The following is a 48352-nucleotide window of genomic DNA, read 5'->3' as shown; positions in this document are numbered from 1 at the left end:
CGGGGCGGGTGGCCTCGGGTTTCACTGTCGTGAGCGCTCGGGGTTCAGGAACCCGGGTCCCGCTCCCAGCGGTAGAAGCACTGCGCCATGGCGTCCTTGGGGCTGCGCCATGTCGCCGGGTCGTACGCGCTGACGTACGCCGACAGCTTCTCGCTGGCGTCCCGGAACTCGGGATGCCCCGCGAGCTTCGCGATGGCCGGCGCCGGGTCCTGCTCGGACTCGATGAGGTGCAGATACACGTCGCCGAACTGGAAGAGGCGACGCCGGTTGACGCCGACCAGGTGCGGGAGTTCGCCGCGGTCCGAGGCGGCGAACACGTCGGCGATCGCCGGCGCCGAACCTGGCGCCATGCGGGCGACGATCAAGGCGTGGTGCATCGAGCGTCCTTCCTGGGTGTGCGATGTACGGGAGCCCGGTGTACGGGTGTCAGCCGGGCAGGACCGAGGCGCTCCGGCGGTCGCGGGCGACCTGCTCGATGCGGTCCCGGATCAGGGACATCTGGGTACGCGAGTTGCGGTTGATGTTGTCCGTCATCCAGTCGTCGTCGACGGGAGCCTCGGGCTTCATCGCGAAGTCCTGCACCCAGCGCATGTGGACGCCGGCCGGCGTCTCCTCGTACTCCCACCGGATGTCCATGTGGGCGAAGGGGCCGGTCTCGACGCGGCGGGCGCGGACGGTCCGCTTCGGACGGTCGACGGTGCGCTCCGAGACCCAGCTCCAGACCTTCCCGTTGTCGTCCGGGTGCATGGTCAGGCGGAAGGTCGTGGAGTCGCCCTCCCGCGAGAGCACCTCGACGGAGGCGTACTCGCTGAAGAGGTTCGGCCAGTTCTCGATGTCGTTGGTGATGTCCCACACGAGGTCGAGCGGAGCGTCGATGGTGATGCTGTTGTCGGTGTGTCCGGACACGTCAGACTCCCGTCTTGAGGGTGGTGTTGACCAGGTCGACGAACTCGGCGGGCGTCTTGCAGCGCTCCGCGTCGGTGGGCAGCGCCACGCTGTAGCGGTTCTCCAGCTCACCGACGATGCCGAGCAGGCCGAGCGAGTCGAGGCCGATGGTGTTGAAGGGCGCGTCCGGCGCCTTCGCGAGTTCCTTGGGGTCGACCGTGACTCCGGCGGCCTGCTTCATCAGCGTGGCGAGGTCGTCGAAGGTCAGTGCGGTGGTGATCATGTGTGTTCTCCTTCCCGCCCGTCCTACCGGGCGGAGTCGCCGCCGCGGCGCACGACCAGCGCCGCGTTGGATCCCATGAGTCCCCTGCTGAGGACGAGGGCCGTGCGCAGCTCGGCGGGGCGAGCGCGGGACATCACCAGATCGAGGTCGTGGCAGATGTCGAACACGTTGGGGGTGGGGGGCACCACGCCGTGCTCCATGGCGAGGACCGCGGCCGCGATGTCCAGGACGGGTGCCCCGCAGTACGCGCGGCCGATCCCGGTCTTGGGCGCCGTGACCGGTACGCGGCCGCCGTGCGGCCCCAGGGCGTCGGCGATCGCCAGCGCCTCGGCGCGGTCGGCCTCCGGGACGCCCAGGGCGTCGGCGAACACGACGTCGATCTCCTCGGGGGCGCAGGCGGCCTCGTCGAGGGCGCCCCGGATCGCAACGGCGAGCCCCTCCCGGGATGCCTCCCAGCGGGAGGCGCCGGTGAACGTGGCGGCGTGCCCGGCCACGACGGCCCGGACGGCGGTTCCCCGGTCGCGGGCGCGCGCCTCGTCCTCGACGACGAGCATGGCGCCGCCCTCCGCCGGGACGAAGCCGCAGGCTCCGGCGGTGAAGGGGCGGTAGGCACGGTCCGGCTCCTCGACGGTGCTGAGCTCCGGATAGCCGAGCTGGCACACCATCGAGTACGGGGCGAGGGGCGCCTCGGCGGCGCCGACGATCACCGCGCCGGTGCCGCGCCGTACGGCCCGGGCGGCGTGCGCGACGGCGTCCAGGCCGCCGGCCTCGTCGCTCGCGACCACTCCGCAGGGGCCCTTGAAGCCGCTCCGGATGGAGATCTGGCCGGTGCTCGCCGCGTAGAACCAGGCGATGGACTGGTAGGGGCCGACGAACTTGGACCCCTGTCCCCAGAGCTTCTGCAGCTCCCGCTGGCCGAACTCGCCGCCTCCGGACCCCGCGGCGGTCACCACGCCGATGGAGAAGGGCTCCTGCGGGTCGTCGCGGGCGAGACCGGCGTCGTCGAGGGCCAGGGAGGCCGCTGCCATCGCGTAATGGCTGAAGCGGTCCGTCTGGACGATGAACCGCTCCTCGATCAGGGTCGAGGCGTCGAAGCCCCGTACCTCGCCCGCGACCTTCAGCGGGAGCCGGTCGCATCCCTCACGGGTGATCAGGTCCAGGACGCCGAGGCCTTCCCGGACGGACTTCCAGTACGCGTCCGCGTGCTGTCCGTTGGGGGCGATCACACCGATACCGGTGATGACGGCCCGCTGAGGGCGCTCAGTGCTCATCGTGACCTCCCACCCGGCCCGGTCAGCAGGACCGCGGACTGGAAGCCGCCGAATCCGCTGCCGACGGAGAGGACGTTCCTCAGCTTCCGCGGGCGGGCGGTGCGCGGCACGTAGTCCAGGTCGCACTCGGGGTCGGGGGTCTCGTAGTTCGCTGTCGGAGGCACCACCTGGTGCTTCAGCGCGAGGACGCAGGCGACGACCTCGATCGCGCCGATCGCGCCGAGCGAGTGCCCCACCATGGACTTGATGGAGCTCATGGGCGTGTCGTAGGCGTGCGCGCCCAGGGACCGCTTCACGGCGGCGGTCTCGTGCCGGTCGTTCTGCCGGGTGCCCGAGCCGTGCGCGTTGACGTAGTCGATCAGGGTGGGGTCGAGACGGGCCTGGTCGAGCGTGTTGTCGATCGCCCGGGCCATCTCGAGCCCCTCACTGGTCAGACCTGTCATGTGGTACGCGTTGCCGTACGTGGCGTAGCCGCTGATCTCGCAGTACACGTGCGCACCGCGGGCTCTGGCGTGCTCGTACTCCTCGAGGACGAGGACCGCCGCGCCTTCGCCCATGACGAACCCGTTGCGGTGGTCGTCGAAGGGCCGGGAGGCGTGCTCGGGGTCGTCGTTGTCGGGTGACGTCGCCTTGATGGCGTCGAAGCAGGCCATGGTGATCGGCGATATCGGCGAGTCGGACGCCCCGGCGATGCAGACGTCCGCCCGGCCTTCCTCGATGGTGTGGAAGGCGTAGCCGACGGCGTCCAGGCCGGAGGTGCAGCCCGTGGAGACGGTCTGCACCGGGCCGCGGGCGCCGAACCGCTCGGCGACGACGGAGGCGAGCGTGCTCGGCGAGAACGCCATGTGCAGCTTGGGGTCGGCCGCGCGGTGGTCGACGTCCCACCGGCGGCCGCCCTCGCTGACGAGGACGTAGTCGTGTTCGAGCCGGGTGGTGCCGCCGACCGCGCTGCCCAGGGAGACGGCGACGCGCCAGGGGTCTTCCGTGCCGGTGTCGAGTCCGGAGTCGCGTACGGCTTCTCCGGCGGCGACGACGGCGAACTGGATGTACCGGTCCGCGTGTCGGCTCAGATCCGGGTCCAGTCCGTGCGCCATCGGGTCGAAGTCGCACTCGGCGGCTATACGGGAGCGCAGGCCGGCCGGATCGAACAGGGTGATGCCGCGGGTCGCGGTACGGCCGTTGGAGAGGAGGTCCCAGAACGCCTTCGCTCCGGTGCCGCCCGGAGCGACCACACCGATACCGGTGACGGCCACTCGCCGGGTCACTCGATGGCCCCGCTTCGCTCGGACACCTGGGCCGGGTCGTGCACGGTCAGGTGCGGACCGGCCGCGGCGAGCTCGCCCTCCTCGGTGACCTCCGTGTCGACGTGGCCGAGGCTGGGACGCGGGGCGAGCGGGCCGAGGTGGAAGACCATGCGGGCCTCCACGTCGCCGACGTTGCGGAAGCGGTGCCGCATGTCGATGGGGATCAGGAGCCCCTGGTCCGGCTGGAGCCCGTACGTCTCGCCGTCCAGGTCCACTTCCAGAGCGCCCGAGACGACGTACACGAACTCCTCGGAGTACGGGTGGTAGTGCTCCCCGATGCGCTCGCCGGGCTGCACGATGGCCAGGCCCATGAAGCCGCTGGTGGAGCCCACCGTGGCCGGCGTGAGCATGGCCCGCAGGTCACCTCCGCGCCTGCGGTTGGGTTCCGTGTCGCTCAGGGTCACGATGCGTGGACGCTGCTTGAGCATGGTTCTGATACCTCCGAGTGTGGCAGTGACGTGCGGGGGACGGCCGCGGCCGGGGCCACGGCCGTACGTCAGGAGTCCGCCGAGCTGCGGTCGGTGACGGGCAGCATGTCGGCGTGCGACAGGAGCCGGTTGATGTTGCGCTCCGAGTCCAGGGAGCCCTCGACGCCAATCGCGGCGCCGTCGAGGAGACGCTCGAGTACCGCCGCCTTGCGGGGGCCCTTGAGGCCCAGGGAGGCGACGGGGTCGACGTCCAGGTCGCCGGTGATGTCGATGAGACGCACCACGATGTCGTCGCGCTGGAAGACCGTGCTGCCCCACACCGGGCTGTCGGGGTCGTCCGCCGCGGCCTGGTCCTGCTGTGCCAGCAGCCGGGCCAGGTCCATGCCGCGGCCTTCCTTCGCCGGGTAGTACAGCGCGTGGCGCCGCAGCCCGTCGGGAGCCGGCCGCCCGGCCACCACGTGGTGGACGGCAGGCAGGGCCGCCCGGGTGAAGAAGACGCGTGCCGATTCGGGGTCGGTCAGGTCCCGGTCCTGCTCCAGGTACGGGTTGATGGCCTCCTCGACCGCGCGTACCTCGGGCTGACGGGCGACGTGGCGCAGGGCCGCGAGCAGGTCGCCCTCCACTTCCACGGCTCGCACGACGCGGTTGCCGTGCATGAAGAGCGAGGTGCGGCGCAGCCGGGTGTTCTCGTCGACCTGGGCCTTGGGCGACTGGTAGCCGGCCAGGAGTTCCGCCACCTTCGACTCGGATCCCGGCTTGACGGTGAAGGTGAGGGCGTGGCGTGCGACGCCGTCGCCGACACGGGCCGCGACCTCCTCGCGCCCCGCCGCCGGGTCCTGGGCGAGCGGCTGTCGGGGGCCGGTCTCGCGGACGATGCTGTAGCGCATCGAGCGGGTGTCACGGACGCAGCTGTGCATCGGCCTGACGGTCTCGACGTGCTCCTCGCTGTTCACCCAGGCGAGGAAGGGCGGAGCGCTCTCCCACTCGCTGGTGATGAGCCACTGCGAGGGGTTCTCGATGGACTGGCAGAGCTGGTCGCTGATGTGTCCGGGGACGGAGGCGACCTGCCTGCGCATCAGCTCGTACGCGTCGAGGAACTGCTGCTGGGCACCTTCGTACAGATCGAGGAGCAGAATCACGCGCAGCCTGGAGCCGTCGAAAGCGGACTGGGATATGCGTCCCGAGTTGGTCATCCGACGCACCTCTTCTCTCTTCACGGAAGGGTCGGGAGGGACCGCCGTGCCCGATGAAGGCGCCGGGGTCGTCATGTGCCGATCGTCGGCGGGCTCCCCGTTCGACGCGACCCCCACGGGGCGGACGAGTGAACCCTGCGTCAATCGGGTGCTCCGAGCGCGCGCAACGCTCCCGGGAGGGCATGAATCTGCATCCCACCCCTGACTCGCGTCGCAGGTGACGCTGGAGGCATTCAATGAACCGATCCGAAGACGCCGGCGAGGTCGTTCACCGCACGCCCGTCCTCATCGTCGGCGGCTCTCTGGTGGGCTTGTCCACGTCGCTCTTCCTGGGGCGGCTCGGTGTGCCGCACACCCTCGTCGAGCGCCACGCGGCGACCTCGATCCATCCACGGGGGCGCGGCAACAACGTGCGCACGATGGAGCTGTTCCGGGGAGCCGGTGTGGAGCCGCAGATCCAGGCGGCCGCGTCCGTCCTGGGGCGGAACAACGGCATCCTGCAGACGCCGAGTCTGGTCGGTGACGTCGGCGAATGGCTGTTCAAGGAGATCGACCCGGGCGGCGGGCTCGCCCGCTTCAGCCCGGCCGGCTGGTGCCTGTGCAGCCAGAACGATCTCGAACCGGTGCTCCTGGAGCGCGCACGTCAGCTGGGCGGGGATCTGCGGTTCTCCTCGGAGCTGATGTCGTTCGAGCAGGACTCCGAGGGGGTGACCGCGCGGGTGAAGGGCCGCGAGTCGGGCGAGCACGTCACGATCAGGGCGGACTACCTGGTCGCGGCGGACGGCCCGCGCAGCCCTGTGCGCGAACAGCTCGGCATCGGGCAGACGGGCCCGGGCGACCTGTTCCACAACGTGAGCGTCATGTTCGTCTCGCGCGGCCTCGCCGGCATCGTCGGTGACCGGCGCTTCGTCGTCTGCTACCTGACGAACCCGGAGGCCGACGGGGCGCTTCTGCCGGTCGACAACCGGGATCACTGGGTGTTCCACGCGCCCTGGCACCCCGAACGCGGGGAGACGCTGGAGGAGTTCACGGACGAGCGGTGCGCGGAGCACATCCGGCGTGCCGTGGGTGTGCCGGATCTCGATGTGGAGATCAAGGGCCGCGCGCCCTGGCACGCCGCGCAGAGGGTGGCGCAGCGGTACGCGGACGGGCGGGTGTTCCTCGTCGGCGACGCCGCCCACGAGATGCCGCCCACCGGGGCGTTCGGTTCCAACACCGGTATCCAGGACGGGCACAACCTGGCGTGGAAGCTGGCGGCCGTGCTGGGCGGCTGGGCCGGTCCCGGTCTGCTGGCGTCGTACGACGCGGAGCGCCGGCCCGTCGCGGAGGCGACGAGTTCCCGTGCCTCGGCGCGTTCGGCGGAGCACAGCCACCCCGGGTACGCCCCCGATCCGGGCGCCGGTGCCGGCGGTGCCGGCGGTCCCGGCGGGCGGAAGGGCGGGATCCTCAACGTGGCGCTGGGCTACCGCTACCCGCGGGGGGCGGTGCTCGGTGCCGACGCGACGGTGCCGGTCGTGCCCGACGGCGTGCGCCTGACGGGCGAGCCCGGGAGCCGGGCGCCCCACATGTGGCTGAACCGCGCGGGTGCCCGGGTCTCCACCCTGGATCTGTACGAGCGGTCCCTGGTGCTCCTGAGTTCCGGGGACGGCACCGGGGCGTGGCACGCTGCGGCGGTCCGGGTGGCGGAGAAGCTGTCGGTGCCCCTCGACTCGTACCGGATCGGCGACGGTCCGGAACCGGAGCTGGCGCCCGAGAGCCTGGACTGGGCGGAGGTCCACGGTGTCACGGCGGACGGCGCGGTGCTGGTCCGCCCGGACGGGTTCGTCGCATGGCGCTCCGAGGAGGCGTCGGCCGATCCGGAAGCGGAGTTGCGGGAGGTGGTCGCGGCTGTCCTCGACCTGGGCTGACCGTTCCGCACGCACACGTCGGCCGGCGCTCCGAGGAGTGCCGGCCGACGGTGTGCTGGGCGCGGGAGCCGCCAGGTCAGCCCTCGGTCGTCAGCCGTGCGCACCGGGTCACCACCCGGGCGAGGCTGCCTTCGCTCTCGAGGAGCCGCCGCTGGACGCGCGCGCCGTTCCCGCGTTCGTGGAGGTGGGCGATCCCCTGGCGGACCCGCTCGTCGTCGCCGTGGTCCACCAGCGCTTGCCGCACGTACCGGTGGAGGACGTCGACGGCATGGGCGGACGACGTCTCCCGCATCGTCCCCGGGTGCAGCAGCGGCCCTTCCAGGCCCGAGCGGCCGGCACGCCAGGACGCGAGCCGCAACAGGCTCGTGCCGACTCTGGCCGGCGGCTCACCGTCCTGCCACGCCCGTGCCGCGGTCTCCACCAGAGCGCGGATGAGCGCGGCCAGGAGCACGGGGGTCTCCGCGTCCAGGCACACGTCCGCGACCCGGACCTCCACCGTCGGATAGGTGGCCGACAGGCGGGCGTCGAAGTAGATCATGCCCGCGTCCCGCAGCACCCCGGTTTCGATCATGGCGCCTACCTGCTCGTGGTACTGGTCAGCCGAGCCGAACACCTCCGTCGGGCCCGCGGAGGGCCAGCGGTTCCACACCCGGCTTCGGTAGCTGCCGTACCCGCTGTCCTCGCCATGCCAGAACGGCGAGTTCGCGCTCATCGCGAGAAGGACGGCCAGCCAGGGGCGGATGCGGTCCAGGACGGCGACGCCCTCCTCGTCGGAGTCGACGGAGACGTGGACGTGCGTACCGCACGTCAGCTGCTCCTGGGCGGTGATCCCGAACTGCTCCCCCAGCCATTGGTACCTCTTGTCCGCGCTCAGCGAGGGCCGCACGGGCAGTGGCGAGGTCGCGAGGGCCGCCACCAGGGCGCCGGAGTGCGCCGCGTGGCGGGCGGCCTCGCCGCGGATGCGGGTGATCTCGTCCTGGAGCTCCCCCATCTCCGTGACCGGCTTGGTGGCGAACTCCAGCTGCTCCTCCTGGAGTTCGCCCTCGAACTCGTGGGACTTCCCGCCGTCCCCGTCCGGCCGCCGCCACGCGTCACGGTCGGCGGCCGCCAGTACCGCCCCCGAGACGGCGCGTGGGGCTCCGCTGCGCGCGTCGACCAGCATGAGCTCCTCTTCCACACCTACGCTGCGCATGCCTCCACCTAGAAAGTCACCCGGCCGGTACGCCCCTGCGTCTGCCCTCCCGTCCTTCGAACATGCCGGTCGCCGCTCCCGGGCGCCTTCCGCGGCCGAGGAGAGAGCGCGGTGCTCGCGCGCGAGAGCGCGGTGCTCGCGCGTCAGGCAGCGGGCGGGAACCTGTCCCAGGCCCTGTGCTCCGCCAGCGACGCGATGGCCGCTGCCACGGCCGCCGTACCGCTCTCCTCCGTGATGACGCCGGGCCCCCCGGATTCGATTCCGGCGGCTTCGAGGACGGTCCGGGCGTCGTTCCATCCTCCGACGGCCTTGCCGTGCCGGTACGCCTCGGTGAGCAGCAGCAGGACGCGCGGGTCGAGCTCCCGCCGTCCGGGCGTCCCGGCCTTCGCGTCGCGGGCGCCATGGGCGTCGGAGGCGGGTGCGGGCGCGCCGGCGAACAGCAGGGCGTCGAACTCGACGGAACGGGCCGTGGCGAAGCTCCGCCGGATCGTGATCGGGTCGCCGTCCGCGTCGAGCGCGCCGCCGGCCGGGGCGATGACCAGGGGCACCATGCCTCCCTCCAGGACGGCCTGCCGGGCGGCGCGCACCCCGTCGAGGTCGGCCGCCTCGTCCGCGACGATCCCGACGACACGGCCCTCCGTGGGCCACGTCCCGCCCAGCTGGGAGAGGGCCGGACTGGCTTCCGGCGCCGCGAGGGGGACGGTGGCCTCCGGCGCGGGCAGGCCGAGGCCCGCGGCGACCTGCTCGCACAGCTGCGGGTCGATGTTGGCCAGCACCTGGAGCGTGCGCTCCTTGACCGCCTGCTCGAAGCACTTGCTCAGCTCGAAGGTGTAGGCGGCGATGATGTGTTCACGCTCCGGCGGGGTCATGCTGAGCCAGAAGAGCCGGGGCTGCGTGAAGTGGTCCGAGAACGAGGCGGGCGCCTCACGGACCTTGCTCGCCTCCGGCACCGTGACGGGCGTCTCGACGAAGGCGCCCGTGTCGGTGCCGGCGAGGAAGGGGCAGCCGCCGTCCAGGCTGTTGGGACGGTACGGGGCGACGCCCGTGTGCACCGCGGTCTGGTGCATGCCGTCGCGGAGCATGTCGTTGACGGGCGCGTGCGGCCGGTTGATCGGGATCTGGCCGAAGTTCGGGCCGCCCAGCCGGCTGATCTGGGTGTCGAGGTAGGAGAAGAGCCGGCCCGCGAGCAGCGGGTCGTCCGTGACGTCGATGCCCGGGACCAGGTGGCCGGGGTGGAAGGCGACCTGCTCGGTCTCGGCGAAGTAGTTCCTCGTGTTGGCGTTCAGCGTCATCAGGCCGACGGGCTGTACGGGGGCCAGCTCCTCCGGCACGATCTTGGTGGGGTCGAGGAGGTCGATTCCCTCGAACGTCTGGTCGGGGGTGTCGGGGAAGACCTGGATGCCGAGTTCCCACTGGGGGAAGGCTCCCGACTCGATGGCGTCGAAGAGGTCCCGCCGGTGGAAGTCCGGGTCCATGCCGTTGATCAGCTGGGCCTCCTCCCAGACGAGGGAGTGCACGCCCAGCTTCGGCTTCCAGTGGAACTTCACCAGCACGGTCTCCCCGGCCGAGTCGGCCAGCCGGAAGGTGTGGACCCCGAATCCCTCCATCATCCGGTAGGAGCGGGGGATGCCACGGTCGGACATGTTCCAGAGGGTGTGGTGGGTGGCCTCGGTGTGCAGCGAGACGAAGTCCCAGAACGTGTCATGGGCGCTCTGCGCCTGCGGGATCTCGCGGTCGGGGTGCGGCTTGCCCGCGTGGATGACGTCGGGGAACTTGATCGCGTCCTGGATGAAGAAGACCGGGATGTTGTTGCCGACCAGGTCGAAGGTCCCCTCCTCGGTGTAGAACTTCGTCGCGAACCCCCGGGTGTCGCGCACCGTGTCGGCCGAGCCCCGGGAGCCGAGGACGGTGGAGAAGCGTACGAAGACGGGAGTCTCCACGTCCTTGGCCAGGAAGGCGGCCCTGCACACCCCGCCCGCGCTGCCGTAGCCCAGGAAGACGCCGTGCGCGGCGGCGCCACGGGCGTGCACCACCCGCTCCGGGATCCGCTCGTGGTCGAAGTGCGTGATCTTCTCGCGCAGATGGTGGTCCTGGAGGAGAACGGGACCACGGGCTCCGGCCTTCAGCGAGTGGTCGGTCTCGTACAGCCGGGCGCCCTGCGCGGTCGTCAGACGCGCACCGCTCTGCGCCATGCGCGTCTGTTCCGCCCCGGTCGCCTGACCGGTCGGGCTCACGGTCTCCGGACCGGTCTGGTCCGGCTTCGGGGGAAGCGGCCCCGTCGGCCGCGTGGGCTCGGCCACGTCGGGGGAGACCGGGCCGGGCTTCCCCGGCACGTAGCCGTCGTCCGGGGTCGCGTTCGTACCGGCGGGCTCGGTGGTCATCGTCACTCCCAGGGTGGTTCGGCGGACGTATCAGCCATGGCCGGGACACCTCTCCGGCCAAACGGGACGGGAACGGGTCTCACTCGTACCGGCGGAGATTCGCGCCGGATGCCCGACCTCCCCGCCCTCCGCGGCGCCTGCCCCCGCACGGTGCGGCCGAACCGGTGTGAAGCGGGATGCCCATCCGGCGATCGCGGGTGACGCCGCCCGCGGCCGGCCGCGCCCGCGGACCGCGCATCGTGCCCGGCTTTCAGGGCAGTCGCGGGGGTATGAACGGCATCACCACCCCCGGCTCCTACTGGACGCAGACGGCTCACCTCCCCTCGTTCGACCCCCTGGGGGCCGCCGCGGAGGTGGACGCGGCCGTCGTCGGAGGCGGCATCGCAGGGCTCAGTGCGGCCTGGGAACTCGCCGGAGCGGGCCTGAGCGTCATCGTGCTGGAGGCCGGTCGCCTCGCGGGAGGCGTGACGGGCCACACCACGGGCAAGGTCACCGCCCTGCACACCGCCGTCTACGACACGCTGCGCACCAAGCACGGCGAGGAGGCCGCCCGCCTGTACGCGACTTCCCAGAGCGCCGCGATGCGCCGCGTCGTCGAGGTGGCCGGGGAGCTCGGCGTCGACTGCTCGCTCGAACGCCGCCCCGCCGTCACCTACTGCGAAGAGCCCGACGGTGTCGAGGCGCTGCGCGCCGAGGCCGAAGCCGCCCGGGCCGCGGGGCTCGACGCCTCCTTCGTCACCGAGACCGGTCTGCCGTATCCGGTCGCAGGCGCCGTCCGGGTCGAGAACCAGGTGCAGTTCCACCCCGTCGCCTACCTGCGGGGCCTGGTCGACGGTCTCCTTTCGCGCGGCGTCCGGCTGTACGAGAGCACACGCGTCACGGGCGTGGACGGGGGCGAGCCGTGCCGGGTCACCACCGCCTCCGGCGTCAGTGTCCCGGCCCGTCACGTGGTCGTGGCCACCCACCATCCGCTCTTCGACCACGCCGTGCTGGCCACCCGGCTCACCCAGCACCGCGACCTGGTCGTCGCCGGGCCCCTGCCCGGCGACCGGGACCCGGGCGGCATGTACATCACCGAGGAGGGCGGCAAGAGGTCCGTCCGGACGGCGCCGCTCGCGGACGGCGGCCGGCTTCTGATCGTCACCGGGGAGGCGTTCACGCCGGGGAGCGGTGAGGACACCGAAGCCGGTTACGCCCGGCTGGACTCCTGGACCGAGGAGCGCTTCCCGGGCGTCTCGATCACGCACCGGTGGGCGGCGCAGGACAACAGCTCCACCGACATCCTCCCCCTCATCGGGCGTCTGCCCACCGCCGGGAGGAACGTCTACGTGGCGACGGGGTTCGCCGGGTGGGGGATGACGGGCGGCGTCCTCGCCGGACGGCTCGTCACCTCCCTCGTCACAGGTGGTCAAGAGCCGTGGGCCGCGCTGTACGACCCCGCCCGGGTCGGTCCGGCCCTCCGCTCCGCGCCCGCCTTCCTGAAGGCGCAGTGGGACACCGGAATGCATTTCGTGAAGGATCGCCTGGAGGCCCTGGGCGACGGCACGAACGGGCCCGTCGACGAACTGCGTCCCGGCGAGGGCACCGTCGTGCGGGCCGGGGGGAGGGCGTGTGCCGTTCACCGCGACGACCGGGGACGACTGCACGCCGTGTCCGCCGTCTGCACCCACATGGGCTGCCTCGTCGCCTTCAACAACGCGGAGCGGACCTGGGAGTGCCCCTGCCACGGTTCCCGGTTCGGCGTCGACGGCGAGATCCTGCAGGGGCCCGCGCTGAAGCCGCTGGAACGTCGGGATCCTGAAGACCTCTGACGGAAGACCTCTGACGGATCTCGGCACGGCGTACGCCGTCACCGCCTCACGCGCCCTCGCTCAGGGCCCGGACGCTGGTGACGGCGGTGTCGACCGCGTCGGGCACGACCATGCCGGCGTCGACTCCGGACCTCAGATGGCGCAGCACGGCCTTGTCGAGCCGCTCCCCCGGCGACGCGGCGGGGATTCCGGGCGGATAGGGCGTGAGCATCTCGGCGGCGATCCGCCCCTCCGCCTTCTCCCAGGGCACCTGCTCGGTCGGCCCGAAGAAGGCGTCCCGGGGCAGTGCCGCCTGCTCCAGCCGGAGACCGGCCGGCGACGGGACGTCGACGGGCTGCCCCGTACGGAGCTGTGGGGCATGGACGGCCAGGTCGGTCAGCCCGGCCAGCAGGGCGTCTGTCGTCTCCGTGTCGTCGGCGTGGGTGAGCTGGGCGCTGATGCGCCGGTGTTCGGACACGTGGAGGTTGATCCGATGGTGCCGGCGCAGCCAGTCGGCGGCCCGGTAGCCGGTGACCTGCCACGCGCCGATGTCGACAAAGACCTGGAGGGGGTCCGTGTCCGCCGCCCTGCCGGGCCCGCAGAAGTGCTCGCGCCCCTGCAGCCGGACGCCGTCGATGCCCGCGATCCGGTCGCGGACGTCCGCGGCCAGTGCGAGGGCGTCGTCGTAGAGGGCCTTCCCGTGTTCGACCATCTGGCGGCGCCAGCCGTCCAGCGTCGCGTACACGAGCACGGAGGGGCTGGTCGTCCCCAGCAGGTCTTCCCGGCTCCTGAGCACCTCGGGCCTGACCAGGTCGCCCTGGAGATGGAACACCGAACTCTGCTCCAGGCCGGAGCCCATCTTGTGGACGGAGGTGACGCACACGTCGGCGCCCGCGTCCATGGCCCAGGTCGGCAGTTCGGGGTGGAACGGCAGGTGCGCCCCCCATGCCTCGTCGACGACGAGGGGCTTGCCGTGGTGGTGGCAGACCTCCGCGATGGCACCGAGGTCGGAGCAGGTGCCGTACGGGGTCGGCGTGGTCACCAGCGCGCCGCGGGCGTCGGGGTGCTCGGCGAAGGCCGCGGCGAAGGCTTCGGCCGACGGTGGATGGGCCAGATGGCGCTCGGGGTCCCATTGCGGGTCCACCCAGACGGGTCGGATGCCGGGGAGGATCAGGCCCGATACGACGGACTTGTGGGCGTCCCGGCCCACGAGCAGTTCCTCGTGCGGCCCGGCGACGGACAGCATGGCCGACTTCACGGACAGGGAGCTTCCTCAGGTGGAGAAGGACGCGTGGTCGGCCCCGACGGCGTCGGCCATGAGCTACTGCGCCTCCTCCAGGACGCCCTGTGAGGAGGTACGGTCGTCCAGGCCGCTGATGGCGAGCACGTCCGACCGGAAGACGGCGTCGCCGAGCACCGGGCGCACCCGCGGGTCGGCTCCCCGGCCCTGCTTGTGCCCGGGCGGCGTGAACGGTGTCTGACCGCTCTCGTGGTAGGCCGCCAGGGCATCGAGTACGGGCGTCTTCGACTGGTCCATGTCTCGGCGCCTGCCCCTCATGGCCGGGCGAAAACGGACAGCGCCTCGGTGCGGGCGGGCGCGGGGAGGACACCTCCCGCCCAGTGGACCGAGATGCCCGCGCCGCACGGGGCTCCAGCGGAAGGCACGACCGCCGTGAGCGCCCGGGTGGGAACGTGCCTACGCTGGAAGAGGTTCTCCTCCCGAGGGAGAGGCGGGGGCCACGAGCACGACGCCGGAGAGGCGGCGAACAGAACCATGGGCAAGCAGCCGGATCCATCCCATCCGCGGCACGGGGAAGGCCCCGGTCGGCACAAGGGGAAAGAGCAGCACGGCTGGTCTCCCGACGTCGACGAGAGCCGCCGGCAGGACAATCCGAGCGCCCACCGGTCCTTCCACCCCGACGAGCACGCTCCGGAGAAGGGGCCGGGCCGCAAGGTGTCGAAGGAGGAGGCGGGCGAGCCGCACGGCAAGCACGTGAAGAGCACGAGCCGCCGCGGAGAAGAGCAGAGCACGCGGGAAGGCGGCGAGGACGGCCTGCACGACACCGGCCCCAAGGGCCGCTCGCGGCGCCCCAGCGGGACTCGGGACGCGTCCGCCGTGACAGGTGTGGACCCACAGGATCCGCCCGGCGACGCCAAGGCGCGCTGACGCCCGCCCGCGTCAGCTCAAGGCGCTCCGCCGCCGCAGGAGAGGCGTGGAACGCCGGGACGGAACCCGCCCGTGCCCTACCGTCCCCAGCATGGAACCCCTGAGGGTGCGCGTGGTGCCCGGCGTCTCGGCCGGCGGCCACGAGAGGTCGCGGGTACCCGGACGGCCACGGTGGTGGGACGGCATTGCGAGGCGGGCGACATCCTCGCAGCGGAGGTGGAGCTGCCCGGTGACATCCGCCCCGGCGACATCCGCCCCGGCCGCCTGCTCGCCGTACCGCCGGCGGGCGCGCGTACCCCCTGCCCCCTTCACGTCCGCCGGATGCGGGCGTGGAGGGGGCAGGGGCCGGTCGGCAGGGCGGGCGGCCCGGTGCCGGGAGCGCGGGCGGTGGGCTACTCGGCCATCTCGTACGCGCCCGAGAGCGCCTCGACGCGCCGCCAGACGCGGTCCGAGCGCGACTCGTCGACGACGGGGCGGCGGACGGCCCCCAGCGACCATGCCTGCTGCTGCTCGGTCGCGGAGTCCTTGCCGTGCAGCTCGACGGCGTGCGCGGAGAAGTCCCGTACGAGGACGGCGAACAGCTCGTCCAGCACGTCCTCGTCGAGGTCCGTGAGGCGCGCCTGCTCCAGGACCAGCTGGCCGTGGACGACGAGCGCGAACAGCTGGCCGACCGCGAGGAGCAGGTCGAGGTCGCGGCTCTGCGCCTCGTCGGGAGCGGCGGTGGTGACGAACTCGCAGAGGGCGTCCGCCTGTTCGCGGAAGCGGCCGACGTTGGGCAGGTGCGCGTACGTGTCGTACGCCGGTCGCCAGTCGTGGAAGCGCACGGAACCCAGACCGCGGGCCGGGCCCTGGCGGAAGAGGAACGTGTCGTCGGCGTCGTCCAGTCGGGTCGGGACGGGCTCGTACGCAGCCGGGTCCAGGAGGTGGTTCCGCATGAACTTGAGGATGAGCGCCAGGTTGACGTGGACGGTGCCCTCCAGCTTCGGGAGGCCCCGGATCTCGACGGCCGCCTGGGCGAAGTAGTTGTCCTTCTCGAAGCCCTTGGCGGCGATGACGTCCCACATGAGGTCGATGACCTTCTCGCCCTCGGTGGTCACCTTCATCTTCGTCATCGGGTTGAAGAGGAGGTAGCGGCGGTCGTCGGGGCCGGCGGAGCGGAAGTAGTCGACCGCGCGGTCGCTGAAGAGCTTCATGCCGACGAGACGGACGTAGGCGTCGGTCAGCTCGCGGCGCACGTGCGGGAACGCGGTGACGGGACGGCCGTAGAGGATGCGGTTCTGCGCGTGGGTGACGGCCTCGTACATCGCGTGCTCGCAGATGCCGATCGAGGCGGTGCACAGGTTGAACTTGCCGACGTTGACCGTGTTGAGCGCGGCGTCGAAGGCGGCGCGGCCGGTGTGCAGGACGTCCTCGGCGGCGACGGGGTAGTCCTCCAGGCGGAACTCGCTGACGAACTTCGAGGAGTCGACGACGTTCTTCACCAGGTGGTAGGCGGGGTGACGGCTGTCGGCGGCGAAGAAGACGTAGCCGTCGGGGCCTTCGACGTCCGTACGGCGGCCGAAGACGGAGACGAGCCCGGCGGCGTTGCCGTTGCCGATGTAGTACTTGGATCCGCCGGCCCGGAAGCCGCCCGCGCCGTCGGGCTCCAGGAGCATGTCGGTGGAGTAGATGTCGGCGCCGTGGGTCTTCTCGGACAGGCCGAAGGCGAACACCTCGCCCTGGGAGAGGAGTTCGGCTGCGCGGGCGCGGGCGGCGGCGTTGTCGCTCTGCCAGACCGGGCCGAGGCCGAGGATCGTGACCTGCCAGGCGTACCAGTAGTCGAGCCCGTAGAAACCGAGGATCTCGTTGAGGGCGGCGATACGGGCGGTGTCCCAGCGCTTGTCCGGTTGCCCCTCGGCAGCCTCGTCGGACGGCGTCAGGAAGGTCTCGAAGAGGCCCTCCTTGGCGGAGAAGGCGAGGAAGTCCCCCAGCCAGGCCCGGGTGCGGTAGTCCTCGATGAGCTTGCGCTTGCCGCGCTGCTCGAACCAGTCGACGGTGGCGCGCAGCAGCCGACGGGTCTCGGGATCGAAGTGTGCCGGGTCGTAGGTGTGCGGGTTGAAGAGCAGCGAGTCGGCCATGGGCTCCGTCTTTCGGTCCGATGAGGGTGCGGTGGGCAGGGTGGCGCGGGTGGTCGCGGAGGGAGTCAGCGCGCGGAACCGAGCCGGTGGAGGGTGGCGAGAACGTCGTCGAGCCAGGCGAGCGTCATCCGTTCGTACGCGATGCCTCCGCGCAGCACGACGTGCTGGAGCTCTCTCCCGGCGTCGAGCGGGCCGTCGGACGCGCCGTCGACCGAACCGTCGGACGCGTCGCCGGACATGCTGCCTGTCGCGCCGTCGGCGGCACCGGGCGCACCAGGCGCGTCGGGTCCGGTGAAGTCGCGCTCCTCGCCCGCGAGGTAGCGGGCGAGGCGCTCGGTGTGCGCCTGGCGGTGCCGCTCGACCTCGCCGATCAGCGCGGCGGGGTCGTCGAAGGCAGCGCCCCTGATCTTCACCGCCAGGTCGTGCCGGATGCTCTCGGGCTCGATGGGCTCGTGCAGCCAGGTGGCCAGGGCGTTCCGTCCGAGGGCCGCGACGGAGTACTCCTTCTTGTCCGGCCGGCCCTGCTGCGGCACGTCCTGGACGTCGACCCAGCCCTCGCTCTCCATCCGCTTGAGCACGCGGTAGATCTGCTGGTGACTGGCGGTCCAGAAGTACCCGATGGACCGCTCGAAGCGCCGGGCCAGCTCGTAGCCTGAACCAGGCTTCTCCAGCAGGGACACAAGAATCGCGTGTTCGATCGCCACACCGGAATCCTTCTATGCAACTCGTTGCATAGGCAAGCGCGGCCGCCGGGGTGAGACGCGGCTCACCCCGGCGGAGGTCCAGGCGCCGGCTCCTGCCGCGCCCGGCAGGGCCCCGCGCGGCGTGGTTGCGCGGCGCGAGGCGGGAGTGGGGGCGCAGACCGCTCGATCCCGCCGGTTCGCGCACCGTCCCGGTCGCGGGCAACGCGCCGCCCCCGAGCGGGCGACGGGGCTCGACCGAGCAGGCGAACGGCCGGGGCGGCACCCGAGTTCACTCCCTTCCCACCGATCCGACCAGTCGGTATGTTGCTCGCAATCGCCGAGGCACCCTGGAGGACGTCATGCCCGCGCCCGATCCGCTCCGCTCACCGGCCCCCGCGATCGAGGGTCACTGCGATCCCCGTTTCGCCGCCGTACGGGAGACCTTCGAGGCCAACTTCCGCACGAGGGACGAACTCGGCGCCGCGGTGGCGGTCCGGCTCCACGGCGAGACCGTGGTCGATCTGTGGGGCGGCTGGGCGGACCCCGCCCGCACGCGCCCCTGGAAACGCGACACCGTGGTCAACGTCTGGTCCACGACCAAGGGCGTGACCGCGCTCTGTGCCCATCTGCTCGCGGACCGCGGGCTGCTCGACCTGGACGCGCCGGTCGCCTCGTACTGGCCCGAGTTCGCCGCGGCGGGCAAGGAGGCCCTCCCCGTACGCCACCTCCTCTCCCACCGCGCGGGGCTGTCCGGTCTGCGCGAGCCGCTCAGCCTCGCGGAGTTCTACGACTGGGAGTTGACGACCGCCCGCCTCGCCGCGACGGCGCCGTGGTGGGAGCCCGGCACCCGTTCCGGATACCACGCGATGACGTACGGCTTCCTGGTCGGCGAGGTGATCCGGCGGGTCACCGGCGAGTTGCCGGGCACCTTCCTCCGCCGGGAGATCACCGGACCGCTCGGCATCGACTTCACCATCGGCCTGCCGGAGAAGGACGCGGACCGGGCGGCCGAGCTCGTGCACCCACGGACCTCCTCGGCGAGTGAACAGGCCGCGGTGTTCGCCCAGTTGGACCCCGCCGCACAAGCCGCGCTGGCCAACCCGCTCGTCGGCGCCGGCCATGCCAACAGCCCCGAGTGGCGCGCCGCGGAGCTGCCTGCGGCCAACGGTCACGGGACGGCCCGGGCTGTCGCGGAGCTGTACGGCGTCTTCGCCGGGCGCGGCCTTGCGGGCGAGCACCGGATCCTCTCCGGACCGGCCGCCGAACGGGCCCGCGAGGGGCAGGGGTCCTGCCGCGACCTGGTGCTCGGCGCGGGCTTCGCCCACGACACGGAGTGCGCCCTCGGTCTGTGGCTGAGCGGCCCCAACGGCTCGTACGGGCCCAACCCGCGGGCCTTCGGACACGACGGCTTCGGCGGCTCCTGCGGCCTCGCGGACCCGGAGTCGGGCGTCTCCCTGGGGTACGTGATGAACCGCATGGGCCCCGCCATCGCGGACGACCCGCGCAAGATGGCTCTGGTGGCCGCCGTCTACGAGGCGCTCTGACGGCAAGACGCGGAAACCGGACACCCCGCCGGCGGGACGGAACGAACGATTGCGGCATTGAGGGGCGCCGGACACCTGTACCACTCGACACCCACCGACCCCGGAAGCACCGTCTCACCGCCGCCCGCCCGCGCCGTTCCCGCCCCGGCGCCACCTCGGCCCGCGGCCGGATCTGTGCGGCCGCTACCGCTCCCCGCGTACGACCGAGGGCCCGCCCGCCGGTGCGCCGCCGCAGGGTGGACGCCGGGCACGGAACGAGCGCGCCCCGGTGGGTGAGCAGGAGAAACGGTGCGACACCTTCCGCTTCCAGGACGCACCCGTGAGACATCGACCCGACCCGACATGAACGAACCTGAAAGGACGTCAGCAAACTGCTGCAAGCGTGTGCACCCACCGGATCCCCCGGGCCGGCCACGGCGACCACCGCGCCCGCACAGCCGGCCCGTCCGGGCTCCGGACCACCTGAACGCGCGTAGATCGGCCGAAAGGCGTTCTTGCCGCCGAGCCCTTCGGATTCGAGGATTCCCCTTGTCGAGTTTGACAGGTCCATGGCGGGGTTCCCGGGGTACTCACCCGCCGCCCTGAACCTGCAGGCTCCGCGGCAAGGGTCCGCCCACCCAGCGGGTCCCCCCACTCCCCCACCGGAGGATGTAGTGAACCTCAAGCGCCTGTCCCCCCTCGGCGGCGTAGCCAAGGGCGCACGGCTGATCGCCGTGGCCTCCGCACTCCTCGCCGCCTCAGCGCTTGCCGCCCCCATGTCGTCCGCGGCGACGGTCGACGACGGCCGGGCCACCGCCGCCCAACTCGCGGTCACCGACCAGGCCGTACGCGGCGCCGACGTACCCGGCACCGCGTGGTACACGGACGCGGCGACCGGGAAGATCGTCGTCACCGCCGACTCCACCGTCTCCGCCGCCGAGATCGCCAAGATCAGGAAGGCGGCGGGCGACCGCGCCGCCGACCTGGAGATCAAGCGGACCCCGGGCACGTTCAGCAAACTCATCGCGGGCGGCCAGGCCATCTACGCGGGTGGCGGACGCTGCTCGCTCGGCTTCAACGTCCGCAGCGGCTCGACCTACTACGCCCTGACCGCCGGCCACTGCACCGACATCGCCAGCACCTGGTACACCAACTCGGCGAACACCACCGTGCTGGGCACCCGGGCCGGCTCCAGCTTCCCGACCAACGACTACGGCATCATCCGGCACTCCAACGCCTCGGCCGCCGACGGCCGGGTCTACCTCTACAACGGCAGCTACCGTGACATCACCGGCGCCGGCAACGCGTACGTGGGGCAGTCCGTGCAGCGCAGCGGCAGCACGACCGGGCTGCGCGGCGGTACGGTCACCGGCCTCAACGCCACCGTCAACTACGGCGGCGGCGACGTCGTCTACGGCATGATCCAGACGAACGTCTGCGCGGAGCCGGGGGACAGCGGCGGCGCCCTGTTCTCGGGCAGCACCGCGCTCGGGCTCACCTCGGGCGGCAGCGGCAACTGCACCAGCGGCGGGACCACGTTCTTCCAGCCGGTGACGGAGGCTCTGAACGCGTACGGCGTGAGCGTCTTCTGACACGCGTCGACGAGCCACACGGGCCGGCGGTCCCCCACGGGGGCCGCCGGCCTCGGCACGCCCGCGGAGATCACGGTGGGCACTCGCTGCGCACCACGAGGCGGACGGCGCACCGAAGTCGCCGAGACGGCCGGGTCACGGCGGAGAGGGACGGCAAGCACATGCCCCCGCCGGAGGAGAGTCGGTCCCGTCGGCCCGCGCGGGGCACCGCGATCAGTCGGCGCGGCCGGTGGAGGAGACGCGGCGTTCCGGGAGCCCGGCCCCGGAGTGCTGCCGGCACTCGCGGACGGCCTGACCGAGCGCCAGCACACTCAGCGCGGACATCAGGGTACCCAGCGGGACATGGAGCGCCGGCTTGTGGGCGATGCCCAGCACCACCTGTACGGAGGCGAGGACGAGGAAGCCGCTCGCGTACAGGATCGGGCGTGGCGACCCGCCGCCGGGCCGCCACGCCAGGACGGCGGCGAGCACGTACAGCATCGAGGCCCCGTACATCACGCGCGCCCCCACACTGTGCAGCACCTCGCCGTGGGCGGAGGACAGCAGCAGTCCGGCGGTGGCGGCCTGGAAGAAGAGGGAGAGGGTCTGCAGGGCGATCACGGTCTTCACGAAGGCCGCACCGCCCCGCCGCGTCGTCGTCACCGTGGCTGTGGTCATGTCGCCAACCCCTCTTCTGCCTTTCGGCACCTGATCGGTACTGTCTCGACAGTCCGACGACGTGGCCTCGCGAAATGTGAGGTGTGGCGTCGGCCACACGGCTCGGCGCCGGCCCCCGTCAAAGGGGGCGGGGACGGAGTCGGCGGAGCAGCGCGCGAAGGAGCGGCACGAGCATGAGCATCACCCCGACGGAGCCGGAGCCGAGCGCGGTCGTCGGCGAGCGGCGCCAGTTGATCAACCTGGCCTACCGGCTGCTCGGTTCGGTCGCCGAGGCCGAGGACGCCGTGCAGGAGACGTACGCCCGCTGGTACGCGATGTCGCGAGGGCAGCAGGAGGCCGTCGATTCGCCCGGCGCCTGGCTGACGACCGTGGCCGGCCGCGTCTGCCTGGACATGCTCGGTTCCGCACGGGCACGACGTGAGCGGTACGTCGGCGCGTGGATACCCGAGCCGGTGCCCGACCGTACGGAGTGGATCGGCGGGCAGACGGGTGCCGGGCGGGCCGAACCGGCGGACCCCGCCGACCGGATCACCCTGGACGAGTCGGTGAGCATGGCCTTTCTCGTCGTGCTGGAGTCGATGACCCCCGCCCAACGCGTGGCGTTCGTCCTGCACGACGTCTTCCGCTATCCGTTCGCGGAGGTCGCCTCGATCGTCGACCGGACTCCCGCGGCCTGTCGGCAGCTGGCGTCGTCGGCCCGGCGGCGCGTTCGTGCCGCGCAGGCCCCGGCGGCCGCTACGGCCGGACAGGCCGGACTCGTGCGGCACTTCAAGAAGGCCTGGGAGGCGAGGGACATCGGAGCGCTCGTCGGCCTCCTCGATCCCGAGGCCACGATGACCGCCGACGGCGGCGGACTGGTCGGCGCCGCACTCCGACCGGTCGAGGGCGCCGGGCACATCGCCCGGTACCTGCTCCACATCGCCGACAAGGCGCCTGGTCTGACGCTCCTGGAACGGACGGTCAACGGCCGGCCCGGCCTGGTCGCCCAACACGCGGGCGTGACCGTGACCGTGGCCGCGTTCGACGTCACCGAGGCGCGCGTCACCCGCATCTGGGCGGTCCGCAATCCGGAGAAGCTCCGGTCGTGGCGCGCCGACGGAGAGGGCTGATCCGGCCAGGTCGCGACGGATCGCCGGACACGCACGGGGCTGGACACCACCCTCAAGGCAACTTAGGTTAGCCTTACCTTAGCCCGAGTCGAGGATCGTTCTCACCGGACGCGCCCCGACATCCGCCCTCCCGCGAGGAGTTCCGTTGAACGCCGCCACCGACACCGTCCCGCACGAGCAGGCCGCGGCGGAGCTGGTCCGCTCCGTGCTGACCCGGGCGGTCTCCCTGTCCCTCACCACGGACGCGCAGTGCTACGACCTCATCGGCATGCACTCGATCGACCGCGACGGACGGATCACCCTCACCGCCCAGCCGGAGAGCCCCCTGGAGGCCCAGGTCGCCTCCGCCCCACGCGGCAGCCTCGCCGCCCTCCTGGAGTTCACCGACATCGCGCCGACACCCCTGCGCGACCGGGTCCGGGCCAGGGTGACGCTCTCGGGCCGGCTGACCCCGGCCGGCACGGAGGGCGAGGACGGGCTCCGCCTCGACCTGGCGCGCGTCACCCTGCGAACCCCGGCCGGCACCCAGGACGTCGACCTCGACCGGTTCACGCTCGCGCAGCCCGACCCGCTCGCCGTACAGGAGGCCGCGATGCTCACGCATCTCGCCGACGCCCACGAGGACATGGTCGCGGACCTGATCGTCCTCGCCGGCGCGCGCCTCCCCTTCGGGATGGTCCGGGCCCTCCCGCTCGCCGTCGACCGGCACGGCATCACCCTGCGCTGCGAGTACCGCGAAGGCCACTGCGACCTCCGCCTGCGGTTCCCCGTCGAGGCGCGGGACGCGGCCGAGGCCGGGGAGCAGGTCCGGCGGCTCCTGACGACCCCCTCCTGCACGCACCACCGGCGCTCCTCCAGCAGGCCGTGACGCCAACTCGGCCCATCTGAAGCTCAGTTGCCCCACCCTCCCACATGAACTTAGGTTAGGCTAAGCTAAACCACACGCGAGGGGTGGTTGCGCTGACACGCGCACGCCATCCGGGGGGAGGAACCACCATGGGCCTGCCGACCGTCGGCCCCTACCCCCTGCCCGACCCCGCGGCCCTCCCCCGGTCCTGTGCCTCCTGGTCCGTCGACCCCGGCCGCGCGGCCCTCCTGGTCCACGACATGCAGAACCACTTCGTGGAGGTGTTCCCGGCCGGACAGAGCCCGGTCGTGGAACTCGTCGAGAACATCGCGGCCCTGCGCGAACTCGCCGGGGCCCTCGGCATGCCCGTCGTCTTCAGCGCCGAGCCGGCCGCCCAGCGGCCCGGCCAGCGCGGGCTCGTCGCCGACATCTGGGGTCCCGGCATCGGCGACGAGCCCGACGCGGCGGCGATCATCGCGCCGCTCGCTCCCCGCGCGGGCGAGCATCTGCTCCCCAACGTGCGCCAGAACGCCTTCCTCCGCAGCCATCTCGGGAGGCTGCTGCGTTCGGAGGGCCGCGACCAGCTCATCGTCTGCGGGGTGTACGCCCATCTCGGCGTCCTGCTGACCGCCGCGGACGCCTTCATGAACGACATCCAGCCCTTCGTCGTCGCCGACGCCGTGGCGGACTTCTCTCCCGAGGAACACGCCATGGCGCTGCGCTGGGCGGCCCGCAGCGGTGTCGTCCGCACGACCGAGGCCATGCTCCGCGACCTCCTGCTCAACAGGGTTCCACCAGCCGTTCACCGGGACGCGTGACCAGGTCCCCCTGACGGCGACCTGCGGCGCCGACTCTGTCACCGCAGCCCCACACGCACAGGGAGAGACGAAGAAGATGACCGTACGGGTCGCCGTGGCCGGTGCCAGCGGCTACGCGGGAGGAGAGATCCTCCGCCTGCTGGACGCCCATCCCGAAGTGGAGATCGGCGCGCTCACCGCACACAGCAGCGCGGGCCGCCCGCTCTCGTCCGTGCAGCCGCAGCTGTCCGCGTTCGCCGAGCGGGTGCTCGACGAGACCTCGGCGGAGTCCCTGCGCGGGCACGACGCGGTCTTCCTGGCCCTGCCGCACGGAGAGTCGGCCGCCCTGGCGCGGCAGCTCTCTCCCGAGACGGTGATCGTGGACTGCGGAGCGGACTTCCGGCTCCGCGACCCCGCTGCCTGGGAGCGGTTCTACGGCTCCGCCCACGCCGGCACCTGGCCCTATGGACTGCCGGAACTCCCCAATGTGCGCGAGGAGTTGAAGGGTGCCACCCAGATCGCCGTGCCCGGCTGCTACCCCACGGCGGTCACGCTGGCGCTGTTCCCCGCCTACGCGGCCCGCCTGGTGGAGCCGGAGGCGGTCGTCGTCGCGGCCAGCGGCACGTCGGGCGCCGGACGCGCGCTCCGGCCGCATCTGCTCGGCGCGGAGGTGATGGGCTCCATGAGTCCGTACGGAGTGGGCGGCGGCCACCGCCACACCCCCGAGCTGACGCAGAACCTCTCCCTGGTGGCCGGCGAGCATGTCACCGTCTCCTTCACCCCGACGCTGGCCCCGATGCCCCGGGGCATCCTCGCCACCAGCTCGGCCCGCCTCCGCCCCGACGCGGCCGCCGCGCCGAAGGACGTGGTGCGCGCGGTCTACGAGGCCGCGTACGCCGACGAGCCCTTCGTCCGCCTGCTGCCGCCCGGACAGTGGCCCTCGACCGCGGCCGTCCTCGGCTCCAACTCCGCCCAGGTGCAGATCGCCGTGGACCCGGACGCGGGCCGGCTGATCTGTGTGAGCGCCATCGACAACCTGGTGAAGGGCACCGCGGGCACCGCGGTGCAGTGCATGAATCTCGCCCTCGGCCTGCCGGAGTGGCTGGGCCTGCCCACGAATGGAGTGGCTCCGTGAGTGTGACCGCCGCCCGTGGATTCCTCGCGAGCGGCGTGGCCGCCGGCATCAAGGAGTCCGGTGATCGCGATCTCGCCCTCGTGGTGAACCGAGGGCCGTCACGCGCCGCCGCCGGCGTCTTCACCTCCAACCGCGTACAGGCCGCGCCCGTACGCTGGTCCCGCCGAGCCCTGGCCGGCGGCCGTCTCACGGCCGTCGTCCTCAACTCCGGTGGAGCCAACGCCTGTACGGGTCAGGCGGGCGCGGTCGACGCGCTGCTGACGGCCGAACGCGCCGCACGGGCCCTGGACGTGGACCCGCACGAGGTGGCGGTGTGCTCCACCGGTCTCATCGGCGTCCGGCTGCCGATGGAGCGGGTCACGGCCGGCATCGACACCGCCGTGGACCGGCTCACGGACGGAGGCGGGGAGGACGCGGCCCGCGCCATCAAGACCACGGACTCGGTGCACAAGACCGCCGTGGTGTCCGGGGAGGGCTGGACGGTGGGCGGCATGGCCAAGGGAGCGGGCATGCTCGCGCCCGGTCTCGCCACCATGCTGGTCGTCCTGACGACGGACGCCGACCTCGGCGCGGACGTGCTCGACCCGGCACCGCGCCGGGCGGTGCGCACCACCTTCGACCGGGTGGACTCCGACGGCTGCATGTCCACCAACGACACCGTGCTGCTGCTCGCCTCGGGCGCCTCGGAGGTCACCCCCGACCCCGCGGACTTCGCCGAGGCACTCCACGCGGTCTGCCTCGATCTGGCCAGGCAGCTGGTGGCGGACGCCGAGGGGGCGACCAAAGAGGTCGAGGTGACGGTCGTCGGCGCCGCCTCGGAGGAGGACGCCGTCGAGGTCGGGCGGTCCGTGGCACGGAACAGCCTCCTCAAGTGCGCGCTGCACGGGGAGGACCCGAACTGGGGCCGCGTGCTGTCCGCGATCGGTACCACGTCGGCGGCCTTCGACCCCGACCGGCTGGACGTGGCGATCAACGACGTCTGGGTGTGCCGGAACGGCGCGGCGGGCGAGGCCAGGGACAAGGTCGACCTGTCGGGCCGCCGGATCACGATCACGGTGGATCTGAGCGCCGGGGACTCCTCCGCGGTGATCTGGACCAACGACCTCACCGCCGAGTACGTCCACGAGAACAGCGCGTACAGCTCATGAAGGGGCAGGGGACCACACGGATGAGATCTCTCTCCCCCGAGCGCGTCGACACGACCGCCGGCCGGACGGCCGGCCCGGACGCCGCCGGGATGCCCTGGCTCGAGGAACTCCAGGGCCGCACGGTGGTCGTCAAGTTCGGCGGCAACGCCATGGTGGACCCGGCGCTCCACCGGACGTTCGCCCAGGACGTCGTGGAGCTGTGGCACGCGGGGCTGCGCCCCGTCGTCGTGCACGGCGGCGGGCCGCAGATCAGCGCGATGCTCGACCGTCTCGACCTGGAGACCCGCTTCGAGGCGGGTTTACGCGTCACGACGCCGGAGGCGATGGAGGTGGTCCGCATGGTGCTGACGGGTCAGGTCCAGCGGGACCTCGTCGGCGCCCTCAACGCCCACGGGCCGTTCGCGGTGGGCATGTCGGGCGAGGACGCGCACACCATGACGGCGGTGCGACGGCCGGCATGGGTGGACGGACGCCCGGTGGACATCGGCCTCGTGGGTGAGGTCGTCGCGGTGGATCCCGGAACCGTACGCACGCTGCTCGACGAGGGCCGTATCCCCGTGGTGTCACCGGTCGCACGGGGCGCTGACGGGGAGGTCTACAACGTCAACGCCGATCTCGCGGCGTCGGCGCTGGCCGTCGCGCTCGGTGCCGAGCGGCTGGTGGTGCTGACCGATGTCGAGGGTCTCTACGCGGACTGGCCGCACAGCACGGAGGTGATCTCCCGGCTCACGGCCGCCGAACTGGGCGCCCTGCTGCCGCGCCTCACGAGCGGGATGCTCCCCAAGATGGAGGGCTGCCTGCGAGCGGTCCGCGAGGGAGTCCGTCGGGCCCATGTCCTGGACGGCAGGGTGCCGCACGCCCTGCTGCGCGGAGTCTTCGCCGAGGAGGGACCGGGTACGACGATCGTCCCCGACCAGACCACCGGGACCGAGGAGTCCCCGGAGTCCGGGGAGACCCGGGTGGCCGAGGAGGCCCGCGCATGACCGCCGCCGACGGCGCCGTACCCCTCGCGCACCGCTGGCGCGCGGTCATGATGGACACCTACGGCACGCCGCCGCCGGCGCTCGTCCGGGGTGAGGGCAGCACCGTCTGGGACGAGTCGGGCCGCGCGTACACGGACTTCACCGGCGGGATCGCGGTCACCACGCTCGGCCACGCGCACCCCGCCGTCGTCTCCGCCGTCACGGCCCAGATCGGCCGGCTGGCACACGTGTCGAACCTGTTCGTCTCCGAGCCGCCGGTGGCGCTGGCCGAGCGGCTGCTCGCGCTGCTGGGCCGGCGGGAGCGCGGCCGGGTGTTCTTCGCCAACTCCGGTACGGAGGCGGTCGAGGCCGCCTTCAAGATCGCTCGGCGGACGGGGCGCCCTCATCTCGTCGCCGCGCAGGGCGGATTCCACGGGCGCACGCTGGGGGCGCTGGCTCTCACCGGCCAGCCGGCGAAGCGGGCCCCCTTCCTGCCGCTGCCCGGCGATGTGACGCACCGTTCGGGGACGTCGAGGCGCTGCGCGCCGTGGTGACGGAGGACACCGCGGCGGTCGTGCTCGAACCGGTCCAGGGCGAGGCGGGTGTCGTCCCGGCGCCTGAGGGGTATCTGCGGGCCGCCCGCGAGATCACCCGGGCGACCGGGAGCCTGCTCGTCCTCGACGAGGTGCAGACGGGGATCGGCCGCACCGGCCGCTGGTTCGCGCACCAGGCGGGCGCGGGGGTGGACCCGGACGTGATCACCCTCGCCAAGGGGCTCGGCGGAGGGCTTCCGATCGGCGCGACCGTGGCATTCGGCCCGGGCGCCGAGCTGCTGGAGCCCGGACACCACGGCTCCACGTTCGGCGGCAACCCCGTGGCGTGCGCGGCCGGTCTGGCCGTTCTGGACGCCATCGAGACCGAGGGACTGCTCGCCCACGTCGTACGGGTGGGTGAGCGGCTGCGCCGCGGCATCGAGACGGCGCATCCCCGGGTCGCCGAGGTGCGGGGCGCGGGCCTCCTCCTGGGCGTCGTTCTCACCGATCCGGTCGCCGCGTCCGTCGGACGGGCGGCACAGGACGCCGGGTTCCTGGTCAACGCGGCGGGTCCGGGCATCGTACGCCTCGCTCCGGCCCTGACGATGACGGAGCATCAGGTCGACCGGCTGGTGAAGGCGTTCCCGTCGATTCTCGACGCCGCCTGACGCACACCACGCGGTCCACACCCGAAGGGCGGACCTCGGAACCCTTCCGGTTCCGGAGCCTGCCCTTCGCGCCGGCCGCTCGGGAGATCAGACGGCGCGGGCCAGGATCCGGGCGTTGCGGCGGGGGTCGAGGGACCGGGTCCAGGCCGTCGGGGCGAGCTCCGCGCGGGCCGGCGCGAAGCCGTGGCGGAGAAAGAGACGGCCGCCGCCGGTCGTGGCCGTGAACAGGCTCCGCAGGGAGTCGTTCCGGGCCCGCGCGAGAGCCGCGTTCAGCAGTCGGGCTCCCATACCGCAGCCCTGCGCCCGGTCGGCGACGCAGAAGTTGTAGAGGACACCAGCGGCGGGCCGTCCGGCCGTCGCGGCGGCCGGGTGGGCACGGAGTCCGATGCAGCCGTCGAGCGTTCCGCCGGGGGCCTCCGCGACGAGGAAGTCGGCGGCCTGGTCGGTGTACAGGGAGAGCGGGCGTTCGCGGAGCGCTCCGGAGCGGACGAAGGGCCGGGAGAGTGCGGCGAGCGCCGCGGCGTCCTCGGGCCGTGCGGGCCGCAGGGACAACGCGGGGAGGCCGGGAGCGGCGAGTACGCGAGGCGACAGCGTGGCCTGGCGTGGCGGGGCCGTGGTCAAGGCTTTCCTTCCTCGGTTCCACCGTGCGCGAAGGGGCGGTGGGGGTCGCCGCCCACTCGATGGAACCATCGAACTAAGGTTAGCCTTAGCTAAGTTGACAGCCAAGTCGACTCGGCCGGAGCCGGCCCGCCCACCTGCCGGACCGCGCACGCCGCCGCGTATCCGGGAGGCACCGGCACGTCGCTCACCGACCAGCCGGGAACAGTGGCCGGCGCGACCCCCGCCCCCACGTGGGTGACGGAGGGATCCTCGCCGAGGCCGATGCCGACACCCTTGAGGTACGCCTCCTTACGGGCCCAGCAGCGCCCCGTGGCAACGGCGCGGGCCGACTCCGGCAGCTCCGCCAGCTCCGCCCGCTCGACCCGGTGGAGCATCTCGGCCACCTCGGCGGCCACCTCCGGGGCGGGCACCGCCTCGACGTCGACACCCACCGCCGTGTCCGAGAAGCCCAACAGGACGACGTCACCGGAGTGGGAGAGCGAGAAGTGGAGCGGCACGGCCCGCGGGGCCGGGGCCACGGCCGGGCGGCCGTGCGGACCACCGCACCCGGGGCAGGCCTCGCGGACGTAGCGCACCTGGGCCGGATCTGTTTCCAGGTACGCGCCGAGCAGCTGCCGCAGAGCGACATGGGCGACGCGGTAGCGGGCGCGGTCGGCGGCCCGCACGAAGCCCTGGAGACGGGTCCGCTCGCCCTCGTCGAGCAGCTCGCGCAGCTCGTCCGCCCGCGGCTCGTACGCGCCCACGGGCACGATCCACAGCCGCGGCCCCTGCCCGGACCGCCAGGGCCCCGGCAGCGGGTCCTTCCCCAGGTGGGCCGGGGTCGTCCCGGTCAGCACGGCCGGCCCGGGTAGTCGTGACTCTCGGGCGCCCCGGCCTCGCGCATACGGCGGACGACCTCCACCAGAGCGGCGTCGTCCACGTCGACCGGGATGTTCAACTCCCGGTCGAACACGAGGACTTCACCCTCACGGACGTGCCGGACGACCCAGCGGGGCGGGACCGCCGGGGCCTGCCACAGGTCGGAGTGGACTGCCAGGGCGTCGGTCCGCCTGCTCACGGCTTCCGTCCCTCCGTCGCCTCACGCCCGTCCACGAAGGTCGCGACGACCTCGATGTCGCCGATCCGCGAGGAGTCGACGCGGTGCGGGTCGTCGCCGAGGACGACGAGGTCGGCGCGCTTGCCGGGGCTGAGCGTGCCGGCGCTGTCCTCCCAACGGCAGGCGTAGGCACCGGCGACAGTGTAGGCGCGCAGCGCCTCGTCGACCGTGATCGCCTCGTCGGGGCCGATGAGCCGCCCCGAGACCGAGGCGCGTTCGACCATGAACTGGATGGCCCGCAGGGGTGATCCGTCGGTGACGGGCCGGTCGGAGCTGCCGACGAGCCTCACCCCGTGGTCGAGGAAGCCCCGACCGCGGTACATCCAGGGCGCGCGCTCGGGGCCCATGACCGTCGCGTAGTCGTCGCCGAAGTAGCGCAGGAAGTTGGGCTGGACGACGGCGCTGAGCCCGAGCCGCGCGAAGCGCGCGAGCTGGTCGGGCCTGATGAGCCCGGCGTGCTCGATGCGATGGCGCGCGTCGGTCCGGGGTCGCAGCTCCTGGGCCCGTTCGATGGCGTCCAGGGCGAGGTCGGCGGCCCGGTCGCCGATGGCGTGGACGGCGAGCTGCCATCCGGCGAGATGGCCGTCGACGATGAGGGAGGTGAGGCGGTCGGGATCGTCCTGGAGCCGGCCGGTGTGGTCCATGCCCTCGTACGGGGCGGTCAGCGCGGCCGTACGGGCCATCATGCCGCCGTCGGTGTAGATCTTCAGGGCGCCGACGGACAGCCAGTCGTCGCCGAACCCGGTGCGCAGGCCGAGGTCGAGCGCGCGCGGGATGCCGTCTCGCTCGTGCGCCCCCTGCGGCCGCAGCGTGTCGCCGCCCGGCATGAGCTGGACCCTGAGCGGCAGACGGCCCTGGTCGCGCAGGAGTTGGTAGGCGCCGAGCTCGACCGGGCTGTGGCCGAGCAGGCCGCCGCCGATCCCGGCCTCGGCGCAGGCGGTGACGCCTTCGGCGAGGCACTCGCGTGCCGCGTACTCGATGGCGTCGGCGAGCTCCTCCTGCGCGTACGGCAGGCGCAGTCGGCGCACCGCGCCCATCGCGCTCTCCACGAGGACCCCGTCGTCGTGCGGGACCTCCGGCGGGAGCAGGTCGAGTACGGCGCTGTTGACGACGCAGGCGTGGCCGGAGTCGTGCATCACGAAGATCCGGTGGCCCCAGCTGACCCGGTCGAGTTCCTCGGCCGTCAGGTGCCGCCCGAGGGTCCGCTGGTCGTACCCGCCGATGGTGACCCACGCGCCGGGCGCGTTCGTGCGGGAGGTGGCCTCCGCCACGACGTCGAGGACGTCCTCGACGCGGTCGAGGCCCGCGATGCTCGGGGAGCTCGCCCTGAGGCCGGTCCAGGACAGGTGGACGTGGTTGTCGATGAAGCCGGGCAGGACGGTGGCGCCCTGGAGGTCGACGACCTCACGGGCCGGCAGGGAGGTCACGGCCTCGTCCAGGCCCACGATCCTGCCCTGCCAGATACCCAGGTCGTGGGCGACGGGGTGGTCGGGATCCATGGTGAGGATGCGCGCGTTCGTCAGCCTCGTGCAGAGCATCATGCGCAGTCCGTCCTAGGCGGTCTCGGCGAGTACGGCGTCGTCGGCCGCGTCCGGTGCGGGGGCCTCGGGGCCGAACCGCCGGGGCGCGGCCGGGATCATCAGCGGGGTCCCGGTCTCCGGGTCGTCGATGATCCGGCAGGGCAGGCCGAACACGTCCTCCACGAGATCGGCGGTCATGACGGTGGCGGGGTCCCCCTCGGCGGCGATGGTTCCGCCCGGTCGCATGACGATGAGGTGCGTCGCGTAGCGGCAGGCCTGGTTGAGGTCGTGCAGGACCGCCACGACGGTGTGGCCCTTGCGGGCGTGCAGCTCGGCGCAGAGGTCGAGCACCTCGACCTGGTGGGCGATGTCGAGGAAGGTGGTCGGCTCGTCGAGCAGCAGGATGGACGTCTGCTGTGCCAGCACCATGGAGAGCCAGACGCGCTGCCGCTGGCCGCCGGAGAGGTCGTCCACGGGACGGTCGGCGAGCTCCAGCACACCGGTCTGCCGCATCGCCTCGACGACGGCCGTCTCGTCCTCGGCGGACCACTGCTTCAGGAGCCGCTGGTGCGGGTAGCGTCCACGTGCCACCAGGTCGCCGACCGTGATGCCGCCGGGAGCGCCGGAGGTCTGCGGGAGCAGACCGAGCCGCCGGGCCACCTCGCGGGAGCGGTACGAGGCGATGGCCGCGCCGTCGAGGTAGACCTGCCCGGCCTTGGGCCTGAGCATCCGCGCGAGCGCCGTGAGCAGCGTCGACTTGCCGCAGGCGTTCGGCCCGACGATGACCGTGAAGGAGCGGTCGGGGATGTCGACACTCAGGGACGAGGCGACGGTCCGCTGGTCGTAGGAGAGCGTCAGCTCCTCGGCACGGAGCCGGGGCTGCGGGACGTCGGTTCCAGTCATGCGCGGCTCTTTCGCGACTCGGTGATCAGCAGCCAGATGAGGTAGAGCCCGCCGATGGCTCCGGTCGCCGTGCCGACCGGGAGGAGCGCGGGCGCGAAGACCCGTTGCACGACGAGGTCGCTCACGGCGAGCAGGAGGGCGCCCATCAGGGCGGACGACAGCAGCGAGGGCGCGCAGGACCCGGTGAGTCTGCGGACGACCTGCGGCGCGGCCAGGGCGATGAACCAGATGGGGCCGGTGACGGCGGTGGCGAACGCGGCGAGGGCGACGCCGATGACGAGGAGGATCGTGCGGGTCCGCGCCACGTTGACGCCGAGGGCCGTCGCCGTGATGTCGCCCATCTCGACCATGGCGAGCCGGCGGGAGAGCAGGAGGGCCGGCGGCAGCAGGACGGCGAGGGCGATGCCGATGGCGCCGGCGTGCGTCCAGAGCCGGTTCCCCAGGCTGCCGATCAGCCATGCCTGGGCCTCCTGGGCCTCCTGGAAGGTGGCCCGGGTGATCAGGTACGAGTTGGCGGCGAGCAGCAGTGCGCTGACGCCGATGCCGATGACGATCAGGCGGAAGCCCTGCAGCCCGCGGCCGATCATCAGGAGATGGACGGCGAGTGCCGTGGTGAGGCCGCCGACGAGCGCGCCGAACGCGATCTGGGTCATGCCCCCGTGCAGCAGGATGATGACGACGAGCGCGCCCACGGCCGAGCCGTTGGTGAAGCCGATGATGTCCGGGCTGCCGAGGGAGTTGCGGGTGAGGCTCTGCAGGATCGCCCCGCTCACGGCGAGGGCCGCGCCGACGAAGACCGCGGTCAGGAGGCGCGGCATGCGCAGCGTGTTGACCACGAAGTCGGCGGCGCCGGAGCCGTTTCCGGTCAGGGCCCCGACGACCTCGCCGACGGTGAGCGGGAAGTCGCCGGTGGTCAGGGTGATGCCCATGACGACGACCAGCAGGGCGGCCAGCAGGGCGGTGACGGCGACGGTACGGCCCCGGACGCGGAGCGAGACACCGCCCGCGCGGACGACGCGGCCGCTGATGACCTGGGGGGTGCGGGGGACGTGGTTCTTCGTGGACCCGGGCACGGAGCCTGTCGACTCCCCTACGGCGCTCACAGCATGACCAGCTTTCGACGACGGCACAGCGCGATGAACAAGGGGGCCCCGATGAAGGCGGTGACGACGCCGACCTGCACCTCGCCCGGCGCGCCGAGCACCCGGCCGATGACGTCCGAGCCGATGAGCAGGACCGGGGCGAGCAGCATCGAGTACGCGAACACCCAGCGCTGGTCGGCCCCCACGATGAACCGGGCGATGTGCGGGACGGCCAGGCCGACGAAGCTGATCGGCCCGGCGGCCGCGGTGGCCGCCCCGCAGAGCAGCATCACGGCGACCGCGGCGAGCACGCGGGTACGGCCGACGTGGACGCCGAGGGCACGGCCCATCTGGTCGCCCATGGCCAGGGCGTTCAGGGACGGGGCCAGTAGGAAGGCGACGACCAGCCCGACGACGACGAACGGCAGGACGAGCAGGACGATGTCGTGGTACCGGCCCGCGAGGGACCCCACGGTCCAGAAGCGGAACTGGTCGAACGCCTCCGGGTCGAAGAGCAGGACGGCCCAGTTGAAGGCGTACAGCACGGCGGTGACCGCCGCTCCCGCGACGACGAGCCGGTCGGGGGTGGCGAGTCTCCGTCCGGACGAGCCGAGGAGGTAGACGCCCACCGACGCGACGGCGGCGCCGGCGAGGGCGAACCACAGGTAGCCGAGCGGCGCGGCGACGCCGAGGAAGGCGATGGCCACGACGACGCCGGCCGAGGCGCCGAGGTTCACGCCGAGCAGTCCGGGGTCGGCGAGCGGATTGCGGGTCAGCGCCTGCATCAGGGCCCCGGAGAGTCCGAGGGCCACTCCGACGAGCACTCCGAGGAGCGTCCGCGGGATCCGGTAGTCGTGCACGATGGTGGCGGCTTCCGAGCCGTCGGGTGCCCAGAGGAGGTCCCAGGTCGCGGCGAACGGGATGCCGCGGGTGCCCACCCAGACACTGAGCAGCGAGACGAGGACCAGTGCGCCGAGCGACACGAGGAGTCCAAGACTCCGCAGGGCCACCGTGGCCGGACGCGCCGTGGGCGCGACCGGACCGGCGGGGCCCGCGCTCTCGGTTCCGGGCGCCGCCCGGGTTTCGACGGACAACGACCACTCCCCTGGCGCGGAATCGAGCGCCCCGCGAGCGGCGCGAAGCGTGGAACACGGTGGTGCGGCGAGCGACATGACACACCGCCGATCGAACTTAGGTGAGCCTAACCGTACAGCCGTGAAGCGGTCAACGTGGCTGCGCGGCATGCCATTTCAGCCACTCACGCCGGCACCGGGAGAGCCCGCGGGCACCCTTGGCAGCAGCGGTGTTTAAGGTAGCCTTACCTAACAATCCAGCTCTTCTGTGGAGGCGTCACATGCCCGCTGGAGGACCAACGGGAGGCTTCGTCCTCCGCAGAGCACTCGTCGATCAGCGGCGCCGTGTCACCGGAGCCTCGCTCCTCGGCATGGCGCATCAGGTGTGCGAGGCTCTCGTCCCGGTCGTCATCGGTCTCGTCATCGACGAGGCGGTGGCGACCGGTTCCTCCGGCGCCCTGCTGCGGTGGCTGCTGGTGCTCGCCGGCCTCTTCCTCGTGCTCTCCACCTGCTACCGGAACTCGGCGCGGCTCGCCGAGGGCGCGGGCGAGTCGGCCGCGCACCGCGTCCGGCAGGACCTCGCCGCCCGGGTGCTCGACTCACGGGGCGGCGCCGACAGCGGGCGGCTGCCCGGAGCGCTGACCGCCGTCGCGACCGGGGACGCCAAGCGCGTCGGCTCGGTCGCCGCCGCGCTCCCGTACACCCTGTCCGCCGTCGCCGGACTGGCGATCAGCGCGGTCGCGCTGCTCCGCATCTCCGTACCCCTCGGCCTGCTGGTCCTCCTCGGCGTCCCGCCGATGCTCTGGCTCGGCCACGTCATCAGCCGCCCGCTCGAGCGGCGCAGCGAGGCGGAGCAGGAGCACGCCGCCCACGCCTCCGGGGTCGCCGCCGACCTGGTCGCCGGCCTGCGCGTGCTGAAGGGCATCGGGGCCGAGGCGGCGGCGGTCTCCCGGTACCGGGAGACGAGCCGCAGCTCGCTGGCCTCGGCGCTGCGCGCCGCGACGAGCCGTGCCTGGCACGACGGCGCGATCCTCGCCCTGACGGGCATCTTCATCGCGGCCATCGGACTCGTCGGCGCGCATCTCGCCATGAGCGGCAGCATCACCGTGGGCGAGCTGGTGGCGGCCGTCGGCCTCGCCCAGTACCTCCTCGGCCCCTTCCAGCTCCTCACCTACGTCAACGGCGAGTTCGCCCAGGGCCGTGCCTCCGCCGAACGGATCGCCGAGGTGCTCGCCTCGCCGCCCGCCGTCCCCGCGGGCACGGCCCCCCTGCCCGACCCCGTCGCCGGGCGGCTGCGGCTGCGGGGGGTCACCCAGGGCGCGCTGCGCGGGGTCGACCTCGACATCGCGCCCGGCAGCCTCGTCGGTGTGGTCGCCCGTGACGCGGCCGCCGCGAACGACCTGCTGCTCTGCCTGGGCCGCGAACTCGACCCCGCCGAAGGGAGCGTCGAGCTCGACGGCGTACCGCTGAGCGACCTCGGTCCGGACGACGCCCGCCGCGCGATCCTGGTCGCGCACCACGACGCCGACCTGTTCGAGGACAGCCTGCTCGCCAACGTGCGCGCCGGGGCGGAGCTCGACGGCGCGGATCCGGGTCCGGCACTCGCCGCCTCGGCGGCCGACGACGTGGCGCAGGCCCTGCCCGACGGCGTGGACACCGTCCTCACCGAGCGCGGCAAGTCACTCTCCGGCGGTCAGCGCCAGCGCGTCGCGCTCGCCAGGGCGCTCGCCGCCGACCCCCCGGTCCTCGTCGTCCACGACCCGACCACGGCCGTCGACACCGTCACCGAGGCCCGCATCGCCGGCCGGCTGCGGGACCTCCGCCGCGGCCGCACCACGGTCCTGGTCACCACGAGCCCCGCGCTGCTCGCCGGGACCGACGTGGTGGTCATGCTCGACGACGGCCGCGTGGCCGCCGAGGGCAGCCATCCGCAGCTGGTCTCCGACCACGAGACGTACCGCTCGGCGGTGCTGGCATGACGACCGCCCAGGGCCGAGACCCGCAGGACGAAGGACGGACGATGAGCGGACCCGGCACACCCGAACGTGAGCTGCTGCCCACCGCGAGCGGCGCCCGGACCCTCGCCGTCGTCCGGGAGCTGGTGCGCCGTCACCGGCTCCTCGCGACGGGTGCGGTGACCGTCCTCGTCGTCGGCACGGCCGTCGGGCTGCTGACCGCGCCGCTGCTCGGCCGGATCGTGGACCTCGTCGTGGGCAGGAGCGGCGCGTCCGCGCTGACCGTACCGATGCTGCTGCTCCTCGGGGTCGCCGTCGCCCGCGGCGTCGCGACCGCGATCGGCAAGTCGCTCGTGGCCAGGCTCGGCGAGACGGTCCTCGCGGACCTGCGGGAACGGTTCATCGCGCGGGCTCTGCGGCTGCCGCTCGAACGGGTCGAGCGGGCCGGTTCGGGCGACCTCACCTCGCGGGTGACGGGCGACGTGACCCTGATCGCGCGAGCGGTACGGCAGGCCCTTCCCGAGTTCGCCGGTGCCTTCCTCACGATCGTGCTGACCCTCGTGGGTCTCACCGTCCTCGACTGGCGCTTCCTGCTCGCCGTGCTGATCGCCGTCCCGGTCCACGTCCTCACCGTGCGCTGGTACATCCCGCGCGCCGCGAGCATCTACGGCGAGCACCGGGTGGCGACCGGCGCGCTGCAGCACCAGTTGCTCGACAGCATCGGCGGCGTCCGCACGGTACGGGCGTTCCGTCTCAACGGCCGGCACGCCGAGCTCCTCGAGCAGCGGTCGCAGACCGCGGTGGACCTGGCGGCGCGCGGTATGCGCCTGGTCTCGGGCTTCTTCTCGCGCCTCAACATCGCCGAGTTCATCGGTATGACGTCGATCCTCGTCACCGGGTTCCTCCTGGTCGACAACGGCTCGGTGAGCATCGGTACGGCGACGGCGGCGGCGCTGTACTTCCACGGTCTGTTCAACCCGATCAACGCCGCGCTCTTCCTCATCGACGACGCCCAGTCCGCCGGCGCGAGCCTCGCCCGCCTCGTCGGCGTGTCGAGCCTCCCTGCCGAACGGGAGACCGACGAGCGGGCCGCCGTGCCGGTGGACGGCTCGGTCAAGGTGACGAACCTCGGCCACGCGTACGTGGACGGCCACCCGGTGCTCACCTCGGTGGACCTGGAGGTCCGGGACGGCGAGCGGGTGGCCCTCGTCGGCGCCAGCGGCGCGGGCAAGACCACGCTGGCGAAGCTGATCGCGGGCGTGCACGACCCGTCGACCGGCGCCATCTCCCTGGGTGGCGTGGACTCCCGGGAGCTGGGCCCGGCCGGCGTCCGGCGGGCGGTCACCCTGATCAGCCAGGAGGTCCACGTCTTCGCCGGACCGCTCTCCGAGGACCTGCGGCTGGCTCGCCCCGAGGCCACGGACGACGAGCTGCGCGCCGCGCTGGACCGTGTCGGCGCCCTGGAGTGGGTCGACGCGCTGCCCGAGGGGCCGGCCACGGTCGTGGGCGAGGGCGGCCACCGCCTCACGGTGACCCAGGCCCAGCACCTGGCCCTGGCCCGGCTGGTCCTCACCGACCCGCCCGTCGCGATCCTCGACGAGGCGACCGCCGACGCCGGGAGCGCGGGCGCCCGCGTCCTCGAGACGGCCGCGCTGCGCGCCCTGGAGGGCCGTACGGGCCTGATGGTGGCCCACCGCCTCCCCCAGGCGGCGACCGCCGACCGCGTCGTCGTCCTGGACCAGGGCCGCGTCGTGGAGACCGGCACGCACGAGGAACTCGTCGCGGCGGGGGGCCGGTACGCCGAGCTGTGGTCGGCGTGGTCCGACAGCCGCCGCGAACCGGCGGTGCCTGCGTAACGCTGCCGCGCACGACGAAAAAGGCTCCCGCCCCGGCTTCCGGGGCGGGAGCCTTTTTCGTCGCCACCGGGGGCGGCGCGGGCACCAGCGGGCGCCGCTCCGGGTCGTGGCACGGGCCGGCCCGTACCCGTAAGGCACGGGCGTCGCCGGGTCCCGTGACCAGGCAGGGCCAGTCGTACGCGCCCGTACCGCGCAACGCGAGCGTCGGTCGCGCCCCTGGCCACGGCCGGTGGCGCGCCCCTCTGTCGGCTCCGAGGGAAGCCCGGCTGGGAGCCGTGACAGGAGCGCCCCGGAGACCGCGGCCGGGGCCGGAGCGGTCGGCGTGCGCTCGCGTCCGGGCCGGCCCCGCCCCAGGGGGCTCAGGCTCCCCCGAGCGCTTGGCTCGACCGCGCACACGGACGCCGCCGCCCGTGGAGACCCTCCACGGGCGGCGGCGTTCAGGCGGATGCGTCAGGCCCGCTGGGCGGCGAGGCTCGCCGGGCGGAGGTCCGTCCAGTGCTCCTCGACGTACGCGAGGCACGCCTCGCGGGTCTCCTCGCCGAAGACCGTGCGCCAGCCGGCGGGTACCTCGGCGAACGAGGGCCACAGCGAGTGCTGGTTCTCGTCGTTGACGAGGACCAGGAAGCGGCCCTGCGGGTCCTCGAACGGGTTGGTGCTCATGCGTTGTCACTCCTTGTCGAACGCGCGGTCATGGCGGTGAACAGCTCGGAGAGCGGCTGTCCGGGGTCGGCTGCCACGGCGTGCAGCAGTCTCTGAAGTTCGTCGGCGAGTCGTCGCGCCTTCGCGGTGCCGAGCAGGTCGGTCGCGTGGATCAGTCCGCAGTGGACGGGTCCGTCACCCTGCGGCTCGTAGAAGCTGAGAGTCAGCCGCGCCCTGGTGGAGCCGGTCGGTACGGCTTCGAGGGACCCGACCCCGCCCTCCAGCTGCTCCAGGTCCGCCTGTTCATGGTGGACCACCATGACCTGCGGGCCCTCCTGAGGCAGTCCGACCGCCCGGACGACCTCGTCGAACGGCACGTCCTGCCGGTCGAGGGCGCCCAGCGTGGTCTCCCGTACCCGGGAGAGCAGCTCCGCGAACGTCGGGTCGCCGCCGGTGTCGGTGCGCAGTACGACCGTGTTGAAGAAGCAGCCGACCAGATCGGCCAGTTGGTCGTCCGTACGGCCGGCGACCAGCGTGCCGATGGGCAGATCCGTGCCGGCGCCGTGTGCGGTCAGCAGGGCCGCCAGGGCGGAGTGCAGCACCATGAACATGCTGGTGCCGGTCGTCCGGGCGAGTTCGCCCACGGCGGCATGCAGCCGCTCGTCCAGGACGAAGCCCACATGGTCCGCGCCGGGCGTGGACGAGCGCGGTCCGTCCCCGGGCAGGGCCAGCTCGGCCGGTGCGTCCTTCAGCGTCGCGCGCCAGTAGGCGAGCTGTCGGCCGCCGCGGCTGCCGGGGTCGTCGAGGTCGCCCAGGACCTCGCGGGCCCACCGGGCGTAGTCGGTGTACGACACCGGCAGCGGCCGCCATGCGGGGGCGCGGCCTTCCGTACGCGCCCCGTAGGCCGCCGTCAGGTCATGGAAGAGCGGGACGACCGACCATTCGTCCACCGCCAGGTAGTGCATGGTCAGCAGCAGCGCCTGCTCGCCGGTGGGGCCCGTCAGCAGCCGGGCGCCGAACGGTGCCGCACGGTCCGGCTCCGGTGCTCCGGCGGCCAGTTCGGTCAGGCGCGCGTCCAGGTCGGCGCACTCCTCCAGGACGAGTACCGGAGGCTGGACGGCCCGGTGGTGGAGCGCGCGGTCGCGTTCCGTGAACGCGGTGCGCAGGGGCTCGTGCCGGGCCGCCACGTCGGCGAGGGCCGCGGAGAGCGCGTCCGCGTCCAGACCGCCGGGCGAGCGCAGCACCAGCGCGTGGTCGAAGCGGGGGGTGCGGAGGTACGCGTTCCACTGCCAGCGCTGGACGGGGGCGGCGAGGAGCGGCTCCTGACGGTCCTCCGTGGGGCGCAGTGCCGGGCGTGCCGTCGACGCGCCCTTCAGCTTGCCCTCGATGCCGGCGACGGTCAGCGCGTCGAAGACGTCCCTGATGCTCAGCTCGACGCCGAACTCGGCGCGGATACGGCCCAGGAGCCGCATGGAGGCCATGGAGTGGCCGCCGAGCGCGAAGAAGTTGTCGTGGACGCCGACCCGCTCCAGTTTGAGGATCTCGCCGAACAGGGCGGCCAGCCGGCCTTGCGTCTCGTTGGCGGGCGAGGCGTCTCCGGTCATCGCCGCCCAGTCGGGCGCGGGCAGCGCCTTGCGGTCCAGCTTGCCGTTGGGGGTCAGCGGCAGCGGGCCGTCGAGCGGCACGACGAGCGCGGGGACCATGTACTCGGGCAGCAGCCCGGCCACGTGGGCGCGCAGTTCCTGCGGGTCGAGCTCCACGGACTCCCCCGCCTCCGGGACGGCGTAGCCGACGAGGCGGACGATGTCGCCGTCGCGGTCGGGCAGCACGGCGGCCTGGGCGACGGAAGGATGTCCGGCGAGGGCCGCCTCGATCTCTCCCAGCTCGATGCGGAAGCCGCGGACCTTGACCTGGGTGTCGACGCGTCCGAGGAAGTCGAGGTTGCCGTCGGCGCGCCAGCGGGCGCGGTCGCCGGTGCGGTACATCCGCGCGCCGGGCTCGCCGGCGTACGGGTCGGCGACGAACCGCTCGGAGGTCAGCGCGGCCTTGCCGAGGTAGCCGCGGGCGAGGCCGCGTCCGGAGACGTACAGCTCGCCGACGACACCGGGCGGGACCGGCCGCAGGTGCTCGTCCAGGACGTAGGCGCGGGTGTTGGGGTCGGGCCGGCCGATGGGCACCCGGCCGGCCGGGCGGCCTCCGTGCTCGCGCGAGGGCCAGAGCGTGGAGTTGACCGTCGCCTCGGTGAGTCCGTAGGCGCAGATCAGGTGGGCCGTGGCGCCGAACCGCTCGAAGACGTCCGGCGGCACGGTCTCCGTGCCGACCAGGACGGTCGACCCCTCGGGCAGCTCGCAGCCGGGTGGCAGGGCCGACACGAGGGACGGCGGAAGGATCATGTGGGTGATCCGCTGCGCCGCGAGGAAGTCGGTGAGCGCCGGTCCCGCGACCCGCGCCTCGTCCGTGACGAGGACGAGCCGGCCACCGTGGCAGAGCGCCATGGCCAGTTCGAACGCGAAGACGTCGAAACCGATCGACGCGAACTGCAGCACGTGGCTGTCGTGTTCCAGACCCATGCGGTCGACGGCGGTGGCGACGAGGCTGGAGACGCCCTCGTGCGGGACGACGACGCCCTTGGGCCTTCCGGTGGAGCCGGAGGTGTAGATGACGTACGCCGCCTGGTCGAGGAGGACCGTCCTCCCGTCGACCGCGGTCTCCGGCAGGGTCTCCAGCTCGGCGGCCACCGACGGCTCGTCGAGCAGCACCACCGGCACGCCCGCCACCTCGGGGATCTTCCCCGCGACCGGCTCGGTGCCGACGACGAGCGCCGCCCGCGAGTCCTCGATCATGTACGTGAGGCGGTCGGCAGGGTGGACCAGGTCGAGCGGGAGGAACGCGGCGCCCAGCTTCAGCGCGGCGAGCACCGTGGCGACCGTGTCGACCGACCGGGGCACGGCCACGCCGACCACGCTCTCGGCGCCGGCTCCGCGCGCGGCGAGCAGTCGGGCGACGCGGTTGGCGCGGGCGTCGAGCTCCGCGTAGGTGACGGACCGGTCGCGGTCGACGACGGCGACCGCGTCGGGGCGCTCGGCGAGCCGTCGCGCGAACAGTGCCGGGAAGGACTCCTCGTCGACCTCGCGGGAAGTGGCGTTGAAGCCGTGGAGGACGAGCCGCCGTTCGTCGTCGTCGAGGATCTCGGCCCGTGAGACGGGCTGCTCGGGCGCGGCGACGAGGGCCGCGACGAGGGCTCGGAGGCGGTCGCCGAGGCGCTCGGCGGTGACGTGGTCGAACAGCTCAGTGGCGAACTCCAGGCGGCAGCCGAGGGAGCCCGTGCCGCCGTCGGTCGGTGTGTGCTCGGTGAAGCTGAACACGAGGTCGAACTTGGCCGAGCGGATGCGGAAGGGGACGTACTCGGCGCTGAGGCCGGACAGTTCCAGTCCGTCGCCCGTACGGGCGTGGTAGCCGACCATCACCTGGAAGAGCGGGTTCCGGGAGAAGGAGCGGGTCGGGTTGAGCTTCTCCACCACCGCCTCGAACGGAACGTCCGCGTGTGAGAAGGCGGCCAGGTCGGTCTCCCGGACCCGGGCGAGGAGTTCGGTGAAGCTCGGGTCGCCGCTCAGGTCGGTGCGCAGCACCAGCGTGTTCACGAAGAAGCCGACCAGGTCGTCGAGTGCCTCGTCGCCGCGTCCGGCGATGGGCGAGCCGACGGGGATGTCCGTACCGGCGCCCATCCGGTGCAGCAGGGCGGCCACGGCCGCGTGGACGACCATGAACATGCTGGCGCCGGTCTCGCGGGCGAGCCGCTTCAGGCCTTCGTGGACGTCGGCGTCGAAGGCGATGTCCAGCTCGGCGCCGGAGAAGGCCGGCCGGGCCGGGCGGGGCCGGTCCGTGGGCAGTTCCAGCTCCTCGGGGGCGCCGTCCAGGGTCGTGCGCCAGTACTCCAGCTGCCGGGCGGCCAGGCTGTCCGCCTCCGCCGGGTCGCCGAGCAGCCGCTGCTGCCAGAGGGCGTAGTCGGCGTACTGGACGGGCAGCGGCTCCCACGCCGGGGCCGCACCCGCGACGCGGGCCGCGTAGGCGGTGGCCAGGTCGCGGAGGAAGGGGCGGTCCGACCACTCGTCGGTGGTGATGTGGTGGAGCAGCAGGACGACCACGTGGTCCTCCGTCGCCAGCTCGACGACCGTTGCGCGCAGCGGCAGTTCGGCGGCGAGGTCGAAGGGCCGGTTGACGGCGGCCTCGACGAGCTTGGGCACCTCGTCCTCGGTGGCTTGCAGCCGCTCGACCACGGGCCGTGCCTCGTCGGCGGGCAGGACGCGCTGGACGGCCTGGCCCTCGTGCTCCACGAACACCGTGCGCAGGGCTTCGTGCCGGGCGGTCACATCGGCGAGCGCCGTCCCCCACGCCTCGACGTCGAGGCCGCCGCGCAGCCGCATGACGAGCGGGAAGTTGTACGCGGCCGAGGTGCATTCGATCTGCTGGATGACCCACAGGCGCTCCTGGGCGTGCGAGAGCGGCAGCTCGTCGGGCCGCTCCCCCGCGGTCAGCGCCGGCCGGGCGGCGCCGCCGGAGCGGTCCGCGCGCTCGACCAGCTCGGCCACGGTGGGTGCCTCGAAGAGGTCGCGGATGGCGAGTTCCGCGTCCAGCGCGGTACGGGCCCGGCTGACGAGTCGGGTGGCGAGCAGCGAGTGGCCGCCCAGCTCGAAGAAGTCGCTGTCGATGCCGACGCTGCCCTCGGGCAGGCCGAGCGCCTCGGCGAAGAGCGCGCAGAGCGTCTCCTCGCGCGGCGTGCGCGGGGCGCGGCTCGTGCCGGTTCCGGCGAAGTCCGGCGCGGGCAGGGCCCGTACGTCGAGCTTGCCGTTGACGGTGAGCGGGAAGGTGGCCACGGGGACGAGCGCGGAGGGGACCATGTAGTCGGGCAGCGCGGCCTTCAGGTGGTCGCGCAGCCGCTGGAGCAGCTCGTCGCCGGGCTCGGCGCCGTCCTCGGGAGCGAAGTAGCCGACGAGGCGCCTGGTGCCGGTGCTCTCGTTGACGACGACGGCCGCGTGGGCGACCTCGGGGTGCGAGGACAGGGCGGTGGAGATCTCGCCGAGTTCGATCCGGTAGCCGCGGATCTTCACCTGGTCGTCGGTGCGCCCCAGGAAGTCGAGGAGTCCGTCGGGCCGCTGCCGTACGAGGTCGCCGGTGCGGTACATCCGCTCTCCCGGGTCCCCGAAGGGGTCGGCGACGAACCGCTCGGCGGTCAGGCCGGGTCGGTCGTGGTAGCCGCGGGCCAGGCCTGTGCCGGCGATGTACAGCTCGCCGAGGCAGCCGGGCGGGACCGGGCGCAGCATGGCGTCCAGGACGTACGCGCGGGTGTTCCGGATGGGCATGCCGACGGTGGGAGTCGCGCTGTCCGTGGTGGAGCCGCCGAGGGTGTTGATGGTGTACTCGGTCGGCCCGTAGAGGTTGTAGCCGTAGGTTCCCTCGGTGCGGCGCAGCGTGCTCCACACGGTGTCGGACACGGCCTCGCCGCCGAGGAGGACCAGCGCGGGGCGGTGCTTGCCGCCGGCCTGGTCGTGGTCGAGGAGTCCCTCCTCGATGAGCACCTGGGCGTAGGTGGGGGTCACGTTGACGACGTCGACCCGGTGCCGGTCGCAGTAGGCGACCAGCGCCTCCGCGTCGCGGCGCAGCTCCTCGTCGCAGATGTGGACCTCGTGCCCCTCGACGAGCCAGAGCAGCTCTTCCCAGGACATGTCGAAGGCGAAGGAGACGGTGTGCGCGATGCGCAGACGCCGTCCTCCGGCCGAGGCGATGGCCGGGTCGAAGATCTCCTTCTGGTGGTTGAGCTGCATGTTCGTCAGACCCCGGTAGGGGGTGACGACGCCCTTGGGCCGGCCGGTCGAGCCGGAGGTGTAGATGACGTACGCCGGGTGTTCGAGCCGGTCCTCGATGTCATGGGCGAACGCGGGCCGCTCGGCGTCGGTGATCTCCCCGCCGGGGAGGGCAGCCAGCTCGGCGGCCACGGTGTCGTCGTCCAGCGGGAGTTCGGGGGCGACGGCGCCCTCGGGTCCCCGGAGGGTCGGGGCGACGGCGGTGGTGGTGACCAGGCACAGGGGTCCGGTGTCCTCGACCATCAGTCGCAGCCGGTCGGCCGGGTGGTCCAGGTCGAGCGGCAGGTACGCGGCGCCGGTCCGCAGGACGGCGAAGAGCGCGGCGACCATGTCGATGGAGCGCGGCAGGGCGAGCCCCACGACCTTCTCCGGGCCCGCGCCCCGGGCGAGGAGCAGCCGGGCGATCCGGTTGACGTGCGCGTCCAGTTCGGCGTAGGTGAGGGCGCGTTCGCCGAAGACGAGCGCCACCGCGTCCGGGGTACGGGCGACCTGCGCCGTCAGCATGTCGGCGATGGTCTCGTCGGGCACCGGCTCCCGGCTGCCGGCCCGCTCGGCCGCCAGGGCGGCGTGCTCCGAGGGCAGCAGGAGGTCCACGCCGACGGTGCGGGCGGTGACGGCGTCCGGGCGGGCGAGGATCTCGCCGAGCCGCTCCAGGACGGTGGTGAACCGGCTGAGGATCGTGTTCGCGGCCTCCGCGTCGAACAGGTCGGGCCGCGCCGCCAGGGTGACCCGCAGCCGGGTCTCGGGCGTGACGATCAGGGTGAGGGGGAAGTGGGTGCCGTCCACGTTCGAGACGTCGGTGATGCCGTGCCGCTGCCGGAGTTCCGCGGCGCGGTCCTCGCCGTCGGCGGAGCGCAGCACGAAGAGGGTGTCGAACAGGCGGCGGTGGCCGGTCTCCTGCTGGAGGGTTCCGAGGCCGACGTACTCGTAGGGCATGACCGAGGCGCGCTCGGACTGCATCCGGCGCAGCAGGTCGAGCAGGGGCTCGTCCGGGGCGAACGCGACGCGCGCGGGGACGGTGTTGAGGAACATGCCGATGATGCCGGCGACGTCCGGTACGTCCGCGGGGCGGCCGGCGACCGCGGTGCCGAAGGCGACGTCTCCGCGGCCGGTCGTCGCCGAGAGGACCAGACCCCAGGCGGCGTTGAGCACCGTGTTCAGGGTGAGACCGTGCCGGCGGGCCAGCGCGCGGAGCCGGTCGCTGGTCTCCTTGGTGAGCACGGCGTCGAAGTCGGCCGGGATGACCGGGCCCGCGTCGCGGCCGGTCGGCGCGACGAGGGTCGGCTCGTCGAAGCCGGCGAGCGCGCCGCGCCAGGCGTCGAGGGCCTGGGTGGTGTCCTGCCGGTCGAGCCAGGCCAGGTAGTCGCGGTACGAGCCGGGGGCGGGCAGACCGGTGGTGTCGCCGGCCCGCTCGTAGAGCGTGAACAGCTCCTCCAGGAAGAGCCAGGCGGACCAGCCGTCCCACAGGATGAGGTGGTGGGTGACGACGAGCCGGTCGCGGCCGTCGCCGAGCCGGATCAGCTGGAGGCGGCAGAGCGGCGGGGCGGACAGGTCGAAGCGCTGCCGGCGGTCGGCGGCGAGGAGCGCGTCCACGCGGGCGCGCCGCTCCTCGGCGGACAACTCGGAGAGGTCGGTCTCGGTCAGCGGGATCTCGGCGCCGTCGGCGATGAACTGGACGGGGCGGGGCAGGCCGTCGCTGGTGAACCCCGCGCGAAGGCTCGCGTTGCGTTCCAGGAGCGCCCGGCAGGCGGCGCGCAGCCGGTCGGCGTCCAGGGGGCGGTCGAAGTCCAGGGTCTCCTGCGACAGATAGACGTCGAGGGCGTCACCGGTGTCGTAGGTGGCGTGGAAGTACATGCCTTCCTGGAGCGGGGAGAGCGGCCAGACGTCGGCGACCGGGAGGCCCGCGACGGCCTCTATGCGGGCGGTGTCCTCCGCTGTCAGTTCGAGGCCGCCGAGCGGGGCCGGGGCCGCGGGCTCCGGCGGGGCGGCGGCGGTCAGCCGGCCGAGCAGTGCCTGGAGTGCCGGGTCGACGGCCGCGCCGGACAGCTTCTGTGCGGCGAGCATCGCCTGGAGGGCGGCGGCGGCCTGCCCGGCGTCGGTGGCGGACATGGTCACCCCGGCGGCGGGCGCCTCGGGAGCGGTCTCGGCGGCGGGTCCGTCCGGCACGTTCGCGGCCGTCGCGGCGAGCGCGGCGGGCGTGCGGTGCTCGAACACATCGCGCGGGCTGATGGTCAGTCCCCTTTCACGGGCCCGGGTGGCGACGGCGATCGAGGTGAGGCTGTCGCCGCCCAGGACGAAGAAGTCGTCGTCGGCACCGATCCCGGCCATGCCGAGGACATCGGTGAAGATCTCGCAGAGGGCGCGCTCGCGCTCGTCGCGCGGCGCGCGTCCACCGGACCTGGGGGCGACGGACGGCGAGGGCAGGGCGTTCTGGTCGAGCTTGCCGCTGGGCGTCAGCGGCAGCGTGTCGAGGGCCATGACGGCCGTCGGCACCATCGCCGCGGGCAGCGCGTCGGCGAGCGCCGCGTGGAGGGCTTCGCCGTCCAGGGCGGTGGCGGGGCCGGAGCCGCCCGGAGCCGGGACCGCGTAGCCGAGGAGCGTTCCGTCGCGGACGACGACGGCGGCGCGGGAGACCCCCGGGAGGGCGGCCAGGGCGGCCTCGATCTCGCCCGGTTCGACGCGGTTGCCGCGTACCTTGACCTGGCGGTCGGTGCGGCCGAGGTAGACGACGGCGCCGTCCGCCCGTCGGCTGACCAGGTCGCCTGTCCGGTACATACGGGTGCCGGGCTCCCCGAACGGGTCGGCGACGAACCGCTCGGCGGTCAGGGCGTGCCGGTCGTGGTACCCGCGGGCCAGTTGGACGCCGGCGAGGTACAGCTCGCCGGGCACGCCGTCCGGGACGGGGCGCAGGAAGGCGTCGAGGACGTACAGGCGGGTGTTCCAGACGGGGCGGCCGATCGGGACGGCGAGCTCGTCGTCCCCCTCGTACGGGAAGTACGTGACGTCGACGGCGGCCTCGGTGGGGCCGTAGAGGTTGTGCAGCGGCACCGGGCCGTGTCCTCGGCGGGAGGTCAGCTCCGCCCAGCGGCGGGCGTCGGGGCCGGTGAGGGCCTCGCCGCTGCAGAAGACGCGGCGCAGGCTCGTGGCCCACTCGGGGGTTCCCGGGGCGGCCTC

Annotated in this window: 34 protein-coding genes and 3 pseudogenes (1 of these 37 cut by a window edge); 15 read left to right on the top strand and 22 right to left on the bottom strand. The window is 73.0% G+C overall.

The window, feature by feature from the left end; genetic code table 11:
• Positions 1-44: 44 nt before the first annotated feature.
• From ACFUJR_RS00905 to ACFUJR_RS00875, 7 genes are all read right to left on the bottom strand, one after another.
• Entirely contained in the window at positions 45-377 is a 333-nt protein-coding gene (locus ACFUJR_RS00905; protein WP_383176542.1) for a TcmI family type II polyketide cyclase, read from the bottom strand.
• Positions 378-426: 49 nt separating this feature from the next.
• Positions 427-906, bottom strand: a complete 480-nt coding sequence (locus ACFUJR_RS00900; RefSeq protein ID WP_352186793.1) for an SRPBCC family protein — start codon at positions 904-906, stop codon at positions 427-429.
• Between the two features lies 1 nt (position 907).
• On the bottom strand, positions 908-1168 hold the full coding sequence (locus ACFUJR_RS00895) for an acyl carrier protein (RefSeq protein WP_352186794.1): 261 nt from the start codon (positions 1166-1168) through the stop codon (positions 908-910).
• Between the two features lie 23 nt (positions 1169-1191).
• Positions 1192-2439, bottom strand: a complete 1248-nt coding sequence (locus tag ACFUJR_RS00890; protein ID WP_383176538.1) for a ketosynthase chain-length factor — start codon at positions 2437-2439, stop codon at positions 1192-1194.
• Positions 2436-3704 (bottom strand): beta-ketoacyl-[acyl-carrier-protein] synthase family protein, encoded by a 1269-nt coding sequence (locus tag ACFUJR_RS00885; RefSeq protein ID WP_383176535.1) that lies wholly within the window; start codon positions 3702-3704, stop codon positions 2436-2438. Before ACFUJR_RS00885 ends, ACFUJR_RS00890 begins: the two co-directional genes overlap by 4 nt.
• Positions 3701-4171: a cupin domain-containing protein gene (locus ACFUJR_RS00880; RefSeq protein ID WP_383176532.1), complete on the bottom strand. Its 471-nt coding sequence runs from the start codon at positions 4169-4171 to the stop codon at positions 3701-3703. The genes ACFUJR_RS00885 and ACFUJR_RS00880 overlap by 4 nt, the downstream gene beginning before the upstream one ends.
• A 68-nt stretch (positions 4172-4239) precedes the next feature.
• Positions 4240-5364: a SchA/CurD-like domain-containing protein gene (locus ACFUJR_RS00875; RefSeq protein ID WP_383176529.1), complete on the bottom strand. Its 1125-nt coding sequence runs from the start codon at positions 5362-5364 to the stop codon at positions 4240-4242.
• A 236-nt stretch (positions 5365-5600) separates the two neighbouring features.
• Here ACFUJR_RS00875 and ACFUJR_RS00870 point away from each other — a divergent pair, with 236 nt between their 5' ends.
• Positions 5601-7271, top strand: a complete 1671-nt coding sequence (locus ACFUJR_RS00870; protein WP_383176526.1) for an FAD-dependent oxidoreductase — start codon at positions 5601-5603, stop codon at positions 7269-7271.
• Positions 7272-7347: 76 nt separating this feature from the next.
• Here the strand turns inward: ACFUJR_RS00870 and ACFUJR_RS00865 are convergent, their stop codons facing one another.
• Together ACFUJR_RS00865 and ACFUJR_RS00860 are read right to left on the bottom strand one after the other, a co-directional pair.
• A complete protein-coding gene (locus ACFUJR_RS00865) occupies positions 7348-8463 on the bottom strand; it encodes a glutamate--cysteine ligase (protein ID WP_383176523.1) in 1116 nt (371 codons plus the stop codon).
• A gap of 143 nt (positions 8464-8606) precedes the next feature.
• Positions 8607-10844: a catalase gene (locus tag ACFUJR_RS00860; protein WP_383176521.1), complete on the bottom strand. Its 2238-nt coding sequence runs from the start codon at positions 10842-10844 to the stop codon at positions 8607-8609.
• A gap of 269 nt (positions 10845-11113) precedes the next feature.
• Between ACFUJR_RS00860 and ACFUJR_RS00855 the strand changes: the two genes are divergently transcribed.
• Positions 11114-12655: an FAD-dependent oxidoreductase gene (locus ACFUJR_RS00855; protein WP_383176518.1), complete on the top strand. Its 1542-nt coding sequence runs from the start codon at positions 11114-11116 to the stop codon at positions 12653-12655.
• A gap of 46 nt (positions 12656-12701) precedes the next feature.
• Here ACFUJR_RS00855 and ACFUJR_RS00850 read toward each other — a convergent pair.
• Positions 12702-14171, bottom strand: a pseudogene (locus tag ACFUJR_RS00850) (aminotransferase class I/II-fold pyridoxal phosphate-dependent enzyme).
• Between the two features lie 237 nt (positions 14172-14408).
• On the opposite strand from ACFUJR_RS00850, the gene ACFUJR_RS00845 reads away from it, so the two are divergent.
• Entirely contained in the window at positions 14409-14801 is a 393-nt protein-coding gene (locus ACFUJR_RS00845; RefSeq protein ID WP_383176515.1) for a hypothetical protein, read from the top strand.
• A gap of 72 nt (positions 14802-14873) precedes the next feature.
• Positions 14874-15092: pseudogene (locus ACFUJR_RS00840) on the top strand (hypothetical protein); the annotation flags it as partial.
• A 101-nt stretch (positions 15093-15193) separates the two neighbouring features.
• Here the strand turns inward: ACFUJR_RS00840 and ACFUJR_RS00835 are convergent.
• Together ACFUJR_RS00835 and ACFUJR_RS00830 are read right to left on the bottom strand one after the other, a co-directional pair.
• Entirely contained in the window at positions 15194-16918 is a 1725-nt protein-coding gene (locus ACFUJR_RS00835; RefSeq protein WP_383176512.1) for an acyl-CoA dehydrogenase family protein, read from the bottom strand.
• A 65-nt stretch (positions 16919-16983) separates the two neighbouring features.
• Positions 16984-17622, bottom strand: coding sequence for a PadR family transcriptional regulator (locus tag ACFUJR_RS00830; RefSeq protein WP_383176509.1), 639 nt, complete (start codon positions 17620-17622; stop codon positions 16984-16986).
• Positions 17623-17960: 338 nt separating this feature from the next.
• On the opposite strand from ACFUJR_RS00830, the gene ACFUJR_RS00825 reads away from it, so the two are divergent.
• Complete coding sequence (locus ACFUJR_RS00825) at positions 17961-19145, top strand: serine hydrolase domain-containing protein (RefSeq protein ID WP_383175311.1); 1185 nt, start codon at positions 17961-17963, stop codon at positions 19143-19145.
• A gap of 653 nt (positions 19146-19798) precedes the next feature.
• Positions 19799-20716: a S1 family peptidase gene (locus tag ACFUJR_RS00820; RefSeq protein ID WP_383175308.1), complete on the top strand. Its 918-nt coding sequence runs from the start codon at positions 19799-19801 to the stop codon at positions 20714-20716.
• Between the two features lie 213 nt (positions 20717-20929).
• Here the strand turns inward: ACFUJR_RS00820 and ACFUJR_RS00815 are convergent, their stop codons facing one another.
• Positions 20930-21373 carry a hypothetical protein gene (locus tag ACFUJR_RS00815; protein ID WP_383175305.1) on the bottom strand — a complete coding sequence of 148 codons (444 nt, stop codon included), beginning with the start codon at positions 21371-21373 and terminating at the stop codon, positions 20930-20932.
• A gap of 173 nt (positions 21374-21546) precedes the next feature.
• Here ACFUJR_RS00815 and sigJ point away from each other — a divergent pair, with 173 nt between their 5' ends.
• The 7 genes and pseudogenes from sigJ to ACFUJR_RS00780 all read left to right on the top strand — a co-directional run.
• On the top strand, positions 21547-22482 hold the full coding sequence (gene sigJ / locus ACFUJR_RS00810; RefSeq protein ID WP_383175302.1) for an RNA polymerase sigma factor SigJ: 936 nt from the start codon (positions 21547-21549) through the stop codon (positions 22480-22482).
• Between the two features lie 145 nt (positions 22483-22627).
• On the top strand, positions 22628-23350 hold the full coding sequence (locus ACFUJR_RS00805; RefSeq protein ID WP_383175299.1) for a DUF2470 domain-containing protein: 723 nt from the start codon (positions 22628-22630) through the stop codon (positions 23348-23350).
• A 128-nt stretch (positions 23351-23478) separates the two neighbouring features.
• Positions 23479-24147 carry an isochorismatase family protein gene (locus ACFUJR_RS00800; RefSeq protein WP_383175296.1) on the top strand — a complete coding sequence of 223 codons (669 nt, stop codon included), beginning with the start codon at positions 23479-23481 and terminating at the stop codon, positions 24145-24147.
• Positions 24148-24223: 76 nt separating this feature from the next.
• The gene (gene argC, locus ACFUJR_RS00795) at positions 24224-25261 is read left to right on the top strand and encodes an N-acetyl-gamma-glutamyl-phosphate reductase (RefSeq protein ID WP_383175293.1); all 1038 of its coding nucleotides are present in this window, start codon (positions 24224-24226) and stop codon (positions 25259-25261) included.
• Positions 25258-26409 carry a bifunctional glutamate N-acetyltransferase/amino-acid acetyltransferase ArgJ gene (gene argJ / locus ACFUJR_RS00790; protein ID WP_383175290.1) on the top strand — a complete coding sequence of 384 codons (1152 nt, stop codon included), beginning with the start codon at positions 25258-25260 and terminating at the stop codon, positions 26407-26409. Before argC ends, argJ begins: the two co-directional genes overlap by 4 nt.
• A gap of 89 nt (positions 26410-26498) precedes the next feature.
• Positions 26499-27392, top strand: coding sequence for an acetylglutamate kinase (gene argB, locus ACFUJR_RS00785; RefSeq protein ID WP_383175320.1), 894 nt, complete (start codon positions 26499-26501; stop codon positions 27390-27392).
• Positions 27389-28569 (top strand): annotated as a pseudogene (locus ACFUJR_RS00780) (acetylornithine transaminase); the annotation flags it as partial. The gene argB and the pseudogene ACFUJR_RS00780, both read left to right, overlap by 4 nt.
• 90 nt (positions 28570-28659) lie before the next feature.
• On the opposite strand, the gene ACFUJR_RS00775 reads toward ACFUJR_RS00780, so the two are convergent.
• The 7 genes from ACFUJR_RS00775 to ACFUJR_RS00745 all read right to left on the bottom strand — a co-directional run bounded on the left by ACFUJR_RS00775 (position 28660) and on the right by ACFUJR_RS00745 (position 34888).
• Entirely contained in the window at positions 28660-29193 is a 534-nt protein-coding gene (locus ACFUJR_RS00775; RefSeq protein ID WP_383175287.1) for a GNAT family N-acetyltransferase, read from the bottom strand.
• An 89-nt stretch (positions 29194-29282) separates the two neighbouring features.
• The gene (locus tag ACFUJR_RS00770; RefSeq protein WP_383175284.1) at positions 29283-30029 is read right to left on the bottom strand and encodes a 4'-phosphopantetheinyl transferase family protein; all 747 of its coding nucleotides are present in this window, start codon (positions 30027-30029) and stop codon (positions 29283-29285) included.
• A complete protein-coding gene (locus tag ACFUJR_RS00765; RefSeq protein WP_383175281.1) occupies positions 30023-30250 on the bottom strand; it encodes a hypothetical protein in 228 nt (75 codons plus the stop codon). Before ACFUJR_RS00765 ends, ACFUJR_RS00770 begins: the two co-directional genes overlap by 7 nt.
• Complete coding sequence (locus ACFUJR_RS00760; RefSeq protein ID WP_383175317.1) at positions 30247-31827, bottom strand: amidohydrolase; 1581 nt, start codon at positions 31825-31827, stop codon at positions 30247-30249. The genes ACFUJR_RS00765 and ACFUJR_RS00760 overlap by 4 nt, the downstream gene beginning before the upstream one ends.
• 15 nt (positions 31828-31842) lie before the next feature.
• Positions 31843-32712 carry an ABC transporter ATP-binding protein gene (locus tag ACFUJR_RS00755; protein ID WP_383175278.1) on the bottom strand — a complete coding sequence of 290 codons (870 nt, stop codon included), beginning with the start codon at positions 32710-32712 and terminating at the stop codon, positions 31843-31845.
• Entirely contained in the window at positions 32709-33785 is a 1077-nt protein-coding gene (locus tag ACFUJR_RS00750) for a FecCD family ABC transporter permease (RefSeq protein WP_383175275.1), read from the bottom strand. The genes ACFUJR_RS00755 and ACFUJR_RS00750 overlap by 4 nt, the downstream gene beginning before the upstream one ends.
• Positions 33786-33811: 26 nt before the next feature.
• Positions 33812-34888, bottom strand: coding sequence for a FecCD family ABC transporter permease (locus ACFUJR_RS00745; RefSeq protein ID WP_383175272.1), 1077 nt, complete (start codon positions 34886-34888; stop codon positions 33812-33814).
• Positions 34889-35148: 260 nt separating this feature from the next.
• On the opposite strand from ACFUJR_RS00745, the gene ACFUJR_RS00740 reads away from it, so the two are divergent.
• Complete coding sequence (locus tag ACFUJR_RS00740; protein ID WP_383175269.1) at positions 35149-36846, top strand: ABC transporter ATP-binding protein; 1698 nt, start codon at positions 35149-35151, stop codon at positions 36844-36846.
• Positions 36843-38678: an ABC transporter ATP-binding protein gene (locus tag ACFUJR_RS00735; RefSeq protein WP_383450166.1), complete on the top strand. Its 1836-nt coding sequence runs from the start codon at positions 36843-36845 to the stop codon at positions 38676-38678. The genes ACFUJR_RS00740 and ACFUJR_RS00735 overlap by 4 nt, the downstream gene beginning before the upstream one ends.
• Positions 38679-39128: 450 nt before the next feature.
• Here ACFUJR_RS00735 and ACFUJR_RS00730 read toward each other — a convergent pair whose 3' ends face one another.
• Both ACFUJR_RS00730 and ACFUJR_RS00725 read right to left on the bottom strand, forming a co-directional pair.
• Positions 39129-39338 carry an MbtH family protein gene (locus ACFUJR_RS00730; protein WP_383165622.1) on the bottom strand — a complete coding sequence of 70 codons (210 nt, stop codon included), beginning with the start codon at positions 39336-39338 and terminating at the stop codon, positions 39129-39131.
• On the bottom strand, positions 39335-48352 hold the 3' portion of the coding sequence (locus ACFUJR_RS00725; protein WP_383165625.1) for an amino acid adenylation domain-containing protein. It continues 5268 nt past the right edge of the window; the window shows 9018 of its 14286 coding nt (coding positions 5269-14286); its start codon lies off the right edge, out of view; the stop codon is at positions 39335-39337. Before ACFUJR_RS00725 ends, ACFUJR_RS00730 begins: the two co-directional genes overlap by 4 nt.

Source organism: Streptomyces sp. NPDC057271, from assembly GCF_042668715.1.
GTDB lineage: Bacteria > Actinomycetota > Actinomycetes > Streptomycetales > Streptomycetaceae > Streptomyces.
This window is presented reverse-complemented; position numbering and strand designations above follow the sequence as displayed.

What these genes read in the sequence shown, in the direction of transcription:
- ACFUJR_RS00760 (WP_383175317.1), bottom strand. Translation starts at nt 31,827, where the DNA reads ATGCTCTGCACGAGGCTGACGAACGCGCGCATCCTCACCATGGATCCC.
- ACFUJR_RS00905 (WP_383176542.1), bottom strand. Translation starts at nt 377, where the DNA reads ATGCACCACGCCTTGATCGTCGCCCGCATGGCGCCAGGTTCGGCGCCG.
- ACFUJR_RS00755 (WP_383175278.1), bottom strand. Translation starts at nt 32,712, where the DNA reads ATGACTGGAACCGACGTCCCGCAGCCCCGGCTCCGTGCCGAGGAGCTG.
- sigJ (WP_383175302.1), top strand. Translation starts at nt 21,547, where the DNA reads ATGAGCATCACCCCGACGGAGCCGGAGCCGAGCGCGGTCGTCGGCGAG.
- ACFUJR_RS00890 (WP_383176538.1), bottom strand. Translation starts at nt 2,439, where the DNA reads ATGAGCACTGAGCGCCCTCAGCGGGCCGTCATCACCGGTATCGGTGTG.
- ACFUJR_RS00855 (WP_383176518.1), top strand. Translation starts at nt 11,114, where the DNA reads ATGAACGGCATCACCACCCCCGGCTCCTACTGGACGCAGACGGCTCAC.
- ACFUJR_RS00870 (WP_383176526.1), top strand. Translation starts at nt 5,601, where the DNA reads ATGAACCGATCCGAAGACGCCGGCGAGGTCGTTCACCGCACGCCCGTC.
- ACFUJR_RS00860 (WP_383176521.1), bottom strand. Translation starts at nt 10,844, where the DNA reads ATGACCACCGAGCCCGCCGGTACGAACGCGACCCCGGACGACGGCTAC.
- ACFUJR_RS00865 (WP_383176523.1), bottom strand. Translation starts at nt 8,463, where the DNA reads ATGCGCAGCGTAGGTGTGGAAGAGGAGCTCATGCTGGTCGACGCGCGC.
- argB (WP_383175320.1), top strand. Translation starts at nt 26,499, where the DNA reads ATGCCCTGGCTCGAGGAACTCCAGGGCCGCACGGTGGTCGTCAAGTTC.
- ACFUJR_RS00815 (WP_383175305.1), bottom strand. Translation starts at nt 21,373, where the DNA reads ATGACCACAGCCACGGTGACGACGACGCGGCGGGGCGGTGCGGCCTTC.
- ACFUJR_RS00835 (WP_383176512.1), bottom strand. Translation starts at nt 16,918, where the DNA reads ATGGCCGACTCGCTGCTCTTCAACCCGCACACCTACGACCCGGCACAC.
- ACFUJR_RS00895 (WP_352186794.1), bottom strand. Translation starts at nt 1,168, where the DNA reads ATGATCACCACCGCACTGACCTTCGACGACCTCGCCACGCTGATGAAG.
- ACFUJR_RS00735 (WP_383450166.1), top strand. Translation starts at nt 36,843, where the DNA reads ATGACGACCGCCCAGGGCCGAGACCCGCAGGACGAAGGACGGACGATG.
- ACFUJR_RS00845 (WP_383176515.1), top strand. Translation starts at nt 14,409, where the DNA reads ATGGGCAAGCAGCCGGATCCATCCCATCCGCGGCACGGGGAAGGCCCC.
- ACFUJR_RS00800 (WP_383175296.1), top strand. Translation starts at nt 23,479, where the DNA reads ATGGGCCTGCCGACCGTCGGCCCCTACCCCCTGCCCGACCCCGCGGCC.
- ACFUJR_RS00740 (WP_383175269.1), top strand. Translation starts at nt 35,149, where the DNA reads ATGCCCGCTGGAGGACCAACGGGAGGCTTCGTCCTCCGCAGAGCACTC.
- ACFUJR_RS00730 (WP_383165622.1), bottom strand. Translation starts at nt 39,338, where the DNA reads ATGAGCACCAACCCGTTCGAGGACCCGCAGGGCCGCTTCCTGGTCCTC.
- ACFUJR_RS00875 (WP_383176529.1), bottom strand. Translation starts at nt 5,364, where the DNA reads ATGACCAACTCGGGACGCATATCCCAGTCCGCTTTCGACGGCTCCAGG.
- ACFUJR_RS00825 (WP_383175311.1), top strand. Translation starts at nt 17,961, where the DNA reads ATGCCCGCGCCCGATCCGCTCCGCTCACCGGCCCCCGCGATCGAGGGT.
- ACFUJR_RS00880 (WP_383176532.1), bottom strand. Translation starts at nt 4,171, where the DNA reads ATGCTCAAGCAGCGTCCACGCATCGTGACCCTGAGCGACACGGAACCC.
- argC (WP_383175293.1), top strand. Translation starts at nt 24,224, where the DNA reads ATGACCGTACGGGTCGCCGTGGCCGGTGCCAGCGGCTACGCGGGAGGA.